A 55,092-nucleotide genomic window follows, 5' to 3' on the forward strand; every position below is an offset into this window, starting at 1 on the left:
CCTTGGGACCGTCTTTGGAGAAACGGGGTGAACCTCTCCTCCGACGACACCGTCCTAGAGGGCGCAATGTCGCCGGATGCCCGAATCGGCACCGGATCCGAGCTTTCTCGCAGAACCACGGGATGCGATGTCTGTCAGCACCGATGAGGAGATGCCGGGTGCGGTCCCGGCCCGATCACACCGGGTGGGGCGCGTACTCCGTGGCCCGCGCCCCGAGGCCGTACCCGCCCTCGTCGGCAGAGCGTGTGCCCTCGTGGGCCTGCTGGACATCGCCGCGGGCGTCTTCCCGCACTTCCGCCACAGCCGTCTGCACACCCTGGCGGAGGTGCTGCCCGGCGCGCTCGGCCCGTTCGCGGCGGCGCTCTCGCTCAGCGTCGGTGTCCTGTTGCTCCTCCTCGCCCACGGGCTCAAGCGGCACAAACGCCGGGCGTGGCGCGCGGCCGTGGTACTCCTGCCGGCCGGCGCGGTGGCGCAGTTCACCTACCGGCACTCCCTGGTGGGCGTGCTCATCACCCTCGCGCTGCTGGCGCCCCTGCTGCGCCACCGCGACCGGTTCACGGCCCTGCCCGACCCGCGCAGCCGCTGGCGCGCGCTCGCCAACTTCGTCCTCATGGGCGCCGGTTCCCTCGTTCTCGGGCTGGTCATCGTCAGCGTCCACCCGGACCACGTGGTCGGCGACCCCAGTCTGGCCGATCGCCTCACCCACGTCCTGTACGGCCTGTTCGGCTTCCAGGGCCCGGTCGACTACCAGGGCGACACGTCCTGGACGGTCGCCATGTCGCTGGGCGCCCTCGGGCTGCTCACCGCCGTCACGACGATCTACCTCGCCCTGCGGCCCGAGCACCCGGCCGCGCGCCTCACCGGGGAGGACGAGGACCGCCTGCGCGCCCTGCTGGACCGGCACGGCGGCCGCGACTCCCTCGGCCACTTCGCGCTGCGCCGCGACAAGGCCGTCGTCTTCTCGCCCAGCGGCAAGGCGGCGGTGACCTACCGGGTCGTGTCCGGCGTGATGCTCGCCAGCGGTGACCCGATCGGCGACGTGGAGGCCTGGCCGGGCGCCATCGAACGCTTCATGGACGAGGCCCGGGCCCACTCGTGGACGCCCGCCGTCATGGGCTGCTCCGAGACCGGCGGCGAGGTCTGGACCCGCGAGACCGGCCTGGACGCCCTCGAACTGGGCGACGAGGCGGTGGTGGACGTCGCGGATTTCTCGCTCGCCGGCCGCACGATGCGCAACGTACGTCAGATGGTCAAGCGCATCGAGCGAGCCGGTTACAAGACCCGGGTACGGCGCGTCCGTGACGTCGGGGAGACCGAGCTGGAGCGGATCCGCCGCGCCGCCGACGACTGGCGCGGCACCGCCACCGAGCGCGGCTTCTCCATGGCGCTGGGCCGCATCGGCGACCCGGCCGACGGCGACTGCCTCATCGCCACCGCCCACAGGCCGGACGACCGGCCGGGGCCCTACGGCGACCTCAAGGCGATCCTGCACTTCGTGCCGTGGGGCGCGGACGGCGCCTCCCTGGACCTGATGCGCCGCGACCGCTCGGCCGACCCCGGCATGAACGAGCTGCTGATCGTGGCGGCACTCCAGGCGGCCCCCCGCCTGGGCGTCACGCGCGTGTCGCTCAACTTCGCGATGTTCCGCTCGGCACTGGCGCGCGGCGAGAAGATCGGCGCGGGCCCGGTGCTGCGCGCCTGGCGCGCGCTGCTGGTGTTCCTGTCCCGCTGGTTCCAGATCGAGTCCCTGTACAAGTTCAACGCGAAGTTCCGGCCTCGCTGGGAGCCGCGCTTCGTCGTCTACCGCGCCTCCGGCGACCTGCCGCGCATCGGCTTCGCCGCCATGCAGGCGGAGGGCTTCGTCGACCTCGGCCTCCCGCTGCCGCGCTTCCTCCGCCGCCGTGCCGCCCCCGCACGCGCGTGTGCCCACGTGGCGACGGAACGGAACGTCCGCGCGGCGTGAGTGACCATGACGGAACGGAACGTCCACGGTCCCCGAGACGAACCCGCCCGCCAGGACCGGCCGGACCGGAAGCCCCACTCCCTCCTCCCGCCGGGGGCCTCCGCTCAAGCCTCGTCCGGGGATCGCCCGCATCGGCCGGTCCCCGGGCCGCACGTCCCCTGGCGGGGCCTAGGCTGAACGTATGAGCAAGCAGAGCGGACGCGGGCGCGTCGCGGGCCTTCCCGAATGGGACCGGTGCGCGGTCATGGGGGTCGTGAACGTGACCCCCGATTCCTTCTCCGACGGCGGCCGCTTCTTCGACACCGTGGCCGCCGTCAAACACGGCCTCGACCTGGTCACCGAGGGCGCGGACCTGGTCGACGTCGGCGGTGAGTCCACCCGCCCCGGCGCCACCCGGGTCGACGAGGCCGAGGAGCTCAAGCGCGTCATCCCGGTCGTCCGCGGCCTCGCCTCCGAAGGCGTCACGGTCTCCGTCGACACCATGCGCGCCTCCGTCGCCGAACAGGCCCTCGCCGCCGGCGCCGCCCTCGTCAACGACGTCAGCGGCGGCCTCGCCGACCCCGCGATGATCCCGGTCGTCGCGGAGGCCGGTGCCCCCTTCGTCGTCATGCACTGGCGTGGCTTCCTGGAGGGCGGCAACGTCAAGGGCGTCTACGACGACGTCGTCGCCGAAGTCGTCGACGAGCTGCACGCGCGCGTGCGGGCCGTCCTGGACGGCGGCATCGCCCCCGACCGGGTCGTCGTCGACCCCGGCCTCGGCTTCTCGAAGAACGCCGAGCACGACCTCACCCTCCTCGCCCACCTGGACCGCCTGCTCGGTCTCGGCCGCCCGGTCCTCGTCGCCGCCTCCCGCAAGCGGTTCCTGGGCCGTGTCCTGGCCGGCCCGCAGGCCGCTCCGCCGCCGGCGCGCGAGCGGGACGCCGCCACGGCCGCCGTCTCGGCGCTCGCGGCGCACGCCGGCGCGTGGGCGGTGCGCGTCCACGAGGTGCGCGCGACGGCGGACGCGGTACGGGTCGCACGCGCCGTGGAAGAAGCACGTGGGGCAGGCACCCGCGCGGAAGGAGCCCGGTGAGCGCCCCGCACATCGACGTGGAAGAGGTCGAACTCGCCAACACGGCCTACTACGAGGCCATGGAACGCGGCGACTTCGAGGTGCTGTCCTCACTCTGGCTCACCCCTGGCGACCTGGGCGTCGACGAGACGTACCACGACCCGGCCGACGCCGGGGTGATCTCCGCCGTGCACCCGGGCTGGCCCGTGCTGAACGGCCGGGGGGAGGTCCTCAGGTCGTACGCCCTGATCATGGCGAACACCGACTACATCCAGTTCTTCCTCACCGACGTGCATGTCTCCGTCACCGGCGACACCGCCCTGGTGACCTGCACCGAGAACATCCTCAGCGGCGGCCCCGCGCCCGAGGGCGGCGACGAGCTCGGCCCGCTCGTCGGCCAGCTGGTGGTCGCCACGAACGTGTTCCGCCGCACAGCGGACGGCTGGAAACTCTGGTCCCACCATGCCTCCCCCGTTCTGGCCGAAACAGACGAGGACGAAAGCGACGACACCCCCGCCTGAGTGGGTATGCGGACCACAGGACCGGCCGAGCGACCGGGACCTCCCGGAGCCGCCCGGGACGGCTCGCGAAAGTCATCGGAACCGCCCGCAGGGAGCAAGAAGTGGTTGGAATCACCTACCCCCGGGTATGGGCGGCTACCAGCCCGTGAGCCGCCGGGTTCCCCGGGGGAAACACACGACGAACCCTCCGGGCCCGGCGCGGACCCCCGGCCCCGTGGACCGGCTCTGTCAGTGCTCGCGGGTAGATTCGTTCGAGGCCGGTGGACCGCCCGCACACGGCGGGGACCGGCCGTGACCGACGATTGCAGGAGTGATTCGCGTGGATCGTGTCGCGCTGCGCGGCCTGAAGGCCCGTGGGCACCACGGTGTGTTCCCCAAGGAGCGCGAGGAGGGCCAGACCTTCATCGTGGACCTCGTCCTTGGCCTGGACACCCGGCCGGCCGCCGCCGACGACGACCTGGCGAGGACCGTGCACTACGGCATCGTGGCGGAGGAGGTCGTGGCCGTCGTCCAGGGCGAACCCGTGAACCTCATCGAGACGCTCGCCGAACGCGTCGCCCAGGCCTGTCTGAAGCACGAAGGTGTCCAGGAGGTCGAGGTCTGCGTCCACAAGCCGGACGCGCCGATCACCGTCCCCTTCGACGACGTGACCGTCACCATCACCCGGAGCCGAGTATGACCGCGTTCTTCACCGAGGGGCCCAGCGACCCGACCGTACAGCCGGTACCGGCCTCCGTCGTCGAGAAGGTCGATGCCGCCGACACCACCCTGCACAACCCCCAGCGCGCCGTGATCTCCCTCGGCTCCAACCTCGGCAACCGCCTGGAGACCCTCCAGGGCGCCGTGGACGCCCTGGAGGACACCCCGGGCGTCCGCGTCAAGGCGGTGTCCCCGGTGTACGAGACGGAGCCGTGGGGCGTCGAGCCGGGCAGCCAGCCCTCGTACTTCAACGCGGTCGTGGTGCTGAAGACGACGCTGCCCCCGTCCTCCCTCCTGGAGCGGGCGCACGCCGTCGAGGAGGCCTTCCACCGTGTCCGGGAGGAACGCTGGGGCGCCCGCACCCTGGACGTCGACATCGTCGCGTACGCCGACGTCGTCACCGACGACCCGCATCTCACCCTCCCCCACCCGCGCGCCCACGAACGCGCGTTCGTGCTCGCCCCCTGGCGCGACGTGGAGCCCGAAGCCCAGCTGCCCGGGCGCGGCACGGTCGCCGATCTCCTCGACACCGTCACCCACGACGGTGTCGAGGCGCGCAAGGACTTGGAACTCCGGCTGCCCGAATAGCCGTTAAGGTCAAGACGGCCACAGTCCGTGAGACCCCGGGGGAGCTGAAGGAACACCGTGAGAGAGCTGCGTATCAGGGTGCTGGCCGGCGTCTTCGCCGTTGCCGGAATCCTGTCCTGGGCGGGCGCCCGCCTGTGGAACTCGGTCGGGACCCTGCCCAGCGTCCCCCTGGCCGCCCCCGTCGTCCTGGCGCTGATCGCCGCGGTGCTCCTGTCCACGGCGCTCTCGATCCGTGCCCGCCTCAAGGCCCAGCGCGAGCGTCGCCCCGAGGCCAAGGGCGTGGATCCGCTGATGGCGGCCCGCGCGGTCGTCTTCGGGCAGGCGAGCGCCCTGGTCGCCGCCCTGGTCTCGGGCATGTACGGCGGCGCCGGCGTCTTCCTGCTGGAGTCCCTGGACATCCCCGCCCGCCGCGACCAGGCCATCTACGCCGGCTTCTCGGTCCTCGCGGGCATCGCCGTCATAGCGGCCGCCATCTTCCTGGAGCGCGTGTGCCGGCTCCCGGAGGACGACGACGACCACACCACCGGGGCGGCCTCGACGGCGTGACCCGCCGGGCGGTCGGCGAATCGCTCAGCGCGCCATGATGAGGCTCATCGCCTCGTTGCGCGTCGCCGCGTCCCGCAGCTGCCCGCGCACGGCCGACGTCAGGGTCTTGGCGCCGGGCTTGCGGATGCCGCGCATCGACATGCACATGTGCTCGCACTCGATGACGACGATCACACCGCGCGGCTCCAGGATCTCCATCAGGGAGTCTGCGATCTGCGTGGTGAGTCGTTCCTGCACCTGCGGACGGCGGGCGTAGACGTCCACCAGCCGGGCCAGCTTGGACAGACCGGTGATCTTGCCCGTGGTGGACGGGATGTATCCGACGTGCGCCACCCCCCTGAACGGCACCAGATGGTGCTCACAGGTGCTGTACACCTCGATGTCCTTCACGAGCACCATCTCGTCGTGCCCTATGTCGAACGTCGTGGTCAGCACGTCCTCGGGCTGCTGCCACAGCCCCGCGAATATCTCCTTGTACGCCCGCGCCACCCGCGCCGGCGTCTCCCTGAGTCCCTCGCGGTCGGGATCCTCGCCGACCGCGATCAGCAGTTCGCGGACGGCGTTCTCGGCGCGCTTCTCGTCGAAATCGCCGATGGAGCCCTCGCTGTCCAGCGTCACGGGGTCGGTCATCTGGTGCCTCGTTCCTGTGCCTGTCGCGCGCATGGACCGCACGCCTCATCTGCGGATATACAAACGCCGCACCCCCCAGGCTAGAACCTGGGGGGCGCGGCGCTCATTTCGGGCCTGGTGGGGTCACCGGACCCGAGGAGTCCGGGGAGTCAGCTCTCCGGACGCTCCTCGGGGGCCGGCTCGGCCGCCGGGGCGGGCTCCGCCGCGGTGGACTTCGCGGTGGAGATCGCCGGCGTCGCGCCGTTGGCGCCGTTCGTCAGTGCGAGCTCCCGGGGGGAGAGCACCGGCGGACGGGTGGACGGCGTGCGGCGGGAGGAGCCGGTCCAGGCCGGCCGTGGGGGACGCTTGACGATCGGAGCGAAGATCTCGGCGATCTGCTCCTTGTTCAGCGTCTCCTTCTCCAGCAGCTGGAGCACCAGGTTGTCGAGGACGTCGCGGTTCTCGACCAGGATCTCCCAGGCCTCGTTGTGCGCGTTCTCGATCAGCTTCTTGACCTCTTCGTCGACCAGCGCGGCGACCTCTTCCGAGTAGTCGCGCTGGTGGGCCATCTCACGTCCGAGGAACGGCTCGGTGTTGTCGCCACCGAACTTGATGGCGCCGAGACGCTCGGTCATGCCGTACTGCGTGACCATCGCGCGGGCCGTTGCCGTGGCCTTCTCGATGTCGTTGGCGGCACCCGTGGTCGGGTCGTGGAAGACCAGTTCCTCGGCCGCGCGGCCGCCCAGCATGTAGGCCAGCTGGTCCAGCATCTCGTTGCGCGTGGTCGAGTACTTGTCCTCGTCCGGCAGGACCATCGTGTAGCCCAGAGCACGGCCTCGCGAGAGGATCGTGATCTTGTGGACCGGGTCGGAGTTCGGGGAGGCCGCCGCGACCAGGGCGTGGCCGCCCTCGTGGTACGCGGTGATCTTCTTTTCCTTGTCCGACATGATCCGGGTCCGCTTCTGCGGGCCCGCCACGACGCGGTCGATGGCCTCGTCCAGCATGTGGTTGTCGATCAGCTTCTTGTTGCTGCGCGCCGTCAGGAGCGCCGCTTCGTTCAGCACGTTCGACAGGTCCGCGCCGGTGAACCCCGGGGTGCGGCGGGCGACGGCCGACAGGTCGACGTCCGGCGCGACCGGCTTGCCCTTCTGGTGGACCTTGAGGATCGCCAGACGGCCCAGCATGTCCGGGCGGTCGACCGCGATCTGGCGGTCGAAGCGGCCGGGACGCAGCAGTGCCGGGTCGAGGATGTCCGGACGGTTCGTGGCGGCGATGAGGATCACACCGCCCTTGACGTCGAAGCCGTCCATCTCGACCAGGAGCTGGTTCAGCGTCTGCTCGCGCTCGTCGTGACCGCCGCCGAGGCCGGCGCCGCGGTGGCGGCCGACCGCGTCGATCTCGTCGACGAAGACGATCGCCGGGGCGTTCGCCTTGGCCTGTTCGAACAGGTCACGGACTCGGGAGGCACCGACACCGACGAACATCTCGACGAAGTCGGAACCGGAGATCGAGTAGAAGGGGACGCCCGCCTCGCCCGCGACGGCACGCGCGAGCAGGGTCTTGCCGGTGCCGGGAGGGCCGTACAGCAGGACGCCCTTCGGGATCTTGGCGCCGACGGCCTGGAACTTGGCCGGTTCCTGCAGGAACTCCTTGATCTCGTGCAGTTCCTCGACGGCCTCGTCGGATCCGGCGACGTCCGAGAACGTCGTCTTCGGGGTGTCCTTGGTGATGAGCTTCGCCTTGGACTTCCCGAAGTTCATGACCCGGGAGCCGCCGCCCTGCATCTGATTCATCAGGAACAGGAAGACGACCACGATGAGGACGAAGGGGAGCAGGGAGAGCAGGATCCCGACGAAGGCGTTCTGCTTCGTCGGCGAGACGGTGTAACCGTCCGGGATCTGCTTGTCCTGGTATTTGTTCTGCAGAGTGCCGGCGAGGGTCGCGCCCTGATCGCCGATGTAGCTCGCCTGGATCTTCGAGCTGCCCTCGATCTTTTCGCCGTCCTTGAGCTGGACCTTGATGGTCTGCTCGTCGCCGGTGGTCAGCTTGGCTGATTCGACCTTGTTGTCACTGATCGCCTGGATCACCTGGCCGGTGTCCACCGTCTTGTAGCCACCGGACGAGCCGACGACCTGCATCAACACGACCACGGCAAGGACGGCCAGCACGATCCACATGACCGGCCCACGGAAGTATCGCTTCACGTCCATCCATACGGAGCGGTGCCGCCCCGTCCCTCCTGCCATAGTGAGTTTGATAAGACAGTTCTTCCGACGGTACCCCAGCATCGTGGACCGAAGCCGCACGGGAGAGCTGAGGAACCCGTCTGCATGCTCCAACGGAACGAAACCCGCTGGGGTTCCCGATCGTCTTACAGGGCTTGGGCCGTCTGGCTCAGCCGCCGTAGACGTGGGGCGCGAGCGTACCCACGAACGGGAGGTTGCGGTACTTCTCGGCGTAGTCGAGGCCGTAGCCCACGACGAACTCGTTGGGGATGTCGAAACCGACCCACTCCACGTCGATCGCGACCTTGGCGGCCTCGGGCTTGCGCAGCAGCGTGCACACCTTGAGGGAGGCGGGCTCGCGCGAGCCGAGGTTGGAGATCAGCCAGGACAGGGTCAGGCCGGAGTCGATGATGTCCTCGACGATCAGGACGTGCTTGCCCTTGATGTCGGTGTCGAGGTCCTTGAGGATCCGCACCACACCGGAGGACTGGGTGCCCGCGCCGTAGGAGGACACGGCCATCCAGTCCATGGTGACGGGGGTGGACAGCGCCCGTGCGAGGTCGGCCATGACCATCACCGCGCCCTTGAGGACGCCGACGATCAGCAGATCCTTGCCCGCGTACTCCGCGTCGATCTTCGCGGCCAGCTCGACCAGCTTGGCGTCGATCTCTTCCTTGGTGATGAGCACCGACTTGAGGTCGGCACCCATGTCTTTCGCGTCCACCCGCATCACTTTCGGTCGTCCAACCGGCTGCCCTGCCCCTCTCCGAGGTGCACGGAGAGGCCGGGATTCAGCCTTGCCGAATCACCAGTCTGCCACCCTGCCGCTGGGCGACGACCTTGCCCGGGAGATTGATGGCTCCCTGGCCGCGCCAGCCGGTGATCAGCCGGTCGACTTCCTCGATGTGGCGGGCGAACAACGAACCCGCGGGGGCGCCGGCCTCGATGGCGGCGCGGCGCAGGACACGGCGGCGCACGGCGGGCGGCAGGGCGTAGAGCTTGGCGCACTCCAGCAGGCCGGTGGCGTCCCGTACGGAGGCTTCGGCCTGGCCGGCCCAGGCGTCGAGGGCGTCGGCGTCGTCACGGGACAGCTGGGCCGTCCGGGCGAGCGCCTCCACGACGCCCTTGCCGAGCGCCTTCTCCAGGGCGGGCAGGCCCTCGTGGCGCAGCCGGGAACGGGTGTACGCCGGGTCGGTGTTGTGCGGGTCGTCCCAGACCGGTAGAGACTGGACCATGCAGGCCTTGCGGGCGGTCTGCCGGTCGATCTGGAGGAACGGGCGGCGGTAACGGCGGGCGGCCCCCGGACCCCCGGAGACAGCGGCCATCCCGGACAGGGAGCGGATGCCGGAGCCGCGGGCGAGGCCGAGCAGGACGGTTTCGGCCTGGTCGTCGCGGGTGTGCCCGAGCAGGATCGCCGTGGCGCCGTGGCGTTCGGCGGCGGCGTCGAGCGCGGCGTAGCGGGCGTCCCGGGCGGCTGCCTCGGGGCCGCCCTCGCGGCCGACGGTCACGGCGGTGGACTCGACGGGGTCCAGGCCGAGTTCGCGCAGGCGCAGGACGACCTCGTCGGCGCGCAGGTCGGAGCCGGGCTGCAGCCCGTGGTCGACGGTGACGCCCCCGGCGCGCAGGGCGAGCTTGGGCGCTTCGAACGCCAGGGCGGAGGCGAGAGCCATGGAGTCGGCGCCGCCGGAGCACGCCACAAGCACGAGCGGCGACGGCGGGCGCTCGTGCGGGGGGGCGTGCGGGGCGGGTTCGCAGGCGTGGAGGTCTTCGGTCGTACGGCTGTGCTCGGTGAGGATGTCGTGGAGGACGCGGCGGACCGCCAGGCGTATCGCCGCGACCGCAGGATGGGGACCCATGTCCGGTTCCCTTCATGAAGTTTTCGGGGGGTGAGCCCGGGTTCGGTCACGCAGAGTGTGTAGATGGTGACAGAACCCGGCCGTTCCCCGAGCATTGCACGCCTACCCATCGCTCACGGTCCCTCGGACGGGTGATTGAAGGGGCGTTCGCCTGCCGTCGGCCGGATTCGTTTCACGACCTCCGCAGCCGGTTCACGACTCGGCCTTGCGGTGCACCCGCGCGATCCAGTCCGCCGGTTTGGCGATCTCCGCCTTGGTCGGGAGGGTGTTCGGGGAGGTCCACACGCGGTTGAAGCCGTCCATGCCGACCTGGTCGACGACGGCACTCACGAAGCGTTCGCCGTCGCGGTACTGCCTGAGCTTGGCGTCCAGGCCCAGCAGCTTGCGCAGGGCCATGTCCAGCCGGGAGGCGCCCTGGGCGCGGCGCTGCTGGAACTTCTCGCGGATCTCGGCGACGGTCGGCACGACCTGGGGGCCGACCCCGTCCATCACGAAGTCGGCGTGGCCCTCCAGGAGGGACATGACGGCGGTGAGGCGGCCGAGGATCTCCCGCTGGGCGGGCGTCTGCACGATCTCCACGAGGGACCTGCCGCCCTCGCCCTCCTCGCCCTCGGGGCGCCCGCCGACCAGGGACTGGGCGGCCTCCCGGACGCGCTCCAGGACGGTCATGGGGTCGACCTCGGTCTCCCCCAGGAACGACTGGATTTCACCCTCCAGGTGGTCCCGCAGCCAGGGCACGGCGGTGAACTGCGTGCGGTGCGTCTCCTCGTGCAGGCACACCCACAGCCTGAAGTCGTGGGGCTGCACGTCCAGTTCGCGCTCGACGTGCACGATGTTCGGGGCGACGAGGAGCAGGCGGCCGCCGCCGCTCCCGCCCGCCGGGAGTTCCCGCGTGGCCGGGGCGAAGGTCTCGTACTGGCCGAGGACGCGGGAGGACAGGAACGACAGCAGCATGCCGAGTTCCACACCGGTGACCTTGCCGCCGACGGCGCCGAGGACCGCGCCGCCGGGGGTGTTGCCGCGCCGCTCCTGCATCTTGCCGAGGAGCGGCTTGAGGATCTCCCGGAAGCCTGCGACGTTCGCCCGGACCCAGCCGGGGCGGTCGACGACGAGTACGGGGGTGTCGTGGACGTCCTCCGTACCCATACGAGTGAAGCCCCGGACGTGTTCCTCCGAGGCTTTGGCATGCCGGCGCAGCTCCGCGACGACGGCTCGGGCCTCGTCGCGGCTCACGTCGGGTCCCGGCCGTACGAGCCGGGTCGCGGTCGCCACCGCGAGATTCCAGTCGACCATCTCTGCACCACCGATGCTCGTCATGCGTCAACCGTACGTGAGCGTGTCGCCCAGGGGCAGGCCGTGGAACCCGGCGGTGGCCGGGGGCCCGCCGGGCCGGCGCCCTCCGCTGTCAGCGACAGCCGCAGGACGCCAGCGCCGTCGCCGTCCGGTCCAGGGCCGCCTGCGCCGCCGTCGGATCCGTCGTGTCCGAGGCCAGGAAGGCGAAGGCCAGGAGCCGCCCGTCCTGGTCGACGACCGTTCCGGCCAGCGTGTTCACGCCGGTCAGGGTGCCCGTCTTCGCTCGTACGATGCCTGCCGCGCCGTCCGTGTAGCGGCCGCTCAGGGTGCCGGTGAAGCCGGCCACCGGGAGGCCGGTGAGGACCGGGCGGAGTGCGGGACGGGCCGGGTCGCCCGCCTTGACCAGCAGCGCCGTGAGCAGGTCGGCGGTGAGCCGGTCGTCGCGGTCCAGGCCGCTGCCGTCGTGGAACTCGGCGCCCGCCATGGGCAGGCCGAGCTTCCTCAGCTGTGCGGCCATCGCCCTGCCCGCGCCGTCGAAGTCGGCGCGTTCGCCTGAGGCGACCGCCGTCTGGCGCGCGAGGGCCTCGGCGATGTCGTTGTCGCTGTTGGTCAGCATGCGTTCGACGAGGGTGGCGAGCGGGGGTGAGGAGACCGTGGCGAGGGACTCGGCGCGGCCGGTCGCCTTGGAGGGGCCCGGGGAGGTCGTCCTGATGCCGTGGTCCTTCAGGAGCGCGGCGAACGTGCGGGCCGCGTCCGCCGCCGGATCGGTCACCCGGAGCACGGGCCCGCTGCCGGAGTCGTCCGTGCGGGCCTCGTCGGTCATCAGGGCGGTGACGGGCGCGAGGTTCTCGTTGACTCCGATGGGGTGAAGTTCCGAGCCGGCGTACAGGGTGGTGTCGTACGACAGCGTCACCTCGCGCAGGTCCCGCTTCTTCAGGGCGGCGGCCGTCCGGTCGGCGAGGGTGCGCAGGCTCGCCCAGCCCCGGGCGTCCCGGTGGGCGGTGAGGGTGGGGTCGCCGCCGCCGACCAGGACCAGCTCCTCGGTGCCGGCCTCCAGGGCGGTCCGGGTGGTGAGGCGGTGGTCGGCGCCCAGCGCGGAGAGCGCGGCGACGGCGGTGGCGATCTTCGTGGTGGAGGCGGGGGTCAGTGCCTCGTCCGCGCCGGTGCCGTAGAGGCGCTTGCCGGTGGCGACGTCCACGACCACGGCACTGCGGCGGGTGCCGAGCGCCGCGTCCTTCAGGAGCGGGTCCAGGACGGCGGACAGGCCCTGTCCGGTCGGTGCCGCCGTCACCGTGTTCGAGCTGCGGCCGAGGCCGGCCAGGACGGAGGCGGCGCTGGGGGCGGGCCGGGGCGCCCCGCCCGTCGTCCCCGAGGAGCCGTCGTGATCTGCGCCACCCGTGTGCTCCCGGGCGGCCGCCCGGTCCCGCTCGGCCGTACGCTGACCGGTGGAGTCCCAGGGTCCTGCCGCGGTCACCACCGAGGCGGCCAGCGCCAGTCCGGCGGTGGCAGCCGTCGCGGTGTACTGCCAGGTTCTGACGGTCTTCGGCCTCGGGATCCGTGCCAGTCGCGGCCCCGCGGCCCGTGCCAGCCGTGCGACCTGCGGTTTCGTGGCCGTCGCGGCGCGTGCGAGACGAGGGCGTACAGCGTCCGCGGCTCGCGCCACACGGGGTCGGACGGCGTTTCGAGCGCGTGCCAGGCGCGGTCGTACGGCGTTCGCGGCCCGCGTCACATGCGGTCTCGCGGCTCGCCAAGGCCTCAGCTCTGGCACGACCACCAGCCCCTTTCGCGATCACACACCTGCGTGAGGGACACTTAACCACCAGAACTATGTGCTGATCATGGAGGAGCCACCGGTGGAGTTCGACGTCACGATCGAGATTCCGAAGGGTTCGCGGAACAAGTACGAGGTGGACCACGAGACCGGTCGGATCCGCCTGGACCGTCGCCTCTTCACCTCGACCAGCTATCCGGCCGACTACGGCTTCGTCGAGAACACGCTCGGCGAGGACGGAGACCCGCTGGACGCGCTGGTCATCCTGGACGAGCCGACCTTCCCCGGCTGCCTCATCCAGTGCCGCACGATCGGCATGTTCCGCATGACGGACGAGGCCGGCGGCGACGACAAGCTGCTGTGCGTGCCCGCGCACGACCCGCGGGTGGAGCACCTGCGCGACATCCACCACGTCTCGGAGTTCGACCGCCTGGAGATCCAGCACTTCTTCGAGGTCTACAAGGACCTGGAGCCCGGCAAGTCGGTCGAGGGTGCCAACTGGGTGGGCCGCTCGGACGCCGAGGCGGAGATCGAGCGGTCGTACAAGCGCTTCAAGGAGACGGGCGGCCACTGATCGCCGCTGTGCCTCGCGGGCCGCGCGACCCCTCCCGGGGTGGCGCGGCCCGTTCGCGTACCTGTGCGCATACTGAGGTTTGCTGAACGTGTCGTACAGGGAGCGCTACGGAGTGACGCACGCGGAGGACCGCAAGCCGCGGTCGGACGAGGCGAGGAGCGTGTTCGCGCCTCCGGTGACGGCTGACGCGGAGAACACGTCCGAGTTCGCGGTTCCCCGGGGGCTGGCCGTCCCGAGGACCGGCGGGGAGTCGGACACCACGTCCGAGTTCGCCCTGCCGGACGGGCTGGACGTGCCGCAGCCGTCCTCCGGTGCCGAGCCGGAGGGGTCGGCGTTCAATCCGCCGAGGACGTACAGCGCCCGGCACGCGCCGCCCGCGTTCACGCCGCCGACCGGGATCCCCGTGGTCAGTCTGACCAAGGACGTGCCGTGGCAGGACCGGATGCGCACGATGCTGCGGATGCCGGTGACCGAGCGGCCCGCGCCGGAGCCGGCGCACAAGGCGGAAGAGGAGGAGGGGCCGGCCGTCCCGCGCGTCCTCGACCTGACGCTGCGGATCGGCGAGCTGCTGCTGGCCGGCGGCGAGGGCGCCGAGGACGTCGAGGCGGCGATGTTCGCGGTCTGCCGGTCCTACGGCCTGGACCGCTGCGAGCCGAACGTCACCTTCACCCTGCTGTCGGTCTCCTACCAGCCGTCCCTGGTCGAGGACCCGGTGACGGCGTCGCGGACCGTGCGCCGCCGGGGCACCGACTACACGCGCCTGGCGGCCGTCTTCCGGCTGGTGGACGACCTCAGCGACCCGGACACGTCGATCTCCCTGGAGGAGGCGTACCGGCGGCTGGCGGAGATCCGGCGCAACCGGCATCCGTACCCCGGCTGGGTGCTGACCTCGGCGAGCGGGCTGCTCGCGGGTGCCGCCTCCGTGCTGGTCGGCGGTGACGTGATCGTCTTCATCACGGCCGCGCTGGGCGCGATGCTCGGTGACCGGCTGGCGTGGCTGTGCGCGGGGCGCGGGCTGCCGGAGTTCTACCAGTTCACGGTCGCCGCGATGCCGCCGGCCGCGATGGGCATCGCGCTGACGCTGGCGGACGTGGACGTGAAGGCGTCCGCGGTGATCACCGGTGGGCTGTTCGCGCTGCTGCCCGGACGGGCGCTGGTGGCGGGCGTGCAGGACGGTCTGACCGGCTTCTACATCACCGCGTCCGCGCGGCTGCTGGAGGTCATGTACTTCTTCGTGGGCATCGTCGTCGGGGTGCTGGTGATGCTCTACGTCGGTGTCCAGCTGGGCGCCCATCTCAACCCCGACGCGACCCTGGGCATCACCCCGCGGCCGCTGTGGCAGATCGGCGCGTCGATGCTGCTGTCGCTCACCTTCGCCGTGCTGCTCCAGCAGGAACGATCCACCGTGCTGGCCGTGACGCTGAACGGCGGTGTCGCGTGGTCGGTGTACGGCGCGATGCACTACACGGGCGGGCTCTCGCCGGTCGCTTCCACGGCCGTCGCGGCGGGGCTCGTGGGCCTGTTCGGGCAGTTGCTGTCGCGGTACCGGTTCGCGTCCGCGCTGCCGTACACGACGGCGGCGATCGGGCCCCTGCTGCCGGGTTCCGCGACGTACTTCGGGCTGTTGTCGATCGCGCAGAACCAGGTCGACGAGGGGCTGGTGTCGCTGTCCAAGGCGGCGGCGCTGGCCATGGCCATCGCCATCGGCGTCAACCTCGGGTCGGAGATCTCGCGGCTGTTCCTGCGGCTGCCGGGGACGGGCAGTGCGGCGGGGCGGCGGGCCGCCAAGCGGACGCGGGGTTTCTAGGCCCCGCGTCGCCACAGGACGCGCTCGTCAGTAGCCGCCGTTGTAGGGCTGCTGCTGGTTCGGGTCGTAGGTGCCCTGCTGGGAGCCGTACGGCTGCGGGGTGTAGGGCTGCTGCGGAGGCTGCTGCTGGCCGTACGGCTGCTGCGGGGGCTGCTGCTGGGGCGGCTGCTGCTGGCCGTACGGCTGCTGGGGCGGCTGCTGCTGCCCGTACGGCTGCTGCGGGGGCTGCTGCTGGCCGTAGTACTGGTCGTAGCCGTACTGCTGCTGGGGCCGGCCCTGGTTGCCCTGGTCGCCGTACTGCTGCTGGTGCTGGGGCTGGTCCGTGGCGGGGATGCGGCGGAGCTGGGTCGTCGCGTCGTCCATGGCCGGGGGCTGGTGCTGGTGCTGCTGGTGCTGGGCGGGGGCCTGGGGCGGGTTCTTCTTCGACTTGGAGCGGGCCCGCCAGAACTCGATGATGATCGGGACCACCGAGACGAAGACGATCAGGATGAGGATCGCTTCGATGTTCTTGTTGACGAAGTCGATGTTGCCGAGCCAGGAGCCGAGGAACGTCACGCCCGCGCCCCACAGGACACCGCCGACGACGTTGAAGATCAGGAACGAGCGGTACCGCATGCCGCTGACGCCGGCGATGATCGGCGTGAACGTCCGCACGATCGGCACGAAGCGGGCCAGGACCAGGGACTTCGGGCCGTACTTCTCGAAGAAGTCGTGCGCCTTGGTGACGTTCTCCTGCTTGAAGAAGCGGGAGTCCGGGCGGTTGAAGAGCGACGGGCCGACCTTCTTGCCGAACATGTAACCCGCCTGGTCGCCCAGGATCGCGGCGACGCAGATGAGGGCGATCGCCCCCCACAGCGGGAAGTCCAGCTGGCCCGAGGTGATCAGCAGGCCCGCGGTGAACAGCAGGGAGTCACCCGGCAGGAAGAACCCGATCAGCAGGCCCGACTCCGCGAACACGATGAGCAGCAGGCCCCAGATGCTGTACGTGTCGAGCAGATAATTGGGGTCCAGCCAGCTCGGTCCGAGGGCAATCGTCGTCACGGTTCCGGGCTCCTGAGGGGTGGAGGAAGATACGGCGTCCTGGTACGGCCGGACAAAGCTATCAACGCAATGACTCCGGCCCAGGTTCCACCGGTGCCTCCAGGATGCACTGTGCGCCCCATGGGACAAAGCTGTGAGTCATGGGCATCGAAGAATACGGCGGCGGCCAGGGTCCCGAGTCGGACGTGCTGGTCGTGACGACGAACGACGTACCCGGCCACCGCGTCCAGGAAGTCCTCGGTGAGGTCTTCGGGTTGACCGTGCGCTCCCGGCACCTGGGCAGTCAGATCGGCGCGGGCCTGAAGTCGATGATCGGGGGTGAGCTGAGAGGGCTCACCAAGACGCTCGTGCAGACCCGGAACCAGGCCATGGAGCGGCTGGTGGAGCAGGCACGCGCGCGGGGCGCCAACGCTGTGCTGATGTTCCGCTTCGACGTGACCGAGGCGGCGGACGTCGGCACCGAGGTGTGCGCCTACGGGACGGCGGTGGTCCTGGCCCGGGAGTGAACGTCCCGGGCCAGGGTGCTAGGGCGTGTTTCGAAAGTCCCGTCTGGCTCGCGACGCCTGGCACGGCACCTCGCCGCGTTGTCGGGATCGTCCACGTACACCCGGTACGCGGACGACCCTCCGCCTTGCGATGCACCGCACCAGACGCCGCGAGCCCCGCCCTCCGGGCGAACGACGCCACTTTCGAAACACGCCCTAGGCGGTGCGGCGGGCCGCGTTCGCCTTGATCGCGTCCCTGAGGTGTTCGGCGAGGCCCGGCCGCAGGGAGTCGTAGAACGCCTTGAAGCGCTCATCGGACACGTACATGTCGCCGAGGCACCGATGGAGTTCGTACGGGCAGTCGTAGAACCAGGTGCGGATGTGCTGCCGGTGCTCCTCGGCCAGGTCCATCGCCCGGTCGCCGGCCGGCTGCTCACCGGCGGCCATCAGGGCGTCGTAGCGCTCGCTCCAGGCGTTGGCCTCCGCCTGCACGCGCTTCCAGTCGTCCTTGGTGTACCGGGCGGCGCGGCGCTGCGACTCGGCGTACGCCTCCGTGCCGCCCCAGCGCTGTTCAGCCTCCTCGGCGTACTGTTCCGGATCCTTGTCGCCGAAGACCTCGAACTTCTCAGCCGGCGTGAGGTCGATACCCATCGTGCGTGCCTCCATGGCGTGCTCCACGGCCGCCGCCATCTTCTGCAGCCTCTCGATCCGGGCGGTCAGCAACTCGTGCTGGCGGCGCAGGTGCGCGCGCGGGTCCGCGGCCGGGTCGTCGAGCAGGGCGGCGACCTCGTCGAGCGGGAAGCCGAGCTCCCGGTAGAACAGGATCTGCTGCAGCCGGTCGAGGTCGGCGTCGCTGTAACGCCGGTGGCCCGCGTGGCTGCGTCCGCTCGGGACGAGCAGGCCGATGTCGTCGTAGTGGTGCAGCGTGCGCACCGTCACTCCGGCGAAGCCGGCGACCTGTCCCACGGAGTGGCTCACTTCGTCCGCTCCCTTCTTCGGTACGCGCTCCACGGTGACGCCTCACGTGACGTGAGGTGCAAGTCGGCTCTCGCCGGCGGATCTCACCCCGCCGGATGCCCGTCGGACTCCCCCGGGCGTTCGGCCCGCTGTGTCCCCTCATCGTGAGCCCGTGGCCCAGGACACCGCGCAGCAGCCTCCCGCCGCCCCGGCGCCCCCGGCGCGAGCGCTGTCGCCGTTGGTCCTTCCCGCCCTGGTGGTGGGTGTGGGCGCTGAGCAAGTAGGGCCCCGCCCCGCTCCCTCGACGCCCCACTCGCTCAGCGCCTTCCTCGCTCGACGCCCTACTTGCTCAGCGCCCCGAACCTCCGTACCGCCAGCGGGAAGAAGACCGCCAGCAGCGCCAGCGGCCACACCACCGCGGCCCACACATGGCCCGGTTCGGCGCCCGGCCAGCCGAACAGGTCCCGTACCGCGGTCGCCGTGTGGGACATCGGGTTCCACTCGACCGCCGAGCCCAGCCAGCCGGGCATGGAGTCGGGGGTGGCGAAGGCGTTGGAGAGGAACCCGACCGGCCAGACCAGGATCTGCACGGCCTGGACCAGTTCCGGCTTGCCGGCCACCATCGCCAGGTAGATGCCGATCCACAGCATGGCGAAGCGGAACAGCAGCAGGAGACCGACGGCGCCGAGGAACCCGGTGATGCCGCCGTGCGTCCGCCAGCCGATCGCGTGGCCGACACCGATCATCACGACCAGGCCCACCGCCGACTGGAGCATGTCGGCCACCGAACGCCCCACCAGGACGGCCCCGTTGGCCATCGGCATGGACCGGAAGCGGTCGATCACCCCCTTGTTGAGGTCCTGCGTGACGGCCAGCAGGGTCCCTTCGAGTCCGAACGCCATGGTCAGCGCGAGCATGCCGGGGACGAGATAGTCGACGTAGTCCCCCTCGACGCCCCGGCCGCCGCCGATGAGGTAGCCGAACATCAGGAGCAGCATCACCGGAAAGACCAGGCTCACCACGACCTGCACCGGCTGCCGCGCCCAGTGGGCGAGCTCACGCCGGGTCATGGTCCAGGAATCGGCCAGGGCGTAGGCGTTCATGGCGTACGGGCTCGTACTCACGCGTCCTCCTTCACTCGGTGGTCGCCGGTGAGGTGCAGGAACACCTCGTCCAGCGTCGGACGGCGCAGGGACACGTCCGCCGCCTCGATGCCTGCCTCCTCCAGGGCCCGTACGACACCGGAGAGTGCCGCCATGCGGTCGGTGACGGGGGCGCTGAGCAGCCGGCGGTCGGCGTCGACGCGGACCCCTGGCCCGCCGACCGGCAACAGGGCCACCGCCGCGCCGAGTTGGCCGGCGTCCCGCAGGACGATGTCGATGCGGTCGCCGCCGGTCATCGTCTTCAGCTCGTCCGCCGTGCCGTCGGCGACCACCCGGCCGCGGTCGACGACGGAGATGCGGTCGGCGAGCTGATCGGCCTCCTCCAGGTACTGGGTGGTCAGCAGGACCGTCGTGCCGCCGCCGACCAGGGAGCGGACCGCGGCCCACACCTCGGCACGGCCGCGGGGGTCGAGGCCGGTCGTGGGTTCGTCCAGGAAGAGCACCTCCGGCTCGGTGATGAGGGAGGCCGCCAGGTCCAGGCGGCGCCGCATGCCGCCGCTGTAGGCGCGGACGGGCTTGCGGCCGGTGTCGGCGAGGCCGAAGCGTTCCAGGAGTTCGTCGGCGCGCATGCGCGCGGGGCGGGCGCCCAGGTGGTGCAGGCGCCCGAACATGTCCAGGTTCTGGCGGCCGGAGAGCTCCTCGTCCAGGGCCGCGTGCTGGCCGAGCAGGCCGATCCGCAGGCGTACGTCGTACGCCTGGCGGACCACGTCGTGCCCGGCCACCTCGGCACGGCCCTCGTCCGGGCGCAGCAGGGTGGTCAGGATCCGCACGGCGGTGGTCTTGCCGGCGCCGTTCGGGCCCAGCAGGCCGTGCACCGTCCCGGAGGCCACCGCCAGGTCGAGCCCGTCCAGGGCCGCCTTGTCGCCGTACCTCTTGGACAGGCCTTCGGCGACGATCGCGTCGGTCATCGAACTCCTTCCGAGTCACATGACAGAGCGAGTGAATAATCAAACTTGACTACTAGCTCGCCGACGGAGCGTATGCCCACCCAGGCGCTTAGTCAAACTTGATTAGCTGGTGTCTCCCGGATGCCGTTCCCCCGTCGCGTAGGGGTTCTCCTCACCCTCCGGCAGGACGCCCACGAATGGCTCGCCCTCCCCCGCGAAGGTGTACGCCCCGCCACGGACGCGGTCGATGAGACCCCGGGTCCAGTCGGCGCCGGCGTCGGCGGAGTGCACCCAGAAGTTCATGATCTCGCCGATGTGGCCGAGCTGTTCGGGGCCGTCCGCGGGGGTGTAGTACTCGGTGACGGACTTGCGCCACTCCCCGATGGCGCGCACCCGGTCCTCCAGGAGGCCGAGGACCTCCTCGCGGTCCAGGTCGACCATGAAGCCGAGCGCGGCGGTGAGCATGTCCGGCCGCTGGTCGTAGGCGGTGAGGTACTCGCGGACCAGCGAGAGGTACTCCTCGATGCCCGCCTCGGTGATCTCGTACTCGGTGCGCGGCGGGCCGCCCGCGGTGGACGGCGCGATCTCGTGCGCGTGCAGCAGTCCCTGCTTCGCCATCTGTTTCAGGGCGTGGTAGATCGAGCCGGGCTTGGCGTTGGACCACTCGTGCGCGCCCCAGTACTCCAGGTCGTTGCGCACCTGGTAGCCGTGGGCCCGCCCGTGCTGGCGGACCGCGCCGAGCACGAGGAGACGGATCGCTGACATGCCGTCCAGCCTAGGTGTATCGACCCGGGCGTTGTTCACACGGCTGATGGGTGGCTGGCCGCCGAGTGCGGTGTGGCAGCGGACCGGAACGCCGCGATCCGTCAGTGTGATGTGCTCATGCTGGGCGGCTCGGCGGGCGAGCTCACCGAGCTCGCCCCTGGCTTCGGCAAGGGGATACGTGGCGGACACGCACCTACTGCGCACCTCGGTGCATGTCCGCCGCCGTACTGGAACGCCCCGTCAGAACGGGAAGCCGCTGCGGCCGTGCTGCACCGAGATCCACTTCAGCGTGGTGAACGAGTCCGCCATGGTGTCGCCGTTCAGACGGCCGATGCCGGACTGCTTCTCGCCGCCGAAGGGGACGAGGGGTTCGTCGTGGACCGTGCCGTCGTTCACGTGGAACATGCCGGTGTCGATCTGCTTGGCGAAGTTCACGCCCCGCTCGATGTCACCGGTGTGGACGGCCCCGCTCAGGCCGTACGGGGTGTCGTTGACGATGCGGACGGCCTCCTCCTCGCCGTCGAACGGGATGAGGAAGACGACCGGGCCGAAGACCTCCTGCCGGAGCAGGGCGGAGTCCGCGGGCAGGTCCGTGAGGACGGACGGCTCGACGAGGTTGTCGCGGGTCGTGCCGTGCACCAGCGCCGTGCCGCCCTCCGCGAGCGCCTGCTCGACGACGCCCTTGAGCGCGTCCGCCTGCGAGGAGTTGATGACCGGGCCGATGACGGTCTCCGGGTCGCGCGGGTCGCCGGCCTTCAGCGTCCTGACCTTCGCGACGAACTTCTCGGTGAACGTCTCCGCGACCGAACGGTCCACCAGGACACGGTTGGCGGCCATGCAGACCTGGCCCTGGTGGACGAACCGGCTGAAGACCGCCGCGTCGACCGCGTAGTCGATGTCGGCGTCGTCGAGGACCACCAGAGCGCTGTTGCCGCCCAGTTCGAGGACCGAGCGCTTGAAGTTGGCGGCGCAGACGGTGGCCACGTGACGGCCCACCTTGTCGGAGCCGGTGAAGGAGATGACCTTGGGGACCGGGTGCTCGATGAACGCGTCGCCGATCTCGGCGATGTCCGTGATCACGACGTTCAGCAGGCCGCCCGGCAGACCCGCGTCCTCGAAGATCTTCGCGACCAGGGAGCCGCCGACGATCGGGGTGTTCTGGTGCGGCTTCAGCACCACGCCGTTGCCGAGCGCGAGCGCCGGGGCGACCGACTTGATCGACAGCAGGAAGGGGAAGTTGAAGGGGCTGATCACCCCCACCACACCGACCGGCACGCGGTAGAGGCGGTTCTCCTTGCCGTCGACCGGCGACGGGAGGATCCGGCCCTCGGGGCGCACCGCCAGGTGGATCGACTCGCGCAGGAACTCCTTGGCGAGGTGGAGTTCGAAGGCGGCCTTCAGCCGGGTGCCGCCGAGTTCGGCGATGATCACCTCGGCGATCTCCTGCTCTCGCTCCTCGATCAGCCGGAGGGCCTTCTCGAACACCGTGCGGCGGGCGTACGGGTTGGTCGCGGCCCACTGCTTCTGAGCACGGGCCGCCGCCCGGTACGCCTCGTCGACCTCGTCGACCGTGGCTATGGTGATCGACGCCAGCTTCTCGGCGTCGTACGGGTTGAAGTCGATGATGTCCCAGGAACCTGTCCCCGGGCGCCACTCACCGTCGATGTACTGCTGAGCCAGGTCGGTGAAGTAGGACGACATGTGATCCCCAAGTCACTAGCAGACACACGATCGACGTGATGGTCTGATCACACGTCATCGTACGTGCGCCGCAGCGAAGTTGGGGACGGAGTGCGATGTTCTGGGGATGACTTCAGGAGAGCTGGAGGAGACCTCGGAGAAGATCGCGGCTCTCGTCCGGCCCCGGGCTGTCCTGCTGGAGCTCCTTCAGCGCCTTCTCGTACTGGGCCACGTCCTCGTGCTTGTCGAGGTACAGCGCGCTGGTGAGCTGCTCCAGGTAGACCACGTCCGACAGGTCGGACTCCGGGAAGGACAGGATCGTGAACGCGCCGCTCTCACCGGAGTGGCCGCCGAAGCCGAACGGCATGATCTGCAGCCGCACGTTGGGGCGCTCGGAGATCTCGATCAGGTGCTGGTACTGGCCGCGCATCACCTCGCGGTCGCCGTAGGGACGGCGCAGGGCGGCCTCGTCGAGGATGATGTGGCACTCCGGGGCGTTGTCCTCCAGGAGGTACTTCTGCCGCTCCAGGCGCAGTGCCACGCGGCGCTCGACGTCCTCCGCGCCGGCGCCCTTCATGCCGCGCCGGACGACCGCCCGGGCGTACGCCTCGGTCTGCAGCAGGCCGTGCACGAACTGCACCTCGTAGGCGCGGATCAGCGACGCCGCGCCCTCCAGGCCCACGTAGGTGGGGAACCAGCTCGGCAGGACGTCCGAGTAACTGTGCCACCAGCCCGCGACATTGGCCTCCTTGGCGAGGGAGAGCAGTGAGGCCCGCTCCGCCTCGTCCGTGATGCCGTACAGCGTCAGCAGGTCCTCGACGTCCCGCGTCTTGAAGCTCACCCGGCCCAGTTCCATCCGGCTGATCTTCGACTCGGAGGCGCGGATCGAGTAACCCGCCGCCTCGCGCGTGATGCCGCGTGCCTCACGCAGTCGCCTGAGTTGCGAGCCGAGCAGCATCCGCCGCACCACCGATCCGGGCTCTCCCGCGCTCACCGTTCGCCAGCCTCCCCAACCGTCTTCAGGGGCCGAAGTCTGCCACTAAAACACTCCGAGCAGTACTCGTCCGATTACAGATAGGGAAAGAAGCCAAAGTTTCCGCACAGACGTGGAACGGCTTCTGGGAAGGGGAAGGCAAGAGACAGGGGAGAAGATGGCGGAAAAAATGGCCAACAAGCGGTACGGGAGGGTCGAATTCGGTCACGTGCACGTGCATCTGCACCTTGCATCTGCACCGCGCATCCGAAACCATGGTCCTGCGCCACCGCTGCATCGCAACGACCGCGAATTCCCGGGAGTGCCTCGCATGGCAACGAATGGATCGACCATGCTCAAGCCTTCACGGCAGGGCCTTCCGCCGCTGGATCCCGCGGCCGCGTCCGACGCCGCCTCCTGCGCCCTCCCCGCCCGCTACGAAGCGGTCCGCGAGGCACGGCAGTTCACGCGCGGAACACTGGACCAGTGGGATCTGGGCGACCGCTTCGACGACGCGTGTCTGGTGGTCTCGGAACTCGTCACCAACGCCCTGCGGCACGCGTTGCCGGCCAACACCGCGCGCATACCCGAACAGAGCCCTCACGTACGGCTGCACCTGATGCGGTGGACCGAGCGGCTGGTGTGCGCGGTGCGCGATCCCAGCCAGGAGAGCCCGGTCGCGCGCGACAGTGACGACACCGCGGCGGAGTGCGGCCGCGGACTGTTCCTCGTCGACTCCTTCAGCGACAGCTGGGGCTGGCACCCGCTCGCGGGCTCGATAGGCGGGAAGGTGGTCTGGGCCCTGTTCCGGCTGCCGCAGCCGCGGCCGGCCGAATGACATCGGGCGGTGCACTCTGACGTGCGAGTTCTACGCGCGTTACGCGGTGTCAGGCGTCGGTCGCGCACAGTTGCCGACGGGCCGGGCGCGGTTCACCCCGCTGTCAGGTGGTCGAACTCGCCGTCCTTGACGCCCAGCAGCATCGCCTCGATCTCGGCGCGGGTGTAGACGAGCGCCGGACCGTCGGGAAAACGCGAGTTGCGCACGGCCACATCCCCGCCGGGCAGCCGGGCGAACTCCACGCAGGATCCCTGCGAGTTGCTGTGCCGGCTCTTCTGCCAGGTCACCCGCAGGCGGGCGGCGGCCATACCGTTGTAGACGCCGGACGCGTCGTCAACGTCGTACACGTCGTGGTCCACAGGTCGCTCCCCGGTGGTGCACTGGCTGGTGAGGCCATTGATGCAGCGGTCAACTGATCCGGATCATAACCCTGTTCATGTGCAGAAGCATGGGCGGCTGCATCTGCAGATGCACGTGCACGCGGGGTGTTCCTGTGGTTACAGCTGTGACGGCCGGTGCACCGACGCCGCGTGCGCCTGGTCCTGCCCTAGGAAGAGACGCATCGCGCGGCGTTCCTGTTCCACCGGCCGGGCGATGTCCGGTATGAGCTGTCGCCCGGCCGGGCAGGTCCGGTGTCCGGGGGAGCGGTCAGCGGCCGGCGTACGGCATGTCAGCGGCTGGAGTACGGCAGCAGTGCCATATCCCGCGCGTTCTTGATCGCGCGGGCCAGCTGCCGCTGCTGCCGGGCCGAGACCCGGGTGACCCGGCGGCTGCGGATCTTGCCGCGGTCGGAGATGAACTTCCGCAGCAGATCGGTGTCCTTGTAGTCGATGTACGTGATCTTGGCCTGGTCCAGTGGGTTGGGGCGGGCCTTGGCGGGCTTGCGGTCGAGCTTGCGGGCCATGGGGTCAGACCTCCAGGAGGGTGTCGAAGGCGGGCGGCAGCCGTTTCCAGGCGTCGCGCCCGGCGGCGTACTCGGCGTCGGTCAGCAGGCAGGTCTCCAGGACACGTTCGAGACCGTCGCGATCGAGGCCGGGGGAGGTGAAGACGAGGTGCTGGCAGCAGTCGCCGTGCTCCGGGTGCCAGTCCAGCGCGGCGGCGGCGCGGCGGACCGGCGGGACCATCTCCCAGGCGGCGTCGGGCAGGGAGGCGAGCCAGGGGCCCGCGCTCTCCACGCACAGGGCGCCGCCGGCCGCGTCCCAGTGCAGCAGCGTGTCCGGCCGGTCGGCGAGCCAGAACCGGCCGCGGCTGCGGGCGGCGGCGCAGGTGATGTCCTCCAGGGCCTCGTACAGCCGCTCCGGGTGGAAGGGCCGGCACCGGTGCCAGACGAGGGTCGACACGCCGTGCGCGTCGGCCTCGGCGGGGAGCAGCGCGCAGGCCGGGTGCTGGGCCGCGGCGGCCGACTCGACGTCGAATCCGGCCAGGGCGGCCCGCGCCAGCGGGGAGGGCGCGGGCGGCCGCACGGAGGACCGGGCGCCCGCCAGGTCCCGCGGGTGGCCGCCCTCGATGGGGACCTGAAGGGCTGTCGGGTGCAGCTGGGCGAGCAGCTCGCGGTCCTCGTCGTCGGCCTCCGGGGAGTCGGCGACGGCCAGGACGGGGGCGTACTCCAGCTGGCGGGCGAAGGTGTCGGCGACCGTGCGCTGGTCGGTGGCCGCGGCGGCGAGGCCGCATTCGGCCAGGTCGTCGCCGTTGCCGAGGTACGGCAGGACGAGCGCCGGGTCGACGGCGGTGATCACGCCGGTGACGGTGAGCCCGCCGGCCGTGACCACCTCGGCCATGGCCTTGGGCTCGACGGAGTCCCACAGTTCGACGACCGCGAGACGGGTGGCGCCGACGTCGGCGAGCCGGCGCAGTTCGGGCACCAGGTCCTCGCGCAGCGCGCAGCAGGCGCAGTCGTTGACCAGGGGCGCCTCGCCGGCGTCGACGATGCCGGCGGCGTCCCGGACGGTCCGTACGACGGTGCCGGCGGTGGCCGTCGCCAGGTCGTGGTGGAGGACGACGCTGCCGGGGACATCGGCGAGCAGCCGCTCGACGGCCGCCTTGCGGGCGTCGGCGTGCAGCCCGCCGACGATCACGACGGAGAGCTCGGGCACGGGGGTCAGTCCTGCTTCCCGTACCGGCGCTCGAAGCGCTCCACGCGTCCGGCGGTGTCCATGACGCGCGCCGTGCCCGTGTAGAAGGGGTGGCTCACGTTCGAGATCTCGACGTCGACGACGGGGTACGTGTGGCCGTCCTCCCACTCGATCGTCTTGTCGCTGGACATGGTGGACCGGGTGAGGAAGGCGTGCTTCGCGGCGCGGTCGCGGAAGACGACGGGGCCGTAGTCCGGGTGGATTCCCTTGCGCATGGCGGTGTTCAGCGCTCCTCTCGGAAGTCGACGTGCCGGCGGACGACCGGATCGAACTTGCGCAGCGTCATGCGGTCCGGGTCGTTGCGGCGGTTCTTGCGGGTGACGTAGGTGAAGCCGGTCCCGGCGGTGGACCGGAGCTTGATGACCGGGCGGAGTTCGTTGCGAGCCATGCTGGTACCTTACTGAAAATGAATTCCATTTACACATCGACTTCGAGAGAGGTGCGTCACCCGTGTCCGCCCACTGCATGCTGACCGGCGCCCGGCCCGGCTTCGGCAACCGCATTTCGCACTCCCACCGGCGCACCTCGCGCCGCTTCGACCCGAACATCCAGTCCAAGCGCTACTGGCTGCCGAGCGAGGGCCGGTACGTACGGCTGCGACTGAGCACCAAGGGGATCAAGACCGTCGACACGATCGGCGTCGAGGCGGCCGTGGCCCGGATCCGGGCGCGGGGGGTGCGGGTCTGATGGCGAAGAAGAGCAAGATCGCGAAGAACGGCCGGCGGCAGGAGGTCGTCGCGCGGTACGCCGAGCGGCGGGCCGAGCTGAAGGAGATCATCCGGCGGCCGTCGTCGACGGAGGAGGAACGGCTCGCGGCACAGCGGGAGTTGCGCAGGCAGCCGCGCGACGCCAGCGCGACGCGCGTGCGCAACCGGGACCAGGTGGACGGTCGTCCGCGCGGGTACTTCCGGACGTTCGGCCTGTCCCGGGTGAACCTCCGGGGGCAGGCGCACGCCGGGTATCTGCCGGGGGTGCGCAAGTCGTCCTGGTGAGGCCGGGGGCGTCCGCCGGGGGCGTCCGCCGGGTCCGTCCCGGTGGGCGTTGGCCGGTCGAAGGTGCCCCGCCGGGCCTCCGTCTTCCGGGTACGCCCTGGTAACTTGCTGCCGTCCGCCCGGCCCACCGGGCGGGCGGGCCGCGACAGCTTGGGAGCTTCCAGTGACTTGGGCGACTTCGGGAGCACGCCGGCGGGTACGGGGCACGGCTGCGGCCGCCGGCCTCGCGGGCGCGCTCGTACTGACCGCGTGCAGCGGCGACGGCGGCTCCGGCGACGAGCCCTCCACGGACTCCGCCACGTCCGCCTCCGCGAGCGCGGACACGGGCGGGGGAAGCGGGCCCGGCGGGTCCACGGCCGCCTCCGGCGAGGTGCAGGGCAGCTGGCTCGCCACGACCGGCGGCAAGGCCGTGGCGCTGGTGATCACCGGCGACCAGGCCGGGCTGTTCGCCACCGGCGGGACCGTGTGCAGCGGTACCGCCGGCCAGGGGACGATCCGTCTCACGTGCACGGACGGCTCCAAGGACCGTGCCACCGGAGTGGTCGACTCGGTGAACGGCACGACCCTGAAGGTGACCTGGAAGGGCGGCCTCGGGGCGGAGACGTACACCCGGTCGGAGGGCGGCACGCTGCCGACCGGGCTGCCGACGGCGAGCCTGGGCTCGTAGCCGGACCCCGCGGTCCGCGCTCGGAACGGCCGCCGGACCGGGGGCGGCGACCGCGCCGCCCCCCGTCGTGGGTGATGATCCTCGCGTACCGCCGTCTCGTACCGCCGTCTCGCACCAGAGGACCTCACATGCGCGCAACCCCCCTCGCCGTCACCGCCCTCGCCGCCGCTCTCCTGCTGACCGCCTGCGACAGCGGCGGGAGCGGGAGCGACGACAGCGGCACCTCCGGGAAGGCCGGGGACGCCTGCGAGATCGGTCAGCTGGGGGTCGAGCCCGGCCCGGCCAACGCCGCGCCGGCCGCCGGGGACACGGGCAACGTGCCCGTCTCGGTGACCAACCAGAGCGCGCCGTGCACCCTGGAGGGCGTCGCCGGGGCCGTCCTCAAGGCCGGCGACGCCTCCGCGACCGTTCCCGCGGCGGACGGCGCCCAGCCCGAGAAGCTGACCCTGGCCAAGGGGGACAGCGTGACCTTCACCCTGACCTACGTCCGGGGCGGCGCGGCCGGCGCGAAGAGCCTCGCCGCGAAGACGCTGGAGATCAGCCTGCCCGGGGCCCCCGACGACGTGCGGAGCTTCCCGTGGTCGTACGGCGCGGTGGCGCTGAAGGCCGACGGCGAGGCACCGGACGCCTCGGTGGGGCCCTTCACGCGCGCGGGCGACTGATCACTGCCCCGCGCGCGGGGCACTGGCCGGCGTCCCGCGCGCGGGGAGAGTCCGCGCGCGTCACTCCAGGGGCCGGCGGGATCGGACCTGGGCACGGTCGGCCGCCTGGGCGCCCTCCGTCCAGCCCGCCTCGTCGCTGACGCCGCGCAGCCGGGTCGTGGTCGTCTCCGGGAACATGCGCTCCAGGCGGTCGGTGACCGCGACCTCGCGGGAGGCGAGCACGGGGAGCAGGTCCTCGCTCACCGGGGCCGCGGCGGCCTCGCCCAGGCGGATGCCGACCCGGTGGGCGTAGGCGGCGAGGAAGGACTGCCGGAAGGTCTTGGTGCGCTTGCGGCCACCCGCGCGCTGGGCCGCCTCCGCCTTCGCCATGGCGGAGTGGGCCTGCACGAGCAGTGAGGTGTACAGCAGTTCGACCGCGTCCAGGTCGGACTCGAAGCCGACGACGGTGGAGAAGCCGAGGGGTTCGTTCCACACGGCCCGGCAGTGGTTCGCGGCGGCGACCGCGTCCAGCAGCACCGCCTTGGCCTGCTCGTACGGCGGCTCGACACCGATGCGGCAGGCGCCGGGCGCGTCGGCGGCGGCTCCGGGGGCCTGCGGCCGGGCGGACAGCAGGGCCTCGTCCACGCTGTGCCGGGCCATCAGTTCCTGCGCCTTGGCACTGAGCGCCTCCGCCTCCTCCGGGAAGCCGGTCGCCTCGGCCTTGGCGAGGAGTGCGCGGATCCGGGCGAGCATGCGGGCATCGGTGCCGTGCTGCCGCCGGGCGGCCTGCCGTGGCTCCTCCAGGGGCTCCAGCGCGGGCAGTCGCAGAAGCAGGCGGTACAGCTCCAGTACGGCCGTGGCCTGCGTGAAGCGGTCGGGGCGGGGCGGGGTCGCGGTGAGGTCGCCGGCGTCCGCCCGCCGGGCGATCCGGTCGAGCTGGGCGGTCCAGCGCCGGCCGCGCGGGCGGTCGCTCGGCGCCTGCGCGCGGATCAGGGCGGCCACCAGCCGTACGTGCACGTCGTCCAGCTCGCGGCCGACGATCCGGACGACGTCCGCGGGCTGCCAGCCGCGCCGCCAGGCCGCCGCCAGGAACTCCTCGCCCCGCCGGGCGACCTCGGCGTCCGCACCGGGGTCGGCCGCGAGGAGGGAGGCGCCGGTGTCGAGGGCGGTGTCGGAGTCGGCGTACAGGGCGGCGTGGAAGGCGCGCTCGACGGTGCCGGACGTACTGCCCGGGGTGCCTGCGTCGCCCGGGTCGCCTGGGGTGTTCGTGCTGCTCACCCGGCGATCGTCTCACTGACCGGAACTCGGTCACCGCCCTGCGGGGCGGCTTCGGGCATGGCCCGCGGGGTGGACGTGCGTGGTTCTGGCCGGGCCGATGGGTGGCGCGCGGGTGCCCTCGACCGGTAGCCGGTGCACGAGTACCCCCGGCCGGTGGCGTCCTGGCTGTCATCCGTGGGGTGTTCGTGCAGGTGAGGGGCGTTGTCAGACCCTGGTGGCAGACTCGCTCCATGACCGATCGGTGGGCGCTCGCTCCGGCCGAGGGCGGTGGTGTGGAGTTCGCCGCCCTCGGTGCCGGTGGGGTGCTCGCGGGGCCGGTGCGGTGGGCGGCGGACGCCGCCGAGGCCGTGCGCGGCCTGCCGGAGGTCACGCGCTGGGTGTGGCGGTCGACGGCCGAGACGTACCCGCGTCTGCTCGCCACGGGGGTGCGAGTGGAGCGGTGCTACGACGTGGAGGACGCGGAGACGCTCCTCCTCGGTCATGAGGGGCGCTCCGGCGAACCCCGGTCGGCGGCCGCCGCCCTGGCCCGGCTGCGCGGCGGTCCCGTACCGCCCGACCCTCCGCAGCGGTCCGCCGAACCGGGCTCGCAGTCGTCCCTGTTCGAGCCGCAGGCCGCGCACCTGCCGCTCGCCGACCTCGCCGAGGTGTACGCCGGCCAGCAGCGGCGGCACGACGCCACCGCGCACCCCGACCGCATGCGGCTGCTGACCGCCGCCGAGTCGGCGGGCATGCTGGTGGCCGCCGAGATGAACCGGGCCGGGCTGCCGTGGAGCGCCGACGTGCACCGCCGGGTGCTGCGCGAACTGCTCGGTGAGCGGTACGCGGGCGGCGGTGAGCCCCGCCGCCTGGCCGAGCTCGCCGACGAGGTGTCCGCCGCCTTCGGCCGCCGGGTCCGCCCGGACCTGCCCGCCGATGTCGTCAAGGCGTTCGCGCAGGCCGGGGTCAAGGTCAGGTCGACCCGGCGGTGGGAGATCGAGTCGGTCGACCATCCCGCCGTGAAGCCGCTGGTCGAGTACAAGAAGCTGTACCGCATCTGGGTCGCCCACGGCTGGTCCTGGCTCCAGGACTGGGTGCGTGACGGCCGTTTCCGCCCCGGGTTCCTCGCGGGCGGGACGGTCACCGGCCGTTGGGTCACCAACGGCGGCGGCGCTCTCCAGATCCCGAAGGTGATCCGGCGGGCCGTGGTCGCCGATCCCGGCTGGCGGCTCGTCGTCGCCGACGCCGACCAGATGGAACCGCGGGTGCTGGCCGCCATCTCCCGCGATCCCGGCCTGATGGAGGTGGCCGGCCGGGAGAGCGACCTGTACCAGTCCGTGTCCGACCGCGCCTTCTCCGGCGACCGCGCCCAGGCCAAGCTCGCCGTGCTCGGCGCGGTCTACGGTCAGACCTCCGGCGACGGCCTCAAGAACCTCGCCGCGCTCAGACGCCGCTTCCCGCGCGCGGTGGCCTACGTCGACGACGCGGCGCGGGCCGGTGAGGAGGGGCGGCTGGTGCGGACCTGGCTCGGCCGGACCTGCCCGCCGGCGGCCGGGGCGAGCGAGGACACGGCGGAGGAGGCGGGCATTCCCGCGGCGGCGGGGGACGACGCCGAGGACCGCCCGTGGGCGCCTGGCCACTCCTCGACCGACGCCCGCGCCCGCGGCCGCTTCGCTCGCAACTTCGTGGTCCAGGGCAGCGCCGCCGACTGGACCCTGCTGCTGCTCGCCGCGCTGCGTCGCGCCTGCGCGGACCTGGCGGCGGAGCTGGTCTTCTTCCAGCACGACGAGGTGATCGTGCACTGCCCGCAGGAGGAGGCGGAGGCGGTCGTGGCGGCGATCCGTGAGGCGGCGGACCTGGCCGGACGGCTGACGTTCGGCAAGACCCCGGTGCGGTTCCCGTTCAGCACGGCGGTGGTGGAGTGTTACGCGGACGCGAAGTGAGCGGCGGGCGGGGCGGAGGCGCGGGGCGAGCCCTGCCGGGGGCGAGGTCCTGCCTGGCCACGGAGTCCGGCAGCGCGTCGACCTCCTCCGCGGGCCGGTTCCCGTTGGTCACCACGGCGACGGCGACCCTCGGCTCCCCCACGCCCCTCGCCCATTCCCGGCCACGGCCAACCACGTCCGCGATGCCAGCCGCGCACGTCGGTAGGGACGTCTCGGGTACGGCCGCCGGCGCACCGGTCGGCGTGGCGCCGAAAGGATCCCGCTGGGCGCGGCGCACGGCACGCCCGCCCGGGGGACCCGGGAGGCGGGCGGGCCGGTCAGCTCGCGCCCCCCGGGGCACTCACATGCGCAGCAGTCGCTGGGTGATCTCCCGGTACTCCCGCAGCGCGAAGCGGAGTCCGTCCGACTCCGTCTCGGAGTCCGGCTCCTCCTGCCAGCCCTCGTGCAGAAGGCGCCGCCGCTCCGCGAGGGCGTGGGTGAGACGGACGACGGCTTCGTCGAAGGCGCCCTCGGCCTCTTCCAACGCCTGCCGCGGACTGTCGGCGAAGGTGTTCATGGCGTGCTGGAGGCGCAGGGTGAGCTCGTCCCGTTCGTCCGACGGGACCAGCGGCTCCGGGCCCGTGGTGCGGCGTCCGGCGGAGCCGGAGGTCTTGTCCGGGGGCTGCTGAGCACGTGCCTGGTCGTACATCATCGTGTGGCCGCTTCCTGTGCTGTCTGTGGATTCCGGTCGGAGCCGTCACTGACCGTCTTCCCCTGCGCCGAGCGGCCAGTCAACGCCCGGCGAGGTCCCGTGTCAACGCGGTCCCGGCGCCCGCGGTGAACGGACCGCCCGGCGCCGGCGCGCACCCTTCGCCGGCCCGCCGACCACTCGGCCAAGTCCGACTTGTCCGTTTCTTGTACGGCAGGCACGCTGAGGACATGAGTGACACGGGCTCGGGCGCCGCCGCCACGGCCACCCTCAGCCCCCGAGGCACGGTCACGGGCTGGAGCGAGGGGGCTCGACGGCTGCTCGGCTACCGGGCCCCGGACGTCGTGGGGCAGGCCGCGGCCGGCCTGCTCGCCGCGGTCGAGGGCTCGCGCGCGACCGGGTTCACCCCGCTCGGCTCACGGGAGTGGAGCGGCACGGCGGCCGTCCGGCACCGGGACGGTCACCGCGTCGATCTGGCCCTGCGCTCCTTCCCCTCGCTGGACGAGAAGGGCGAGATCCAGGGGTTCGTCGTGACCGCCACCGCGGACCCCTCCGAGCCGGGGCCGGGAGACGAGCGGAGGATGGTGGAGTGGGCGTACACCCAGTCCTCCGTCGCCATGTCCACCTACGTCATGCCGGCGCCTCCCGTGTCCGCCTCCGCCGGGCGTCCGCCCCGGTGGCGGCCCAACACGGTCGCGTCGGCGGGCGAGGCGGGCGGGTCACCGTATCCGGACGTCGTCGACGACGAGGGCGGTGCCGAGGAGGGGTTTGTGCGGTTCGTCCGCCAGGTGGCCGAGGAAGCCAGGCCGATGCGCTACGAACGCTTCGCACCGGGGCCCTCCTCGTCCCGTCAGCACGCCTGGATCATCGAGATGTGGCCCGTCAGGGACCCCTGCACGGGCCGGGTGTGCGGGGTCGGCACCGCGGCGTTCGACAGCAGCGAGCAGCACTGGGCGCGGCAGCGGCTGGCCCTGCTGAACGAGGCGGGCGCCTGCGTCGGCACCACCCTGAGCGTGGAGCGCACCGCCCAGGAACTCGCCGATCTGGCCGTGCCCCGGCTCGCCGACTTCGTCAGCGTGGACCTGCTCGACTCCGTGACCCGCGGGGACGAGCCGGTCCCGGGTCCGATCGACGCGGCCGTGGTGCTGCGCCGGGTCGCCCACCAGTCCGCAGCCGAGGGGGTGCCCGAGGCCGCCGTGCACCTCGGCCACGTCGACACCTACCCCGCGTTCTCACCGCCCGCCCGCTGCCTGGCCACCGGCCGCCCCGTGCTCAGCGGGACGGACGACCCCGACTTCGTCCGGTGGATCACCCGGCACGAGGCCAGAAGCGCCAGCGTGCGGGCGTACGGATTCCACTCGATCATGGCGGTCCCGCTGCGGGCCCGGGGGATCACGCTCGGTGTCGCGGTCTTCGCCCGGGGCAGTTCCTCCGACGGCTTCGAGCAGGACGACCTGGTCCTCGCCGAGGAACTCGCCGGCCGGGCGGCCGTCGGTGTCGACAACGCGCGCCGGTACACCCAGGAACACACCAACGCCCTGACCCTGCAGCGCAGTCTGCTGCCGCACGGCCTGCCCCGGCAGGCGGCCGTCGAGGTCGCGTACCGCTATCTGCCGGCCGGGTCGGGGGCGGGCGTGGGCGGCGACTGGTTCGACGTGGTCCCCCTGTCCGGCACCCGGGTCGCCCTGGTCGTCGGCGACGTGGTCGGGCACGGGCTGCACGCCTCCGCCACCATGGGACGGCTGCGCACGGCGGTGCGCACCCTCGCCGACGTCGACCTGCCCCCGGACGAACTCCTCACCCACCTCGACGACCTGGTCATCCACCTCACCTACGACGACGAGAGCACCCCCGAGGAGATGCCGTCCGCCGGCGAGATCGGCGCCACCTGCCTGTACGCCGTCTACGACCCGGTCTCCCGCATCTGCACCCTCGCCAGCGCCGGGCATCCCCCGCCCGCCGTGCTGTATCCGGACGGCACGGTCAACGTGGTCCGGCTCTCCCCGGGGCCCCTCCTGGGAGTCGGCGGCCTGCCCTTCGAGGCCACCGAGCTGGAGCTGCCCGAAGGCAGCCTGCTGGCCTTCTACACCGACGGTCTGGTCGAGGCCCGCCACCATGACATCGGCCTCGGCCTGGACCGGCTGTGCGAGTCGCTCCGCTCCCCCGCGCCCTCGCTGGAGGTGACCTGCGACGCCGTGCTCAAGGCGCTGCTCCCCGAGAGCCCCGACGACGACGTGGCCCTGCTCCTCGCCCGCACCCGCGCCCTGCACACCGACCAGGTCGCCGCCTGGTCCCTGCCCTCCGACCCGGCGATCGTCGCGGACGCCCGGGCCCAGGCCTCCCGTCAACTGGCCGCCTGGGGACTGTCGGAGGCGGCGTTCGTCACCGAACTGGTGGTGAGCGAGCTGGTCACCAACGCCATCCGGTACGGGGCGGTCCCCATCGGCCTGCGGCTGATCCGGGACCGGACGCTGATCTGCGAGGTGTCCGACGCCAGCAGCACCGCGCCGCACCTGCGCCGCGCCCGTACGTACGACGAGGGCGGACGCGGCCTGCACATGGTCGCCCAGCTCACCCAGGGCTGGGGCACCCGCCAGACCCCGACCGGCAAGACCATCTGGGCCGAACAGCCCCTCCCGGCCGGCTGACGATGACGAGGCCGACGGACGACCCGAGAGCGGCCGGAGCGAGTCCGCCCCCACCGGCGGAAGCCCCGGCGGACGTTCCGGCGGACGTTCCGGCGGGCGCCCCGGCGGGCGGCGCCACCCGCGCCCTCGGTCTGGTCTATCCCCCCGCGGGACGCCGACGCGACTACACCGGGATGCAGCTCACCTTCATCGGCGGGGTGGCCGAGGCCGCCGGCACCCACGACTACGACGTGCTGCTCTCCCCCGCCGACCGGGCGGACGACCCGTCCTTCCGGCGGATGGTCGACGGCACCCGGGTGGACGGCGTGATCCTCATGGAGATCCGGCTGGAGGACGACCGGGTCGAGCACCTCGCCAGGGCGGGCTTCCCCTACGTCACCATCGGCAGGAACAGCCGGGCGGAGGAGACCGGCTGGGTCGACCTGGACTTCGCGGGCCTGGCGCGCGGCTGCGTGTACCACCTGGCCGACCTGGGCCACCGCCGGATCGCCTTCGTCAACCGGTCGGAGGAACTGTTCCGCAGCGGCTACGGGTTCGCGCACCTCGGCCTGGAGGGCTACACCAAGGCCATGGCGGAGCAGGTCCTCACCCCCCGCCCGTACCACTGCGGCGACGACGTCGCCGCGGGCGAGGCGGTCCTGGAGCGGATCCTGCTGGACGATCCGGCGACCACGTCACTGGTCACCATGAACGAGGCCGCTCTGGAAGGCCTGTACCGCGGGCTGACCCGGCACGGCCGCAGGGTGCCGCGCGACTTCTCGGTGGTCGGCGTGGCGGCCGGCCGCTGGGCGGAGGGGGTGGACCCGCAGCTCACCGCGGCCGAGATCCCGGCCAAGGAGATGAGCCGGGTGGCCGTCGACCTGATGATGCGCCGGCTCACCGCACCCGGCTCGCCTCCCCGGCACGTCCTGCTCAAGCCCCTGATCTCGCTGCGGGCCAGCACCGGGCCGTGCCGGCCGGTGCCGGGTTCGGAGCCCGAACGCGAGTTCCCGGACCTCGACGCGTTCCCCGATCCCCCCGACGCGCCCGGCGCCCCGGGTCCCGGCTTCTGACCCCTGACCCCTGTGTCCTGACCTGTGTGTCCTGACCCTGTGTCCTGACCCCTGTGCCCTGACCCCTGTGCCCTGACCTGTGACATCTGATCTCTGACTGGGAGTGGAGCATGTCGTACGCCGTCGACCGCCGTGGTTTCCTGCGTGCCGCGGGCACGGGAGTGGCCGCGCTGGGCCTCGGCCCCGCCCTGGCGTCCTGCGACTCGGGCCGCGGGAGCGGCGGCTCGACGGTCACCCTCACCTGGTGGGACTACTTCACCCTGGACACCTTCCAGCCCGCCTTCGCCCGGCTGATCAGGGACATCGAGGCCCACGTCCCCGGTGTGCGGATCGAGCGGCGGACGTTCCCCTTCGCCGACCTCGACCGGCAGCTCACCCTCGGCGCGGTCTCCGGCGACCTGCCGGACATCGCCATCGTCGACAACGTCGCCATGAACGCGCTGGGCGGCAGCGGACTGCTGGCCGATCTCACCGGCCGGGTCGAGGAGTGGGGCCAGGCGAGCACGTACTACGCGGGCCCCTGGGCCGGCTGCCAGGTCGGCGGCAGGACACTGGGCATCCCCAACAACAGCAACTGCCTCGCCCTCTACTACAACACCGAGATGCTCGACTCCGCCGGCGTGCGGCCCCCCACCACCTGGGACGAGCTGGCCGACGCGGCGCAGAAGCTGACCAGCGGGGACCGGTTCGGCCTGGCGATGAGCGCGATCAGGACGGAGGAGGGCGTCTTCCAGTTCCTGCCGTTCCTCTGGCAGACCGGCGGCGACCTGGACAGCTTCGCCCGGGACGGCGCGACCGCGCTGTCCTTCCTCGACGATCTCGTCGCCAAGGGGTCGCTGTCCGGGCAGTGCGTGGGCTGGACCCAGCAGGACGTCAACACCCGGTTCGCCAACCGGCGGGCCGCCCTGCAGATCAACGGTCCGTGGCAGCTGCCCGCCCTCAGGAACACCGACCTGGAGTACGGCGTCGTCGCCCTGCCCCGCGACCGGGAGGCCGCCACCTGCCTGGGCGGGGAGAACTGGGTGGTGATGGCGGGCGGCGACCATCACGACAAGGCGTGGGAGGTCCTCGCGTACACCCAGCGTCCGTCGGTCCTGGTGCCGTACCTGGTGGCGCTGGGCAACCTCCCCGCCCGCAAGGATTTGGCGGACACGGGCACCTGGGCGTCCGACCCGGCCCTGCGGCTCTTCCTCAGCCAGCTGCCCGTGGCCCGGCCGCGCCAGTACGGGCCGCGCTACGCCGACGCCTCGCAGGCCGTCGCCGTCGCCGAGCAGGCCGTCCTCACCGACTCCGCCGCCCCCGCCGCCGCGGCGAAGTCGGCCGCGGTGAAGATCGACAAGGCACTGGAGCGGCGGTGAGGAGACGCCACCCGCCGGCAGTGGGCGTAAGGAGACGCCACCCGCCGGCCAGGAGGCGCCGCTCCCCGTTCCCTTCCGCGCGCCGCCGCCGAGCCGGGTACCTGTTCTCCCTGCCCGGTCTCGCCTTCCTCGCCCTCTTCCTGGCGTACCCGCTCCTGCACAACGTGTGGACGTCCGTGCACGACGTGGACCTGAGCGCCCTGCTCGGCGGCACCAGCCGGTTCAACGGCCTCGCCAACTACCGGGCCACCGTCGCCGATCCGGGCTTCTGGCACGCCGTGCGCCTCTCGCTGGTCTTCACCGTGGGCTCGCTGCTGTTCCAGTTCGTCATCGGCTTCGCCCTGGCCCTGCTGTTCGCCCGGCCGTTCCCGCTGAACGGCCTGCTCCGGTCACTGCTCCTGGTGGCCTGGCTGCTGCCCCCGGTGGTCAGCGGCACCCTCTTCCGCTGGATGCTCGACGGCGAGTCCGGCGCCTACAACGCCCTGCTCCGCGCGACCGGCCTGGGCGCCCTGTCCCACGACTGGCTCACCGACCCGGGCACCTCGCTGGCCGGGGTGATCCTCGCCAACGTGTGGGTCGGCGTGCCGTTCAACATGCTGCTGCTCCTGGTGGGGCTGCACACCATCGACCCGGAAGTGCACGAGGCCGCCGCCCTCGACGGCGCGGGCGTCCTGCAGCGGTTCCGCTGGATCACCCTCCCGCTGATGCGGCCCGTGTCGGTGACCGTGCTGCTGCTGGGCCTCGTCTACACGTTCAAGGTCTTCGACATCATCTTCGTGATGACGGGCGGCGGTCCCGTCGACGCCACCAGCGTCCTGTCGCTCTACGTCTACGAGGTCTTCTTCCGGTTCTTCCGCTTCGGCGAGGGCGCGGCGGCCGGCCTGCTCCTGCTGCTCGTCCCCCTGCTCGCGGGTGTGCTCCACGTGCGGCGGCTGCGCGGCGAGGAGGAGACGGCGTGACCCCGGGCCGCCGCCGTCCCTGGCTGCTCACCGCCGTCACCACGCTGATCACCGGGGCCTTCCTGCTGCCGGTCCACTGGATGGTCAACACCAGCCTGACCCGGCCCGACCGGATCCTGGGCGGCTCCCCCCGGTGGTTCCCCGCACCGGTCACCACGGAGAACTACGCGACGGCACTGGCCGACGACGCGCTCCTGCGGGCCCTGCTCAACAGCGTGGTGATCTCGTGCGGGGTGGTCGCGCTCACCCTGCTGCTCGGCGTCCCCCTCGCCTACGCGCTCGCCCGGATCCCGATGCGCGGCTCCGGCGCCATGGTGCTCGTCCTGCTGATCGCCCAGCTGCCGCCCAGCATCGTGCTCGCGGCCCCGCTGTTCATCCTCGAACGCCGGGCCGGTCTCGACGACACGTACCTCGGACTGATCGCCGCGGACACCACCCTCACCCTGCCGTTCGCGGTGATCGTGCTGCGTCCCGTGCTGCGGGCCGTCCCGAGGGAACTGGAGGAGGCCGCCCTGGTCGACGGGTGCGGCCCGGTGGGCGTCCTGCTGCGGATCGTCGTGCCCGTCATGCTGCCCGGTCTGGTCGCGGTGGCCGGCCTGTCCTTCCTGATCGGCTGGGGCGAGTTCGTCTTCGGCCTCACCCTCGCCGGCGAGCCCGCCGTGCAGCCCGTCACCGTCCTGCTCAACGCCTTCGTCGGCCGGCACGGGACCGCGTGGGGAACCCTGATGGCCACCGCCACCCTCATCAGCGTCCCGGTGGTCTGCGTCTTCGCGCTCGTCCAGCGTTTCGTCGCGGGCGGGCTCACCACCGGGGGCGTCAGGAGCTGAACGGAGTACGGGCGGCCACGCCGGCTACGGCGGGGAGCCGACGGCACCCTCACCGTCCAGCGTCGGACAGCCCGCGGCGGCCGGGCAGTCGCCGCGAAACGTTCCGCGCGACACCGCCGGCCGCGCCTGACCCGGGCGTACGGCGGGCGGGGGTCAGCCCTCGTCCGCGGGGTGCGTCAGGCGGGACGCGAGGGTCCGGGTCAGGTCCTGCTGCCGGTCCTGGAGGTAGAAGTGACCGCCGGGCAGCACGTCCAGCCGGAAGCCCCGGGGGGCGATGTCGGCCCACTGCGCCATGTCGTGCGCCGAGATGGACGGGTCCCGGTCGCCGACGTAGGCGTAAACGGGGCACTCGACCGGCTCCGCGCCGCGCGGTCCGTACGTGCCGACGATCGTGAAGTCGGCGCGGATGGCGGGCAGCACGATCTCCCGCAGCTCCGGATCCGACAGCAGCGTCTCGTCGGTGCCGCCCAGCCGGCGGACCTCCGCGATCAGCGCCTCGTCCCCCTCTTCGTACAGCCGGTGCGGAGTGAGCCGGTGCGGTGGCTTGCGGCTCGACACGTGCAGTGCCGCGGGCCGCACCCCGTGGGCGTCCGTCAGCCGCAGCGCGAGTTCGTAGGCCAGCGAGGCTCCCATGCTGTGCCCGAACAGCGACACCGGTACGTCGAGGAAGGGCAGCAGCGCCTCGGTCACCCGGTCGGTGAGCTCCTCCATGCTGTCGACGCACGGGTCGTCCAGCCGGTCGTGCCGGCCCGGATAGCGGGCGACCAGCACCTCCGTACCGGCGTCGAAGGCGGTGCCCCAGCCGTGGAAGAAGCTGGCCGAGCCGCCCGCGTGGGGCAGGAGGACCAGCCGGCGACGGGGGGAGGCCGTCACCGCGTACCTGCGAAACCACCGCTCGCCGGCCAGCACGGCCGCCGCGGAGTGGGTGCCGACCTTCATCCGGTCATCCTCCGAGCTGTCAGGGTCTGCGGCTGCTGGGCGATGGAGCGCACGTGGGGCCGGGCGAGTACCACGTAGTCGTCCGTGGCGAGGGCCACCGAGCGGTCCAGCCGGGCCGCGTTGAAGAATATCTCGTCGTGTGCGAGCAGGTCGGGGTCGACCACGAGGTCGAGGTCGGGGTGGCGGGCGAAGGGCATCACCGAGCCGCTGACGCTGCCGGCCAGCCGCTCGGCCACGTCCCGGGCCGCGAACGACGCCTCGGTGCCGTCGTACAGGTCCCTGAGTTCCTCCAGGTCGACCCTGCGGTCCCCGGGCACCACCGCCAGGACGTAGCGCCGGGACCGGCGGCCCGTGGCGACGCGCACCACCAGGCACTTGGCCGCCTGCGCCAGGGCGTGCCGGCGCAGCACGCTCGCGGGTTCGGTCCGGCCCTCCGGGGCGTGCTCGATCAGCCGGAAGCGGGCCTGCCCGCGCTCCAGCACCTCTATCAGCCAGTCGTACATGGTCATGCGGCTCGCTCCAGGCTCCAGTGGCGGACGGCGTCGATACGGGCGCCGGCGTCGTCGAGCACGCTCGGGGAGACCGGCGCGCCGAGCCCCACGACGACCAGGGCCGTCGCGGCGCCGGGGCCGGTCCGGGCGAGTTGCAGGGCCTCGACGGCGGCCCCGGCCCGCCCGAGCACCTCGCCGACCCCGCCGATCACCGCGGGGTCGTCGGGGCCGAGGAAGAAGGCGAGTTCGGCGGCGAGCGGGACGTCGACCTCGTGCCCGCAGATCTCCACCAGCCGTTCGGCCGAGCGCAGCCCGGTGAGGGTGCCGGAGACCGAGATCCGCTCGCCCGACGGCAGCGTCCCGTCGATCCGCACCAGGCTGCGGTGCGGGGCGGGGTCCTTGGCGGTGAGCAGTTCGGTGCGCAGTCCGCGCTCGTCGGCGATCAGCGGGGCGTTGACGTAGCTGACGCCGCCTTCGACGACCGGGCTGAGCGCGCCCTTGAGCGCGGCCAGTTCGAGGACGGCGGCGTCGTGCCGGGCGATCTCCCCGGAGACGCTCACCCGCAGCTGCCCGGGCAGGCCGCCGGCGGTCGCGGTGAACAGGGCGCCCAGGCGCTCGGTCAGGGTCAGCCAGGGGTCCAGTTCGGCGTCGACCTGCCCCATCCGCACGTTGACCGCCTCCGGCACGAACCGTCCGGACAGCGCCTCGCGGACCGACCGGGCGACACTGACGCCGGCCCGCTCCTGGGCCTCGGCGGTGCCGGCCCCGAGGTGCGGGGTGACGACCACATTGTCCAGTTCGAACAGCGGGGAGTCGGTGCAGGGTTCGGTGGCGAACACGTCCAGGGCGGCGCCGGCGACCCGGCCCTCCTTGAGCGCGGCGTACAGCTGGTCCTCGTCGACGATGCCGCCCCGGGCCGCGTTGACGATGCGCACGCCCGGCTTGACCCGGTGCAGCGCGTCGAAGCCGATCAGGCCCGCCGTCTCGGGGGTCCTCGGCAGATGGACGGTCAGGAAGTCCGACTGGTCGAGGAGTTCGTCGAGGCCGACGGCCCGGGCCCCGGTCCGCTCGACGGATCCGGCCGGGACGTAGGGGTCGTAGGCGAGGACGTCCATCCCGAAGGCCGCCATGCGGCGGGCCACCAGGGAGCCGATCCGGCCGAGGCCCAGGATGCCCAGGGTGCGGCCGGCCAGCTCCACGCCGGTGAAGCGGCTGCGCTGCCAGCTGCCGGTGCGCAGGGCGGCGTCGGCCCGCGGGATGTTCCTGGCCACCGCGAGCAGCAGGCCGACGGTCAGCTCGGCGGCGCTGACGATGTTGGAGGTCGGGGCGTTGACGACCATGACTCCGGCCCGGGAGGCGGCACTCACGTCCACGTTGTCCAGGCCCACTCCGGCCCGGCCGATCACCTTGAGGCGGGGGCCCGCCGCGATGGCCTCCGCGTCCATGCGGGTGGCGCTGCGCACGAGTACCGCGTCGGCGTCGGGCAGCGCCGCCAGCAGTGCGGTCCGGTCGGCGCCCGCGCAGTACCGGATCTCGAAGCCGGGGCCGAGGGCGTCGATGGTGGCGGGTGACAACTCCTCGGCGATGAGGACGACTGGCTTGTCCATGACGCGATTCCTTTTCTCGCGGGATCTCGCGATCCGGGCGGAGGGAGGCGGGGTTCAGCCCGCGCTGGTGACCAGCTCGGGGACATCGGCCGGCCCCTCGGGCACCGCCGTGTCCCAGGTGTGCGGGGCACCGAAGTTCCGCTCCACCCAGGCCGGGTCGTACACGGTGTCGAGGTAGCGGTCGCCCTGGTCCGGGGAGAGCGCGACGGCGGTGAGCCGCTCGTCCCGGGGCCGCCCGGCCAGCCAGCGCAGGGCGCCGCTGACGACCGTCCCGGTGGAGCCGCCGAACAGGAAGCCCTGGCGGGCCATGGCGTGGCAGCTCTCCAGGGTGTCGCGTTCGGGCACCATCACGACCTCGTCGACGAGCCCCTCGTCCAGCAGTTGCGGCCGTACGCCCGCGCCGAGGCCCGGGATGTGCCGGGTGAGGGCGGGACCGCCGAAGGTGACCGAGCCGACGCTGTCGACCGCCACGATCCGCACCCCCGGGGCGTGTTCGCGGAAGTAGCGGGCGCAGCCCATCAGGGTGCCGGTGGTGCCCGCGCCGACGAACAGGACGTCCAGGCCGGGGAACTGCGCGGCGACGGCGGGGCCGGTGGTGCGGTAGTGGGAGAGCCAGTTGTGCGGGTTGACGTACTGGTTGAGCCAGACGTAGTTGGGGTCGAAGTCGACCAGGCGGCGCACGTAGTCGATGCGGGCGCCGAGCAGGCCGCGCTCCTTGTCCGGGCGGGAGATGACCAGCACCCGGGCGCCGAAGGACTCCATCAGGCGGCGGCTCGCCGGGTTGCAGCGGGAGTCGGTGACGCAGACGAAGCCGTATCCCCGGTGGGCCGCGACCATGCTGAGGGCGACGCCGAGGTTGCCGGACGACGACTCCACCAGCACGGCACCCGGGGTGAGGGTGCCGTCGCGTTCGGCGGCGAGCACCATTTCCAGGGCCGCCTTCAGCTTGACGGAGCCGGCCAGGTTGATCCCCTCGTACTTGAGGAAGAGGGGTACGTCGAAGACGGACTGGAGATCCACGAAGACGTCGTCGACGTTGATCTCGTACGGGGCGGATATGACCGTCACTTCATCACCGTGTTCTGTTTCCCCGCCTAGGCGCGGTCGCGGCCGTAGCGGTCGAGTTCGTGGAAGAAGCCGTCGACGACCTGGAGCCGGCCCGTGTCGCCCAGCTGGTCGTACACATGACGGCCGAGGGCGATGTCCAGCACGCCGAGGCCGAACGGGGAGAAGACCACGGGCCGGTCGGCGGGCGGTTCGACCCGGCCCTCGATCACGTCGAACAGCGTGCCGTCGATGAAGTCCCGGCCGCCGGTGAGCTGTTCGGTCAGGTGCGGCGAGGTGTCGGCCTTCAGGCAGTGCTCGACGTCGTCGAGGATGTTGGCGGAGGCGAGCAGGATCTCGGGGGCCAGGTCGCGCAGCGACACGTTGAGCACCAGCGGGTTGTGGGCGAACCAGGCCGGGTCGTGGACGTGCGGGGAGCCGGCGACGGTGGCGAAGACCACCAGGTCGCTCGCCCGGATCAGGTCCTCGGCGCTGTCGTGCACCACCACGCGCCCGGTGCCGGGCCGCCCGGCCAGACGGCCGGAGAACGCCTCGGCGTGCTCCGGGGACAGGTCGTGGACGCCGGTCTCGTCGAAGGTCCAGTCGGTGGCCTCCAGGTAGTGGTGGACGTAGCGGGCGATGAGGCCGGTGCCGACGAAGCCGATCCGGCGCGGGCGGGTGCCCCGGCTGAGCCGGTCGGCGGCGAGCGCGGCCGACGCGGCGGTCCTGGAGGCGCTGATGATGGAGCTCTCCAGGCAGGCGATCGGGTAGCCGGTCGCGTGGTCGTTGAGGATGAGGACGGCGGAGGCCCGGGGAATGCCGGACGCGACGTTCTCCGGGAAGCTGGAGATCCACTTCAGGCCGTCGGTGGGCCGCTCCCCGCCGACGGAGGCGGGCAGCGCGATGATGCGGGAGCTCGGCCGGTCCGGGAAGCGCAGGAAGTACGAGGGCGGGTTGACCGAGTCGCCGCGGCCGTGCAGCCGGTAGACGTCCTCGACCAGGTTCACGACGTGCTTCTCTCGGCCGGTGAGCACCTCGGCCACCTGCGCACCGGTGACGACGGCGAACGGGGGCACGAGCGGCGGGCGGGACATGGTTGCTCCATCCGTGGGCTGGCGGGTGATGGCCGGGCGCGCCGGAGAGGGAGGGGGGCGCGCCCGGCCTGCTGGTGGTGGGGGCGGTCAGGGGTGGGCGGGCACGGTGACCGGGTCGCCGAGGACGACGGCGATCCGCCGGTCGCCCTCGTACGGCTCGCGGCTGTGCGCCATCCGCAGGTTGTCGACGATCAGCAGGTCGCCGGTCTGCCACGGCTCGCGCAGGGTGTGCTTCTCGTACACCGCGTTGATGGCGAGCACGGTGTCCTCGTCGAGGCCGGCGCCGCCGCCGTAGCGGCTGTTGAACGGCAGTCCGTCGGCGCCGAACTCGAACGTCAGGTACTCGCGGATGACGGGGTCCAGGGTCCATTCGTTGAGGAAGGCGATCTGGTTGAACCAGCCGCGCCGCCCGGTGACCGGGTGGGTGAGGACGGCGGCGGCACGCTGCCGGGTGCGCAGGTCGCCGCCCGGCTGGGGGTGGCACTCGATGCCCCGGGCGGCGCAGTACGCCGCGATGGCGGCCCGGTCGTCCGTGCCGAAGGCGTCGGTGAGGCCGACGCCCACGGTGTGGGTGTAGTTGCGGTCGATCCGCCAGCCCTCGGCCTCGAAGCGGGCGACCAGGCCCGCCGGGAGCGCCTCCAGCACGTCGGCGGAGTCGGCGACGCCCGTGACACCGCCGGACTCGGGCGCGGCCAGGCAGCCGAAGAGCAGGGTGCCGGGCACCTCGCGGGCGTAACTCAGCTCGTGGTGCATGCACATGGGCTGCTCGGCCGGCCACTCCGAGGACGAGTAGACACCGTCCGCGAGCAGACGGCGCGGGGCGAATCCCTCGCGTTCGGTCATCACCTCGTGCAGCAGGGCGCGGCCGACCCGGCCGACGGCCGGCGCGTCGGTCAGCCCGAGGCCGCGGACCAGCAGCGCTCCGTGTTCGGCGACCGTGGCGCGCAGCCGGGCGGCGTGCTCGGCGGCCCAGGCGGCCGGGTCGGCGAGGGCGGGCCGGTCCACGGTGAGGACGGCCGGGGAGCCCTCGGTCCTGACCACCTCGAACGGGGCGGCGTCCGCCGCGGGTGTCACGCCGGCCGCGGCACGGGCGGTCCCGGGAGCCACGGAACGGCGCGCGGGCGCGGCGGCGGTCGTGCCGGGGGCGGTGGCGGCCGGGTCGTCGACGAACGCGGCGAGCGCGGCGAGGGTCGGGTGGCGGGCCATGTCGCGCAGCGTGAAGGCGCGTCCGGTCCGTACGACGAGCTGCACCGCGGACAGCGAGGTGCCGCCGAGGGCGAAGAAGTCGTCGGCGCGTCCCACGCGCTCGGCGGGCACCTTGAGGATCTCGGCCCAGGCGGCGGCGAGCCGGCGCTCGGTGTCGGTGCGGGGCGCCTCGTGCGGCCGGGTGGTGTCCTGCCGCGCCGGGAGGGCGTCGGCGATCCTCCGCAGGGCCTTGCGGTCCGTCTTCCCGTTGGGGGTGAGCGGCAGGGCGTCGAGCGGCTCCAGCCGGTCCGGGACCATGTACGCCGGCAGCGTCTGCCGCAGCCGTGCCCGCAGTGCGGCGGCGGACTCCCGCCCTCCGCTCTGGAAGCCGACCAGGTGGCGTTCGCCGTCCGCCGAGTCGACGACCACGACGGCGCCGTCGCGCACCCCGGGCAGCCGCAGCAGCTGGTTCTCGATCTCGCCGATCTCGATGCGGAAGCCGCGGATCTTGATCTGGGCGTCGCGGCGGCCGAGGAACTCCAGGGAGCCGCCGGGCAGATGGCGCCCGAAGTCGCCCGACCGGTACAGGCGCCGGCCGGGCCGGTGCGGGTCCTCGACGAACGCCTGCGCGGTGCGCTCGGGGTCGTTGACGTAGCCGCGGCCGACGCAGACGCCGGAGAAGACGATCTCACCGGGGGCGCCGAGCGGGACCGGCCGCAGCCGCTCGTCGACGACGTAGACCGCGACGTTGCGGACCGGGCGGCCCAGCGGCACCGAGTCCCCGGCCGGCGCCGAGGTCATGACCTCGTGGTGGGTGTCGTCCGAGGTCTCCGTCAGGCCGTAGGCGTTCATCAGGGGGATGTGCGGGAACCGCCGGAACCAGCGGACCGCGAGTTCCTTCTTCAGCGCCTCCCCGGTGACGGAGACCCGGCGCAGGGCGGGCAGCGGGCGCGGGCTCTCCTCCAGCCGGTTGAGCACGACCTCCAGGTAGGAGGGGACGACCTGGAGGACGGAGACCTCGCCCTGCTCCACGGTGTGGAGGTAGCGGTCGACGTCGAGGATCGCCTCCTGTTCGACGATCAGGGTGCGGCCGCCCACGACCAGGGCGGCGACCAGCTGCCACAGGGAGATGTCGAAGGACTGCGGGGCGGTCTGCGCGACGACGTCGCCGGCCGCCATCTCCTGGTCCTCGATCTTGGCGAGCAGGTGGTTGAGGAAGCCCGCGTGCTCGCACATGGCGCCCTTGGGCTCTCCGGTGGAGCCGGAGGTGAAGTACAGGTAGGCGAGCTGGCCGCCCGCGACGGCGACGCCGGGGTCGTGGCCGGGGCGCCGCTCGGCGTACGCGGCGGTGATGTCGAGGAGTTCGAGGCCCTGCGGTGCGGCCTGCCGGAGGTGTCCGGGGCCGCCCGGCTCGGTCAGGGCCAGGCGGCAGCCGCCGCGGTCCAGGGTGCGGGCCATCCGGTCGACCGGTGCGTGCGGTTCCACGGGCAGGTAGGCGGCGCCGGCCTTGAACACGCCGATGACCGCGGCGAGCCAGTCGAGGTTGCGTTCGGTGACGACCGCGACCACGGCCTCGGGGCCCAGCTCCCGGGCGAGGAGGGCGTGCGCGATCCGGTTGGCCCGGGTGTTGAGCTCCTCGTACGTCCAGCTGCGGCCGGCGTGCACGGCGGCGATGTCGTGGGGCCGCAGGGCGGCCTGCTCCGCGAACAGCTCGTGGAACCGGCGGTCCGGCACCTCCCTCGCGGGCCCGGACAGTGCGTGGATCTGGTGGTGGTGCTCGGCGGCGGACAGCAGTCCCTGAGCGCGGGCGGGGGCGTCCGGCTCGCGGGTCAGATGGTCCACGGCGGTCAGGTGGTATCCGGCGACGCGTTCGGCCGCCCCGGCGTCCAGGACGTCGGTGCGGTGGCCGACCAGCAGGGCCGGACCGGCCGGACCGTACCGGAGGGTGACGGTGAGGACCACGTGCGGGGGCGGTTCGGCAAGGTCACCGCGGAGGTGTCCGAGGTCCAGGACGGTCTCGTGGAGGGCGTCGGCGGGGCCGTCACCGGTGGCCGCGCAGGCTCCCGTCAGCTCGCGCCAGGTCTCGTCGGCGAGGGTGAGGGTGCGGGGGACGGGGGTGTCCGCGGCCGGGCCGACGTAGCCGGTGAGGATCGTGCGCTCGCCGCTGAGGGCGGCCAGGACGGCGGCGTGGGCGGCGAGCAGGGCGGCTTCCCAGCCGACGCCCGCGCGCCGGGACAGCAGCCGCACCCGCGCGGCCAGCCGGCGGGGCACCGGGAGGTTCAGCTCGGCCCATCCGGCCGGGGCGCGCTGCCCGTCCGGTGCCGGGGAAACCCAGCGGGGCACCGTCCGCCGGGGTGTTCCGGTGGTGGTCATCGCTTCCTCCTGTCAGGCCGTGCGGCCGGTGTCCGGGGCCGCCGTGAAGGGGGGCGCGTGGAAGGGCGCGTCGCTGACGCCGTCCCACTCCTCTCCGCGTACGGCGGCCACGAAGGCGCCGACCCGTTCGGCACCCCAGAACGGCTCACGGCCGTGGACGAAGAACGGAACCCCGAAGGCGTCGTCGTGGTACGCCGCGATCAGGCACGCCACCCCCTTGGTCCGCAGGACGGGGTCGTCGACCGCGTCGGCGAGCGACGGGTCCAGGCCGAGGGTGCGGGCGATGGCGGCGACGGTGGCGCGCTCCGACAGGTCCCGGCCCTCGTTCCAGCGCGCCCGGTAGGCCAGTTCCACGAACCGCTGCCCCTGGCCCTGCTCCTCGGCGGCGAGGTAGGCGAGGTGGGAGATCTCCCAGTGCGGGGCACGGTCGACCGGCCAGGTCACGTCCCAGCCGCGGGCGTGTGCCCAGCGGCGGGCGTCGCGCAGGATGTAGAAGTTCTTGCTGCGGTGCATGGGCGTCACCGGCAGGGTCACGTCGGCCTCGGCGAGCAGCCGGGCGGACTCCTCGTCCGGCTCCCAGTAGGGGATCCACTCGATCTGGTCGAGCACGTCGGGGTGGTTCTCGCTGAGGTCGCGGTAGGCGAACCACGAGTAGGGGCTGCGCAGCGAGAAGTACCACCGGGGATGCTTCTTCCGGCAGCGGGCGGCGCTCACAGGGCCATCCCCCCGTCGATGTGGAACACGGATCCGGTGATGTAGCCCGCCCGGTCCCCGGCGAGGAACGCGACGAGGTCGGCGACCTCCTCGGCGGTGCCCATGCGGCCCAGCGGCACGTTGGCGAGGGCCTCGGTGCGCGCGCGTTCGGAGACGGCGGCGACCATGTCGGTGTCGACGAAGCCGGGGGCGACCGCGTTGGCGCGGATGCCGTAGCGGCCGACCTCCTTGGCGAGGGACTTGGCCAGGCCGATGATCCCGGCCTTGGAGGCGGCGTAGTTGGTCTGGGTGGCGTTGCCGTACACGCCGGCCACGGAGGACAGCGCGACGATGCTGCCGCGGCGGCGCTTCATCATGCCGAAGGCGACCGCGCGGCAGACGTGGAAGACGCCGTCGAGGTTGGCTGCCATGACCGAGCGCCACTCGTCGTCGGACATCATGACCAGCGCCTTGTCGCGGACGATGCCGGCGGAGGTGACGGCGGTCTCGATCGGGCCGAGTTCGTCCTCGGTGCCGGTGACCCAGGCGCGGACGGCGTCCGGGTCGGCCACGTCGACGCGGCGGTGGAGCACGCGGGCGCCGAGCTCCCCGGCCTCCTTGGCGACGAGCCGGGCGGCCTCCTCCTGGGAGTGGTAGCAGAAACCGACGTCGTAGCCGTCCGCCGCGAGTCTGAGCACGACGGCCCGGCCTATGCCGCGGGAGCCTCCACTGATCAGTGCTACGGGCCTGGTCTCGCTCATCGGTCGGCCTCTCTTCCGGCTGTGGCGGACGGGTGTCGGGGCGGGGCGGGGGACGGTGGCGCGGCGGAGGGCGGTGGCGCGGCGGAGGGCGACGGCTCGGCGGGGGGCGACGGCTCGGCCGGGCGCACCTGGCCGGCGGGGCGGAAGGCCATCACCATCCGGGCCACGGTCAGCACGGTCTCGTCGCCGCGGTGACTGCTGCCTTCGAAGATCACCGAGTCGGCGAGAGCGCGGGCGACGGTGACCCGGTGCTCCAGTACGTCGCCGGGGAGGACGGCGGCGTGGAACTCGGCGTCGGCCACCGAACCGAACAGCATGACGTGCCCGTCGGGTACGCCGGAGGTCGCCGAGGCCAGCAGGCCCGCCGCCTGGCCCCAGGACTCGACGAGCAGGGACGGCGGGTAGTCCAGCGGCCGGCCGGGCGAGATCCCGGCGTACCAGGGCTCGTTGAGCGTGACCGCCTTGAGGGCGCGGATCCGCTCGCCGGGCACCAGTTCGGTCACCCGGTCCACGAGCAGCATCGGATAGCGGTGCGGCAGCAGCTCCACGGACTGGGGCAGGACCGGGGCGGGGGCGGTCATCGGGCACCTCCGGCGGGCTCGTAGCGCAGGCGTACGGTGGCGGCCCGGCCGCGCGCGGTCTCGGCCACGGCGTCGCAGCGCAGGCCCGCGCCGGTGGTCCGCCAGCGCAGGGTGAGGCGCAGGGTGTCCCCCGGCCGGACCGCGCCGACGAACCGCGCCGACTCCACGGCGGCGAGGGCGGCTGCGGAGGGAGCGGCGGCCCCGTCGGTGGCGGCCCGCTGCACGCACTCCAGCACGCACACCCCGGGAAAGATCGGGAAGTGCGGATAGTGCCCGGCGAACACCGGCTCCCCGGCGCCGATCTCGGCCCGGGCGACGAGAGGCAGCCCCTCCTCGTTGCGGTGCTCGACGTGCACGACGGCGGCGACGGGGCTCACGGGGACGCCGGCCGCGGGACGGATCCCGGGCGGGCCGTCCTTCGGGGCGCCGGTGCCCGGGCCGGCGGGGGCCGTGCGCGCCGGACCGCCGGTGTCCGCCGGGTGCGGGGCGGCGGCGGCCGGATGCGCCGGGGCCGGGGCCGGGGCCGGGGCCGGCAGGTCCAGGGTCATCGGGTGGCCGCCAGGCGCAGTACGGCGCAGGCGAGGGAGCCGTCGCGGTCGGCGGAGGTGATGACGGCGATCCGGCCGGCGGCGGCGGGGGTGCCGGCGGCCGTCGCGAGGACGAGGGCGATCTGGAAGGACCCGGAGGCCGCGGAGAGGTCGCCGAGCCGGCCGACGGCCGGGACCCGCTCCAGGGCCGCGGCCCCGCACAGGTCCCCCAGGACCTCGCGCTCGATGTGCCCGAGCAGACCCGGCGCGTCCCCGGGAGCGGCGGCCCACACCTCCCCGGGACCGGCTCCGGCGGCCTCCAGGGCCGAGCGCACACAGGCCTCCAGGGCCCCGCGGGCCCGGTTGCCGACGGCGACCCGGGTGCGTACGGCGAGGATCTCGGCGAGTGCCGGACGCTCGGGGGTGAACCTGTCGGCGGGCCGCACCAGGAGCACGGCCGCGCCCTCGCCGAGCGCGACCCCCGGCGCCTCCGGACCCCGGCTGTGCTGCTCCAGCCAGTACCGCGCGTGCGAGAACTCCTCGGCCGCGGCGCACAGCACGGTGTCCGCGCGCTGCGTGGCCAGCAGCCGGGTCGCGTAGTTGAGGGCGAGCAGGCCGGCCGCGCGTCCGCCGGCCAGCGTGGTGTTGGGTCCCCTGATGCCGTACCAGATGGCGCACTGCCCGGCCGCGCAGTTCATCACGGCGTTCGGCATCACGGCCGGGTCGACGTCGTAGGGCCGGGCGCCCTGGAGGGAGCTGCGCGTGAAGTCCATCATGCTGGCGGCGCTGCCGGTGGTGGTGGCGAGCACCAGCGCGGCCCGCTCCCCGGTCTCCGTCTCGCGCGCCGAACCCGGCCGGTCGAGCAGGGAGCCGACCGCGGTGACCGCGAGGCCGGTGACCCGGTCCATGGACCGGGTGCCCTTCCTGCCGAGGACGTCCCGGGTCTCGAAGCCGGGCACCAGGTGCGCCCGGGCGGGGGGCACCTTCCAGCGCGCGGTGTCGACGGGGGCGATGGTGGGCCGCTGGGCCCTCAGCCCCTCGGCGAGCGCCTCGGCGCCGATGCCGTAGGGGGACACCGCCGACCAGCCGGTGATCACCGGGTGGCCGGTCGACTCGTGTCCGGCCGCGGTCCGTTCGGTCGCGGGGGCGCTCATGACGCCGCCTTGCGGGGCGTGGTGAGGGCGGTGACGGTGGCCTCGTCGAACTCGGCCATCTCCCACTGGTTGGGGGCCGTTTCCTGGAGGTAGCCGTGAGTGATGGTGCCGGTGGCGGTCTTCACCAGCCGTCCTCGGCGCAGGACGTAGCAGTCCATGCGGGTGGTGTAGAGCAGTGTCTTGAAGACGTCCTCGACGGTGTAGACGGTGTACAGCTCCTCCTCCATCACCGTCTCGTCGAGGAGTTCGATCCGGGACCGGGTCACGACGGGGATCCAGCCGCGGGTGTCGAGCACCTCTTTGATGGCCAGTCCGCGGTCGGCGAGGAAGAGGTCCTCGACCTCCTCCATGACGCGCAGGAAGCCGGACATCTGGACGCGCTCGTTGTAGTGGCAGTAGAAGTAGCCGACCCGCCAGCGCCAGCCGAACGCGTTGGTCTCACCGATCAGTTCGCTCAGCACCGGGTCGGCGCTCGTGCCGCGTCCGGCGGTGAACTCGCCGTACGGCACCGGGGAGGCCGCGATCTCCAGCTGTTCGCCCGCGCCCAGCCGGTCGGTGGCGAACCGGCCGAGCCCGGCCGGCCAGGGCTGCTGGGCCTGGATGTGCCCGTCGACGCGCAAGGCCACCAGGATCGTGGAGCCGGCGCACTTGACGCGTTCGCCGTCCCGCTCGACGTACAGGTCGGCCTTGAAGCGCAGCCGGGTGTCGCCGTCCTTGGTGGCCGGGGTGACGACGGCCTCCACCTCGTCGTCCACGGCGAGCAGCGCGCCCAGCCGGGAGTGGATGTCGACGATGTCGAACCCGAGTCCGTAGTGCCGGTACAGCTCGCCCACGGGCAGTCCCGCCGCCCTGAAGTGGTGCAGGACCGCCGCCTCCGCCACGTAGTTGATGTGTTTGAAGCCGATGGCGAAGCTGATGTTGTTGCCTTCGAACAGGGGGCGCAGCCGTACTGTCGTCGGCGTCTGAAGCAGCGCCGTCACGGCGGGATGGGACGTCGGGTCCATCACGGACTCCTTCGTGTCGGGGCGTAGGGGGTCGGACAGACCGGGAGGGGCGGCGGGTTCAGGCACGGGCCGACGGCGAGAGCGCCGGGGGCGCCGCGTGGTCCGGGATCCGGTCGAGGAAGTCGTGCACCGTGGCGGCGAGCCAGGCGGGCCGTTCGAGCATCGGGAAGTGGCCGCAGCCGGGCACGGTCAGCGCCTGTCCGGCGGGCAGCCGGGCGGCGAGCTCGCGGGCGTGGTCGACGGGCGCGGAGCGGTCGTCCTCGCAGCCGACGACCAGGGCCGGGGTGCCGACGAGGTCGACGCGCAGCAGCGGGGTGCGCAGGTAGGTGTCGAAGAACCGGAGCCAGCCGTACGGTCCGATCCACTCGGTCATGCGCCGGGCCATGTCGGCCAGGCGCTCCTCCTCGATGGGGTGGCCGGGGGTGCGCAGTCTGACGGACTCGGCCATGGTGCGCGGGAAGTCGTCCAGCGTCGGCGCGATCATGTTCCAGTGGAAGTCGTCCGCGTCGCCGCGGTAGAAGGGGTTGACCAGGACGACGCCGGGCAGGTCCAGCGGCTGGCCGGCCGCCGCCCGCTCGCAGAGCAGGGCGAGCAGGACCATCGAGCCGAACGAGTGGGCGACCACCACGCCGGGGCCGCCGGGCAGGGCGTCGAGCACCTCGTGCAGCCGCGCCGGCGAGTCGGTCTCGTGGCGCCAGTCGGCGATCCCGCCGGCGTGCCAGGGCAGCCGGGGGGCGTGCACGGTGACACCGGGGCGCCAGTGGGCGGCGAGCGGGGCCCAGATGCCCTCGTTGTTGGCGAGCCCGTGCAACAGGACCACGTGCGTCATGAGGTGCGCTCCGGGGGGTACAGGACGGCTCCCGCGGTGCCGGCCAGGGCGTACACCGGGGCGGTGCGGCCGGTGGCGAACCAGCCGGCGGCGGCGGCGCACTGCACCACTCCGAGGGCGCCGGACAGTTCGCCCCAGCCGGTCAGGGCGAGCCGCCGCGCGACCGTCGGGGCCGCGGCGCCGGGGGTGCCGGTCCCGGCGTCGAACGGCGGCCGGTCCCCGACGACGGGCCGCAGGCCGCCCCCGCCGCCGTCCGTGCGCCGGAGGTCACCGTCGCCGTCACCTTCGCCGTCGCCGGTGAGCCAGAGCTCGCCGGCGGGGGTCCGGCGGGTCAGTTCGCGGACCGTGTCGCTCGGCCGGCCGGTGCGCAGGACCGGGCCGAGCAGGGCCCGGGGCACCGCGGCGGTGGGCGTACGGCTGAGCACCAGGGCGGCGCCGCCGTCCGCGACCGGGCCGCCGACGAGCCGGCGGGTCACCTCGTTGTCCGGTTCGACGCCGGTCACCAGCATGTGGTCGGCGCGCCCGGAGCGGAGCATCAGCGCGGCCCAGCGGACGGCGTCCAGGCCGGAGCCGCGTCCGTTGCACACCGTCAGGTTGGGGCCGCGCAGCCGGTACCGGATCGCGGTCTCCGAGGCGATGATGTTGCTGGAGGCGTTGGGGGTGTCCATCGGGCTGAGGGCGCCGGCGGACTCCTTGGCGATGGTCTCCACCGCCCGGCACACGGTGTCCGCGTTGCCGAGGTTGGAGCTGACGACGGCGCCGATCCGGTCGCCGGGCACGGTGATCGTGCCCTCCTCGTCGAGGAGTCCGGCGTCGGTGAGCGCGGCGTGCGCCAGGTGCAGTCCGAGCCGGGTGGCCCGGTCCTTGAAGCGCTGGCCCTTGCGGCCGGTCAGCACGGTGGTGTCCACCGGGTCGGCCCCGGTGACCGCGGGCCGCAGCAGGGCACTGGGACCGGCGGCACCGGGCAGGGCCACGGCGACGCCGGTGACGGCGGGTGTCACGCGGCACCTCCGACCAGGGCGACGGCGTTGACGCCGCCGAAGCCGAAGCTGTTGACCTGGGCCAGGCGCAGCGGTGCGGCGTACGGCTCGCCGGTCACCAGATGCAGTCCCGCGCCCTCGGGCAGCGGGTCGGTCAGTCCCGCGACGGGCGGCACCAGGCCGGTCTGCAGCGAGCGCAGCGCCACGATCAGGCTGAGCAGGCCGGCCGAGCCCGAGGTGTGTCCGGTGAGCGACTTGATGCCGGTGAGCGCCGGCCGGGCGCCGTCGAAGACGCGGGCGGTCACGGTGGCTTCCGTACGGTCGTTGAGCGGGGTGCCGGTGGCGTGCAGCAGGACCAGGTCGATGTCGGCGGGTGT

Annotated in this window: 55 protein-coding genes and 1 pseudogene (1 of these 56 running past the window's edge); 20 read left to right on the forward strand and 36 right to left on the reverse strand. The window is 72.5% G+C overall.

Translation table 11 applies throughout. From position 1 onward, the window contains the following. The first annotated feature begins 151 nt into the window (after positions 1 to 151). The 6 genes from ACWD0J_RS03305 to ACWD0J_RS03330 all read left to right on the forward strand — a co-directional run bounded on the left by ACWD0J_RS03305 (position 152) and on the right by ACWD0J_RS03330 (position 5,368). Positions 152 to 1,963: a phosphatidylglycerol lysyltransferase domain-containing protein gene (locus ACWD0J_RS03305; protein WP_451494094.1), complete on the forward strand. Its 1,812-nt coding sequence runs from the start codon at positions 152 to 154 to the stop codon at positions 1,961 to 1,963. A 181-nt stretch (positions 1,964 to 2,144) separates the two neighbouring features. After that, complete coding sequence (folP, locus tag ACWD0J_RS03310; RefSeq protein WP_451494017.1) at positions 2,145 to 3,035, forward strand: dihydropteroate synthase; 891 nt, start codon at positions 2,145 to 2,147, stop codon at positions 3,033 to 3,035. Further along, complete coding sequence (locus tag ACWD0J_RS03315) at positions 3,032 to 3,535, forward strand: nuclear transport factor 2 family protein (RefSeq protein ID WP_451494018.1); 504 nt, start codon at positions 3,032 to 3,034, stop codon at positions 3,533 to 3,535. The genes folP and ACWD0J_RS03315 overlap by 4 nt, the downstream gene beginning before the upstream one ends. A gap of 319 nt (positions 3,536 to 3,854) precedes the next feature. Beyond that, entirely contained in the window at positions 3,855 to 4,214 is a 360-nt protein-coding gene (folB, locus tag ACWD0J_RS03320; RefSeq protein ID WP_451494019.1) for a dihydroneopterin aldolase, read from the forward strand. Continuing rightward, complete coding sequence (gene folK, locus ACWD0J_RS03325; RefSeq protein WP_451494020.1) at positions 4,211 to 4,822, forward strand: 2-amino-4-hydroxy-6-hydroxymethyldihydropteridine diphosphokinase; 612 nt, start codon at positions 4,211 to 4,213, stop codon at positions 4,820 to 4,822. The genes folB and folK overlap by 4 nt, the downstream gene beginning before the upstream one ends. Positions 4,823 to 4,879: 57 nt before the next feature. Next, positions 4,880 to 5,368: a DUF3180 domain-containing protein gene (locus tag ACWD0J_RS03330; RefSeq protein WP_451494021.1), complete on the forward strand. Its 489-nt coding sequence runs from the start codon at positions 4,880 to 4,882 to the stop codon at positions 5,366 to 5,368. A gap of 24 nt (positions 5,369 to 5,392) precedes the next feature. Here the strand turns inward: ACWD0J_RS03330 and folE are convergent, their stop codons facing one another. The 6 genes from folE to dacB all read right to left on the reverse strand — a co-directional run bounded on the left by folE (position 5,393) and on the right by dacB (position 13,125). Further along, entirely contained in the window at positions 5,393 to 5,998 is a 606-nt protein-coding gene (gene folE / locus ACWD0J_RS03335; RefSeq protein WP_451494022.1) for a GTP cyclohydrolase I FolE, read from the reverse strand. Positions 5,999 to 6,147: 149 nt separating this feature from the next. Beyond that, positions 6,148 to 8,187: an ATP-dependent zinc metalloprotease FtsH gene (ftsH, locus tag ACWD0J_RS03340; RefSeq protein ID WP_451494095.1), complete on the reverse strand. Its 2,040-nt coding sequence runs from the start codon at positions 8,185 to 8,187 to the stop codon at positions 6,148 to 6,150. Between the two features lie 184 nt (positions 8,188 to 8,371). Continuing rightward, positions 8,372 to 8,932, reverse strand: coding sequence for a hypoxanthine phosphoribosyltransferase (hpt, locus tag ACWD0J_RS03345; RefSeq protein WP_451494023.1), 561 nt, complete (start codon positions 8,930 to 8,932; stop codon positions 8,372 to 8,374). Between the two features lie 61 nt (positions 8,933 to 8,993). After that, positions 8,994 to 10,058 (reverse strand): tRNA lysidine(34) synthetase TilS, encoded by a 1,065-nt coding sequence (tilS, locus tag ACWD0J_RS03350; RefSeq protein ID WP_451494024.1) that lies wholly within the window; start codon positions 10,056 to 10,058, stop codon positions 8,994 to 8,996. A gap of 192 nt (positions 10,059 to 10,250) precedes the next feature. Then, on the reverse strand, positions 10,251 to 11,375 hold the full coding sequence (locus tag ACWD0J_RS03355; protein ID WP_451494025.1) for a zinc-dependent metalloprotease: 1,125 nt from the start codon (positions 11,373 to 11,375) through the stop codon (positions 10,251 to 10,253). An 88-nt stretch (positions 11,376 to 11,463) separates the two neighbouring features. Then, positions 11,464 to 13,125 (reverse strand): D-alanyl-D-alanine carboxypeptidase/D-alanyl-D-alanine endopeptidase, encoded by a 1,662-nt coding sequence (dacB, locus tag ACWD0J_RS03360; protein WP_451494026.1) that lies wholly within the window; start codon positions 13,123 to 13,125, stop codon positions 11,464 to 11,466. Positions 13,126 to 13,204: 79 nt separating this feature from the next. Between dacB and ACWD0J_RS03365 the strand changes: the two genes are divergently transcribed. After that, positions 13,205 to 13,696, forward strand: coding sequence for an inorganic diphosphatase (locus ACWD0J_RS03365; RefSeq protein ID WP_405617307.1), 492 nt, complete (start codon positions 13,205 to 13,207; stop codon positions 13,694 to 13,696). A gap of 112 nt (positions 13,697 to 13,808) precedes the next feature. Then, positions 13,809 to 15,503 carry a threonine/serine ThrE exporter family protein gene (locus ACWD0J_RS03370; RefSeq protein ID WP_451494027.1) on the forward strand — a complete coding sequence of 565 codons (1,695 nt, stop codon included), beginning with the start codon at positions 13,809 to 13,811 and terminating at the stop codon, positions 15,501 to 15,503. Positions 15,504 to 15,530: 27 nt separating this feature from the next. Here ACWD0J_RS03370 and ACWD0J_RS03375 read toward each other — a convergent pair whose 3' ends face one another. Next, positions 15,531 to 16,544, reverse strand: coding sequence for a DedA family protein (locus ACWD0J_RS03375; protein WP_451494028.1), 1,014 nt, complete (start codon positions 16,542 to 16,544; stop codon positions 15,531 to 15,533). Positions 16,545 to 16,684: 140 nt separating this feature from the next. Here ACWD0J_RS03375 and ACWD0J_RS03380 point away from each other — a divergent pair, with 140 nt between their 5' ends. Continuing rightward, positions 16,685 to 17,050 (forward strand): YbjQ family protein, encoded by a 366-nt coding sequence (locus ACWD0J_RS03380; RefSeq protein WP_451494029.1) that lies wholly within the window; start codon positions 16,685 to 16,687, stop codon positions 17,048 to 17,050. 195 nt (positions 17,051 to 17,245) lie between these two features. On the opposite strand, the gene ACWD0J_RS03385 is transcribed toward ACWD0J_RS03380, so the two are convergent. The 6 genes from ACWD0J_RS03385 to ACWD0J_RS03410 form a co-directional block, all read right to left on the reverse strand. Then, positions 17,246 to 18,007 (reverse strand): MerR family transcriptional regulator, encoded by a 762-nt coding sequence (locus tag ACWD0J_RS03385; protein WP_451494030.1) that lies wholly within the window; start codon positions 18,005 to 18,007, stop codon positions 17,246 to 17,248. Positions 18,008 to 18,327: 320 nt separating this feature from the next. Continuing rightward, positions 18,328 to 19,089 (reverse strand): ABC transporter permease, encoded by a 762-nt coding sequence (locus tag ACWD0J_RS03390; RefSeq protein WP_451494096.1) that lies wholly within the window; start codon positions 19,087 to 19,089, stop codon positions 18,328 to 18,330. A gap of 17 nt (positions 19,090 to 19,106) precedes the next feature. Beyond that, positions 19,107 to 20,057 carry an ATP-binding cassette domain-containing protein gene (locus ACWD0J_RS03395; protein WP_451494031.1) on the reverse strand — a complete coding sequence of 317 codons (951 nt, stop codon included), beginning with the start codon at positions 20,055 to 20,057 and terminating at the stop codon, positions 19,107 to 19,109. A gap of 102 nt (positions 20,058 to 20,159) precedes the next feature. Beyond that, a complete protein-coding gene (locus ACWD0J_RS03400) occupies positions 20,160 to 20,801 on the reverse strand; it encodes a PadR family transcriptional regulator (protein WP_451494032.1) in 642 nt (213 codons plus the stop codon). A gap of 240 nt (positions 20,802 to 21,041) precedes the next feature. Then, on the reverse strand, positions 21,042 to 22,502 hold the full coding sequence (locus tag ACWD0J_RS03405) for an aldehyde dehydrogenase family protein (RefSeq protein WP_451494033.1): 1,461 nt from the start codon (positions 22,500 to 22,502) through the stop codon (positions 21,042 to 21,044). A 112-nt stretch (positions 22,503 to 22,614) separates the two neighbouring features. Then, the gene (locus ACWD0J_RS03410; RefSeq protein ID WP_451494097.1) at positions 22,615 to 23,439 is read right to left on the reverse strand and encodes a helix-turn-helix domain-containing protein; all 825 of its coding nucleotides are present in this window, start codon (positions 23,437 to 23,439) and stop codon (positions 22,615 to 22,617) included. Between the two features lie 346 nt (positions 23,440 to 23,785). Between ACWD0J_RS03410 and ACWD0J_RS03415 the strand changes: the two genes are divergently transcribed. Further along, positions 23,786 to 24,292 carry an ATP-binding protein gene (locus tag ACWD0J_RS03415; protein ID WP_451494034.1) on the forward strand — a complete coding sequence of 169 codons (507 nt, stop codon included), beginning with the start codon at positions 23,786 to 23,788 and terminating at the stop codon, positions 24,290 to 24,292. A gap of 92 nt (positions 24,293 to 24,384) precedes the next feature. Here the strand turns inward: ACWD0J_RS03415 and ACWD0J_RS03420 are convergent, their stop codons facing one another. From ACWD0J_RS03420 to rpmG, 5 genes are all read right to left on the reverse strand, one after another. Next, positions 24,385 to 24,651: a DUF397 domain-containing protein gene (locus tag ACWD0J_RS03420; RefSeq protein ID WP_451494035.1), complete on the reverse strand. Its 267-nt coding sequence runs from the start codon at positions 24,649 to 24,651 to the stop codon at positions 24,385 to 24,387. Positions 24,652 to 24,962: 311 nt separating this feature from the next. Continuing rightward, complete coding sequence (rpsR, locus tag ACWD0J_RS03425; protein ID WP_451494036.1) at positions 24,963 to 25,196, reverse strand: 30S ribosomal protein S18; 234 nt, start codon at positions 25,194 to 25,196, stop codon at positions 24,963 to 24,965. Positions 25,197 to 25,200: 4 nt separating this feature from the next. Further along, positions 25,201 to 26,385: a CobW family GTP-binding protein gene (locus ACWD0J_RS03430; RefSeq protein WP_451494037.1), complete on the reverse strand. Its 1,185-nt coding sequence runs from the start codon at positions 26,383 to 26,385 to the stop codon at positions 25,201 to 25,203. A 5-nt stretch (positions 26,386 to 26,390) separates the two neighbouring features. Continuing rightward, entirely contained in the window at positions 26,391 to 26,639 is a 249-nt protein-coding gene (locus ACWD0J_RS03435) for a type B 50S ribosomal protein L31 (RefSeq protein ID WP_451494038.1), read from the reverse strand. A gap of 8 nt (positions 26,640 to 26,647) precedes the next feature. Continuing rightward, positions 26,648 to 26,812, reverse strand: a complete 165-nt coding sequence (gene rpmG, locus ACWD0J_RS03440) for a 50S ribosomal protein L33 (protein WP_171142477.1) — start codon at positions 26,810 to 26,812, stop codon at positions 26,648 to 26,650. A gap of 62 nt (positions 26,813 to 26,874) precedes the next feature. On the opposite strand from rpmG, the gene rpmB reads away from it, so the two are divergent. From rpmB to ACWD0J_RS03460, 4 genes are all read left to right on the forward strand, one after another. After that, the gene (gene rpmB / locus ACWD0J_RS03445) at positions 26,875 to 27,111 is read left to right on the forward strand and encodes a 50S ribosomal protein L28 (protein ID WP_388537444.1); all 237 of its coding nucleotides are present in this window, start codon (positions 26,875 to 26,877) and stop codon (positions 27,109 to 27,111) included. Beyond that, a complete protein-coding gene (gene rpsN / locus ACWD0J_RS03450; RefSeq protein WP_451494039.1) occupies positions 27,111 to 27,416 on the forward strand; it encodes a 30S ribosomal protein S14 in 306 nt (101 codons plus the stop codon). Before rpmB ends, rpsN begins: the two co-directional genes overlap by 1 nt. A 163-nt stretch (positions 27,417 to 27,579) precedes the next feature. After that, the gene (locus ACWD0J_RS03455; protein ID WP_451494040.1) at positions 27,580 to 28,083 is read left to right on the forward strand and encodes a hypothetical protein; all 504 of its coding nucleotides are present in this window, start codon (positions 27,580 to 27,582) and stop codon (positions 28,081 to 28,083) included. Between the two features lie 128 nt (positions 28,084 to 28,211). Further along, positions 28,212 to 28,745: a DUF4232 domain-containing protein gene (locus ACWD0J_RS03460; RefSeq protein WP_451494041.1), complete on the forward strand. Its 534-nt coding sequence runs from the start codon at positions 28,212 to 28,214 to the stop codon at positions 28,743 to 28,745. 60 nt (positions 28,746 to 28,805) lie between these two features. On the opposite strand, the gene ACWD0J_RS03465 is transcribed toward ACWD0J_RS03460, so the two are convergent. Continuing rightward, a complete protein-coding gene (locus tag ACWD0J_RS03465) occupies positions 28,806 to 30,002 on the reverse strand; it encodes a DUF2786 domain-containing protein (RefSeq protein ID WP_451494042.1) in 1,197 nt (398 codons plus the stop codon). Positions 30,003 to 30,232: 230 nt separating this feature from the next. Between ACWD0J_RS03465 and ACWD0J_RS03470 the strand changes: the two genes are divergently transcribed. Beyond that, a complete protein-coding gene (locus tag ACWD0J_RS03470; RefSeq protein ID WP_451494043.1) occupies positions 30,233 to 31,921 on the forward strand; it encodes a bifunctional 3'-5' exonuclease/DNA polymerase in 1,689 nt (562 codons plus the stop codon). 31 nt (positions 31,922 to 31,952) lie between these two features. Here the strand turns inward: ACWD0J_RS03470 and ACWD0J_RS03475 are convergent. Further along, positions 31,953 to 32,063 (reverse strand): annotated as a pseudogene (locus ACWD0J_RS03475) (glycosyltransferase family 2 protein); the annotation flags it as partial. A gap of 198 nt (positions 32,064 to 32,261) precedes the next feature. Further along, a complete protein-coding gene (locus tag ACWD0J_RS03480; RefSeq protein WP_451494098.1) occupies positions 32,262 to 32,609 on the reverse strand; it encodes a hypothetical protein in 348 nt (115 codons plus the stop codon). 230 nt (positions 32,610 to 32,839) lie between these two features. Here ACWD0J_RS03480 and ACWD0J_RS03485 point away from each other — a divergent pair, with 230 nt between their 5' ends. From ACWD0J_RS03485 to ACWD0J_RS03505, 5 genes are all read left to right on the forward strand, one after another. Beyond that, a complete protein-coding gene (locus ACWD0J_RS03485) occupies positions 32,840 to 35,257 on the forward strand; it encodes a SpoIIE family protein phosphatase (protein WP_451494044.1) in 2,418 nt (805 codons plus the stop codon). 2 nt (positions 35,258 to 35,259) lie between these two features. After that, on the forward strand, positions 35,260 to 36,309 hold the full coding sequence (locus ACWD0J_RS03490) for a LacI family DNA-binding transcriptional regulator (RefSeq protein WP_451494045.1): 1,050 nt from the start codon (positions 35,260 to 35,262) through the stop codon (positions 36,307 to 36,309). 110 nt (positions 36,310 to 36,419) lie between these two features. Then, positions 36,420 to 37,667, forward strand: coding sequence for an extracellular solute-binding protein (locus tag ACWD0J_RS03495; RefSeq protein ID WP_451494046.1), 1,248 nt, complete (start codon positions 36,420 to 36,422; stop codon positions 37,665 to 37,667). A gap of 20 nt (positions 37,668 to 37,687) precedes the next feature. Beyond that, positions 37,688 to 38,626 (forward strand): carbohydrate ABC transporter permease, encoded by a 939-nt coding sequence (locus tag ACWD0J_RS03500; protein ID WP_451494047.1) that lies wholly within the window; start codon positions 37,688 to 37,690, stop codon positions 38,624 to 38,626. Further along, entirely contained in the window at positions 38,623 to 39,453 is an 831-nt protein-coding gene (locus ACWD0J_RS03505) for a carbohydrate ABC transporter permease (protein WP_451494048.1), read from the forward strand. Before ACWD0J_RS03500 ends, ACWD0J_RS03505 begins: the two co-directional genes overlap by 4 nt. 153 nt (positions 39,454 to 39,606) lie before the next feature. Here ACWD0J_RS03505 and ACWD0J_RS03510 read toward each other — a convergent pair whose 3' ends face one another. From ACWD0J_RS03510 to ACWD0J_RS03580, 15 genes are all read right to left on the reverse strand, one after another. Then, positions 39,607 to 40,392 (reverse strand): thioesterase II family protein, encoded by a 786-nt coding sequence (locus ACWD0J_RS03510; RefSeq protein WP_451494049.1) that lies wholly within the window; start codon positions 40,390 to 40,392, stop codon positions 39,607 to 39,609. After that, complete coding sequence (locus ACWD0J_RS03515) at positions 40,389 to 40,901, reverse strand: YbaK/EbsC family protein (RefSeq protein WP_451494050.1); 513 nt, start codon at positions 40,899 to 40,901, stop codon at positions 40,389 to 40,391. The genes ACWD0J_RS03510 and ACWD0J_RS03515 overlap by 4 nt, the downstream gene beginning before the upstream one ends. Then, positions 40,898 to 42,490 (reverse strand): phosphoglycerate dehydrogenase, encoded by a 1,593-nt coding sequence (serA, locus tag ACWD0J_RS03520; RefSeq protein WP_451494051.1) that lies wholly within the window; start codon positions 42,488 to 42,490, stop codon positions 40,898 to 40,900. The genes ACWD0J_RS03515 and serA overlap by 4 nt, the downstream gene beginning before the upstream one ends. A gap of 54 nt (positions 42,491 to 42,544) precedes the next feature. Next, positions 42,545 to 43,558: a 2,3-diaminopropionate biosynthesis protein SbnA gene (sbnA, locus tag ACWD0J_RS03525; protein ID WP_451494052.1), complete on the reverse strand. Its 1,014-nt coding sequence runs from the start codon at positions 43,556 to 43,558 to the stop codon at positions 42,545 to 42,547. 26 nt (positions 43,559 to 43,584) lie between these two features. Next, positions 43,585 to 44,628, reverse strand: coding sequence for a 2,3-diaminopropionate biosynthesis protein SbnB (sbnB, locus tag ACWD0J_RS03530; protein ID WP_451494053.1), 1,044 nt, complete (start codon positions 44,626 to 44,628; stop codon positions 43,585 to 43,587). A gap of 87 nt (positions 44,629 to 44,715) precedes the next feature. Continuing rightward, complete coding sequence (locus tag ACWD0J_RS03535; protein ID WP_451494054.1) at positions 44,716 to 48,186, reverse strand: non-ribosomal peptide synthetase; 3,471 nt, start codon at positions 48,184 to 48,186, stop codon at positions 44,716 to 44,718. Positions 48,187 to 48,198: 12 nt separating this feature from the next. Further along, positions 48,199 to 48,900, reverse strand: a complete 702-nt coding sequence (locus tag ACWD0J_RS03540) for a DsbA family protein (RefSeq protein ID WP_451494055.1) — start codon at positions 48,898 to 48,900, stop codon at positions 48,199 to 48,201. After that, a complete protein-coding gene (gene fabG, locus ACWD0J_RS03545) occupies positions 48,897 to 49,640 on the reverse strand; it encodes a 3-oxoacyl-ACP reductase FabG (RefSeq protein ID WP_451494056.1) in 744 nt (247 codons plus the stop codon). Before fabG ends, ACWD0J_RS03540 begins: the two co-directional genes overlap by 4 nt. Further along, positions 49,637 to 50,221, reverse strand: a complete 585-nt coding sequence (locus ACWD0J_RS03550; RefSeq protein ID WP_451494057.1) for a 3-hydroxyacyl-ACP dehydratase FabZ family protein — start codon at positions 50,219 to 50,221, stop codon at positions 49,637 to 49,639. Before ACWD0J_RS03550 ends, fabG begins: the two co-directional genes overlap by 4 nt. Continuing rightward, positions 50,218 to 50,769 carry a 3-hydroxyacyl-ACP dehydratase FabZ family protein gene (locus ACWD0J_RS03555; RefSeq protein ID WP_451494058.1) on the reverse strand — a complete coding sequence of 184 codons (552 nt, stop codon included), beginning with the start codon at positions 50,767 to 50,769 and terminating at the stop codon, positions 50,218 to 50,220. Before ACWD0J_RS03555 ends, ACWD0J_RS03550 begins: the two co-directional genes overlap by 4 nt. Next, a complete protein-coding gene (locus ACWD0J_RS03560) occupies positions 50,766 to 51,902 on the reverse strand; it encodes a beta-ketoacyl synthase N-terminal-like domain-containing protein (RefSeq protein ID WP_451494059.1) in 1,137 nt (378 codons plus the stop codon). The genes ACWD0J_RS03555 and ACWD0J_RS03560 overlap by 4 nt, the downstream gene beginning before the upstream one ends. After that, entirely contained in the window at positions 51,899 to 52,906 is a 1,008-nt protein-coding gene (locus ACWD0J_RS03565; RefSeq protein WP_451494060.1) for a hypothetical protein, read from the reverse strand. The genes ACWD0J_RS03560 and ACWD0J_RS03565 overlap by 4 nt, the downstream gene beginning before the upstream one ends. Before the next feature lie 58 nt (positions 52,907 to 52,964). Then, a complete protein-coding gene (locus ACWD0J_RS03570) occupies positions 52,965 to 53,735 on the reverse strand; it encodes an alpha/beta fold hydrolase (RefSeq protein WP_451494061.1) in 771 nt (256 codons plus the stop codon). Further along, a complete protein-coding gene (locus tag ACWD0J_RS03575; protein WP_451494062.1) occupies positions 53,732 to 54,736 on the reverse strand; it encodes a beta-ketoacyl synthase N-terminal-like domain-containing protein in 1,005 nt (334 codons plus the stop codon). The genes ACWD0J_RS03570 and ACWD0J_RS03575 overlap by 4 nt, the downstream gene beginning before the upstream one ends. Beyond that, positions 54,733 to 55,092, reverse strand: partial view of a beta-ketoacyl synthase N-terminal-like domain-containing protein gene (locus ACWD0J_RS03580; RefSeq protein WP_451494063.1) — the end only. 774 nt of this gene lie beyond the right edge of the window; the window shows 360 of its 1,134 coding nt (coding positions 775-1,134); the start codon falls outside the window, past its right edge — the gene reads right to left on this strand; its stop codon occupies positions 54,733 to 54,735. Before ACWD0J_RS03580 ends, ACWD0J_RS03575 begins: the two co-directional genes overlap by 4 nt.

The organism is Streptomyces sp. NPDC003011 (assembly GCF_053591515.1).

Excerpts from the sequence above, each read along its gene's own strand:
- ACWD0J_RS03305 (WP_451494094.1), top strand. The coding sequence starts at position 152 with ATGCCGGGTGCGGTCCCGGCCCGATCACACCGGGTGGGGCGCGTACTC.
- folP (WP_451494017.1), top strand. The coding sequence starts at position 2,145 with ATGAGCAAGCAGAGCGGACGCGGGCGCGTCGCGGGCCTTCCCGAATGG.
- folK (WP_451494020.1), top strand. The coding sequence starts at position 4,211 with ATGACCGCGTTCTTCACCGAGGGGCCCAGCGACCCGACCGTACAGCCG.
- folE (WP_451494022.1), bottom strand. The coding sequence starts at position 5,998 with ATGACCGACCCCGTGACGCTGGACAGCGAGGGCTCCATCGGCGATTTC.
- ftsH (WP_451494095.1), bottom strand. The coding sequence starts at position 8,187 with ATGGACGTGAAGCGATACTTCCGTGGGCCGGTCATGTGGATCGTGCTG.
- hpt (WP_451494023.1), bottom strand. The coding sequence starts at position 8,932 with ATGCGGGTGGACGCGAAAGACATGGGTGCCGACCTCAAGTCGGTGCTC.
- tilS (WP_451494024.1), bottom strand. The coding sequence starts at position 10,058 with ATGGGTCCCCATCCTGCGGTCGCGGCGATACGCCTGGCGGTCCGCCGC.
- ACWD0J_RS03355 (WP_451494025.1), bottom strand. The coding sequence starts at position 11,375 with ATGACGAGCATCGGTGGTGCAGAGATGGTCGACTGGAATCTCGCGGTG.
- ACWD0J_RS03380 (WP_451494029.1), top strand. The coding sequence starts at position 16,685 with ATGGGCATCGAAGAATACGGCGGCGGCCAGGGTCCCGAGTCGGACGTG.
- ACWD0J_RS03390 (WP_451494096.1), bottom strand. The coding sequence starts at position 19,089 with ATGAACGCCTACGCCCTGGCCGATTCCTGGACCATGACCCGGCGTGAG.
- ACWD0J_RS03395 (WP_451494031.1), bottom strand. The coding sequence starts at position 20,057 with ATGACCGACGCGATCGTCGCCGAAGGCCTGTCCAAGAGGTACGGCGAC.
- ACWD0J_RS03400 (WP_451494032.1), bottom strand. The coding sequence starts at position 20,801 with ATGTCAGCGATCCGTCTCCTCGTGCTCGGCGCGGTCCGCCAGCACGGG.
- ACWD0J_RS03405 (WP_451494033.1), bottom strand. The coding sequence starts at position 22,502 with ATGTCGTCCTACTTCACCGACCTGGCTCAGCAGTACATCGACGGTGAG.
- ACWD0J_RS03410 (WP_451494097.1), bottom strand. The coding sequence starts at position 23,439 with ATGCTGCTCGGCTCGCAACTCAGGCGACTGCGTGAGGCACGCGGCATC.
- ACWD0J_RS03415 (WP_451494034.1), top strand. The coding sequence starts at position 23,786 with ATGGCAACGAATGGATCGACCATGCTCAAGCCTTCACGGCAGGGCCTT.
- rpsR (WP_451494036.1), bottom strand. The coding sequence starts at position 25,196 with ATGGCCCGCAAGCTCGACCGCAAGCCCGCCAAGGCCCGCCCCAACCCA.
- ACWD0J_RS03435 (WP_451494038.1), bottom strand. The coding sequence starts at position 26,639 with ATGCGCAAGGGAATCCACCCGGACTACGGCCCCGTCGTCTTCCGCGAC.
- rpmG (WP_171142477.1), bottom strand. The coding sequence starts at position 26,812 with ATGGCTCGCAACGAACTCCGCCCGGTCATCAAGCTCCGGTCCACCGCC.
- rpsN (WP_451494039.1), top strand. The coding sequence starts at position 27,111 with ATGGCGAAGAAGAGCAAGATCGCGAAGAACGGCCGGCGGCAGGAGGTC.
- ACWD0J_RS03460 (WP_451494041.1), top strand. The coding sequence starts at position 28,212 with ATGCGCGCAACCCCCCTCGCCGTCACCGCCCTCGCCGCCGCTCTCCTG.
- ACWD0J_RS03470 (WP_451494043.1), top strand. The coding sequence starts at position 30,233 with ATGACCGATCGGTGGGCGCTCGCTCCGGCCGAGGGCGGTGGTGTGGAG.
- ACWD0J_RS03480 (WP_451494098.1), bottom strand. The coding sequence starts at position 32,609 with ATGTACGACCAGGCACGTGCTCAGCAGCCCCCGGACAAGACCTCCGGC.
- ACWD0J_RS03485 (WP_451494044.1), top strand. The coding sequence starts at position 32,840 with ATGAGTGACACGGGCTCGGGCGCCGCCGCCACGGCCACCCTCAGCCCC.
- ACWD0J_RS03490 (WP_451494045.1), top strand. The coding sequence starts at position 35,260 with ATGACGAGGCCGACGGACGACCCGAGAGCGGCCGGAGCGAGTCCGCCC.
- ACWD0J_RS03495 (WP_451494046.1), top strand. The coding sequence starts at position 36,420 with ATGTCGTACGCCGTCGACCGCCGTGGTTTCCTGCGTGCCGCGGGCACG.
- ACWD0J_RS03510 (WP_451494049.1), bottom strand. The coding sequence starts at position 40,392 with ATGAAGGTCGGCACCCACTCCGCGGCGGCCGTGCTGGCCGGCGAGCGG.
- ACWD0J_RS03515 (WP_451494050.1), bottom strand. The coding sequence starts at position 40,901 with ATGACCATGTACGACTGGCTGATAGAGGTGCTGGAGCGCGGGCAGGCC.
- serA (WP_451494051.1), bottom strand. The coding sequence starts at position 42,490 with ATGGACAAGCCAGTCGTCCTCATCGCCGAGGAGTTGTCACCCGCCACC.
- sbnB (WP_451494053.1), bottom strand. The coding sequence starts at position 44,628 with ATGTCCCGCCCGCCGCTCGTGCCCCCGTTCGCCGTCGTCACCGGTGCG.
- ACWD0J_RS03535 (WP_451494054.1), bottom strand. The coding sequence starts at position 48,186 with ATGACCACCACCGGAACACCCCGGCGGACGGTGCCCCGCTGGGTTTCC.
- fabG (WP_451494056.1), bottom strand. The coding sequence starts at position 49,640 with ATGAGCGAGACCAGGCCCGTAGCACTGATCAGTGGAGGCTCCCGCGGC.
- ACWD0J_RS03550 (WP_451494057.1), bottom strand. The coding sequence starts at position 50,221 with ATGACCGCCCCCGCCCCGGTCCTGCCCCAGTCCGTGGAGCTGCTGCCG.
- ACWD0J_RS03555 (WP_451494058.1), bottom strand. The coding sequence starts at position 50,769 with ATGACCCTGGACCTGCCGGCCCCGGCCCCGGCCCCGGCCCCGGCGCAT.
- ACWD0J_RS03560 (WP_451494059.1), bottom strand. The coding sequence starts at position 51,902 with ATGAGCGCCCCCGCGACCGAACGGACCGCGGCCGGACACGAGTCGACC.
- ACWD0J_RS03565 (WP_451494060.1), bottom strand. The coding sequence starts at position 52,906 with ATGGACCCGACGTCCCATCCCGCCGTGACGGCGCTGCTTCAGACGCCG.
- ACWD0J_RS03570 (WP_451494061.1), bottom strand. The coding sequence starts at position 53,735 with ATGACGCACGTGGTCCTGTTGCACGGGCTCGCCAACAACGAGGGCATC.